Genomic DNA, 57,442 nt, shown 5'->3' on the forward strand with positions numbered 1-57,442 from the left:
CGGTAGACGACCATCTGGGTCCAGCCGTCGACGGGCACGGACGCATAACCGCCCTCGTAGGCAGCCATGTTCAGGGCACCCGGCGCGAAGGTTTCCGGATCAAGTGCGCCGATGACTTCGCTCGCAGCTTCAGTGTCGAGGATCCCTGCTTCCGCCCACGGCAGAGCATACTGCAGGGTGTGATAGATCACGTCCGGCAGGTCACCGGCAGCAAAAGCAGCCGTGGCGCGGGTTCCGAGATCCTTTTCCGTCACCGGGATGACCTCGACCTCAATGCCGGTCTTCTCCTTGAAGGCGGCAGCCATTTCTTCCTGCTTTGCAAGACGCTCCGGCTGTTCTTCCGTTGTCCAGAAGCGCAGGCCTTCCGCGTTTGCACCTGCCACACCTGCGGCGAAGACGCCGGCCAGGGTTGTGGCCAATAGGAACTTCCTCCCAAACATCGCACTCTCCTATGTGCTTACTCAATTTCCATTCAAACCGACCGCCGGAGCATTTTTGCCAGCTCTTCAGTGGTCTTCGCAGGCGGACCGTCCGACGCACGCCGGATCAGTTCCGCTTGAGCCAGTTCCTGCCGTTCGGCAGGAGGGGTTCCCTCAATCACCTCGATCAGCATGCGGGCGATCTTGCCGCCGGCCGCCAACGCGGATTGGGAAAAACTTGTCAGGGGTGGGTCCACATAAGCGCCGACAGGCAGTCCGTCGTAGCCAATGATCGTCACGTCCTGGCCTATGCGCAGGCCAAAGTCCCGGCAAAGCCGCATGGCACCGATCGCCATGGCATCGGTTGCGCAGAACAGGGCAGTCGGGGGCTGATGCAGTCCGAGGAGCTGGCGAGCGCCTTCCATTCCGCCCTCCTCTGAGAGCGCAAACTCGACCTCAAGCGCCGGGTCCTGCGTCAGACCCGCCTCGGCGATCCCCCGCCGGTAGCCCAACAGGCGCTGGCAAGCGAAGTTCAGCTCGCGCGGGCCGCCGATAAATCCGATCCGCCGGTGGCCAAGGGAGGACAGGTGAGAGACGCCGTCGACAAACGTCTGCTCGTTGTCGATATCGAACCATGCATAACCGCTGGGATCCGCCGTTCGGCCGTGTGCCACGAACGGAAACCTGCGTGTCTGGAGAAACTCGATGCGCGGATCATCCACCTCGGTACGGGTCAGGATGAATCCATCGACCTTGCGCCGGGCGATCAGACGCTCATGGGTTTCCAGCATGTGGCGTGCGGAATGGGCTGTGGTGATCAGGAGATCGCGCCCCAGTTCGTCCAATGCGCGAGCAATACCGTCCACGAATTCTGCGAGGAACGGATCGGCGCCGCGCCCCCGTCCAACGGGGAGCACGATACCGAGCGTGTCCTGACGTCCCTTTTTCAGGCTCCGCGCCGTCGAAGACGGGTGATACCCCAGTTCCTTGACAGCCTTCAGAACCCGTTCGCGGGTCGCCGGCGAAATGTCGGTGTAGTTGTTGAGGACACGCGAAACGGTTCCTTTCGCGACGCCAACATGGCGCGCGACATCATCGATGGTTACGGAACCGCCCGATTCGCTCATCCTGCCTCCCGTTCACCCGGCACGGCCGCTGCATCGCAAGGAATGCCCGCCATCCAGATTTTCATATTTCTTGATATTGAGCTTACAAAACCGATTTCGTAAGTCAACAAAATCGGTTTTGGCGCTGCAACAACGCAAATCCGAAACCAGTCCGAAACCCTGATTCCTCCAGCTTAAGCGGAGTTTAAATATTTTTTCCGCCGGTCACGTTTCGGAGGGTTTCGGAAGGCCAGATGTACGCGGGCACGGCGAGCATGCCGTGAACGGCCGCCGGCCGCAGGTGCTCGGAAAGGTCTGTTCCCGGGCGTCTAACCCCTCTAAAAAACCAGAAACAAACCTGCTAGAAGTCCGACTGACGCCGCAACTCCAGCCGGAAAGCCTCGACAAAGACATGACCACTCCGCTGCCCCTGTCCGTATTCATCATCGCGAAGGATGAGGCGGACCGTATCGGACGCACCATCGAGAGCGTTACAGGATGGGTGGACGAAGTGATTGTCATCGACAGCGGTTCGACGGACGGCACCCAAGCGGAGGCAGAGAGGCTTGGCGCTCGCGTCATCCATAATGACTGGCCCGGTTACGGCCCGCAGAAGCGCTTCGGCGAAGACCAGTGCCGCAACGACTGGCTCCTCAATCTGGATGCGGACGAGGAGGTTACCGCGGAGCTTGCGGAAGAAATCCGTCAGATGTTCGCGGCCGAAGATCACCTCAAGGCAGATGGCTGGCGGATCATGATCCGTGATCTCTACGCCCATGAGACGGCGCCCGCTGCCTGGGCTTACGGTTATCACCAGATACGCCTTTACGACCGGCGGAAGGGGCGGTTTTCGGTGTCGACGGTCCACGACACCGTGCGGCCGGACGAAGGCTCCATCATCAATTCGGTGAGCGCTATCATTGCCCATCGCTCAATCCGCTCGCTCGACTTCCAGGTCGGCAAGTACAACCGCTATTCCAACATGCAGGTCGCCGACCTTCGCCAGCGAGGCCGCAAACTGCCGCGCAGGCGTCTACTCACGGAGTTTCCCGCCGCGTTCCTGAAGGCCTATTTCATCCGGAAGTACATGCGCTACGGCTGGTGGGGACTGATCCTGTCAGTCAACTATGCCCACGCGCGTTTCCTGCGCGTTGCAAAAGCCTATGAAGCGGAACTGCTGGACGAGGCCAGCCGCAACTGACGCCACTCAAGCGCTGATGCGCTCGACACCGACAGTCGCGTTTTCATTCCGGTGCACGCGGATCGGCTGACGGATACCTGCGACCTGATTGTACTGATCAAGTCGCCGGATCGTCGTGCGCGTCAATTGGTGGCCGCGCGAGAGAACCAGTTCGTGGGTGCCGTCGGTCAGGATGTCGTCAACCAGCACATCGCCAGGCCGGAGCGCACGGATGTAGCACAAGGTCACTTCGTCTTCGTGCAATGCATCAAGCTCGTGCTCTTCCAGCAGCGTCGCCCGGGCGATTTCAAGAAGATGCGGATCATACTGGCGCTTGTTGATTGTCAAAGCCTCGAAGGCAGCCGCATCAATGCCGTTTTCCGGACTTGCATACCAAAGATCGGTCAGGAGCTTGATGATCCGCGCAGTCAGCGGGATGTCCTTGCCGGTTGGTCCGTCTTCGGGAAAACCAGATCCGTCAAAGCCCCGGCCCGAAACATAAAGGACTTCGGCGACGCGCTCCAACTGCGGGATGTTCTTCAGCAGATCACGTGTCTGCCCCGGCGCACCGGCAAGAATGACCCTCTGCGGCTCGGTCAGCGTTTTGGCTGCACGATAACGCGCCAGAATTTCCTTCGGCAACAGCGCCTCGCCCAAGGGCGAGAACATCACGGCCATCTCCAGTTCCCAGGTTTTCTTCAGGCCCAGCGCGCGCGCCAGCTTGAGCGCCTGAGGACGCATCACAGTGGTGCGCCGGAAAGCTTCGGAGTGGAACAGCGAGAGCATGTCAATCAACAGCTTTACAGAGCCGGAGAGCGTCTTCTCCAGCAATGTGCGTTCGTGGATAACGCGGGCATGGTGATTCATGCAGGCCTCAATGGCCGAAACCAGTTCCTGCTGGGAGCAGGGCTTGGTCAGGAACATGAACACGCCAGCTTCGTTGATCGCCTGCTTGGCAACATCGAGCGATTTTTCGCCGGTCAGCATAACACGGGTCGCATGGGGTGACATGGCTTCGGTGGACTTCAGGAATGCTGCCCCGCCCCGGCCCGGTAAGTTTGCGCAGGAAACGATAACGGCAACGTTCGTGTTTTCCTTGAGCCACTTGAGAGCTTCTTCGGTGTTGTCGAAGCTGCGCACCGCATATTGACCGACGAACAGACGTTCAAAGGCTGCGCGAACCTTGGGATCGGCATCAACCAATAAGATCTGATTCAAGGTGCGGGCCATTCACGTGCTCCTGCTATGTCTGTTCTCGAACTTCTACGCCCCGATGCTCGTTTCAAAGGCCGTGACATCACAAAATCCTGACCCCTCAAAGCGAGAATGTTACGAAAATTCCTAATAAACCTTATCATCGACTTCGGTTAATTTATTGACTTTAGGTAATATTCACGATCTGCGCTCTTTAAATGCGCAGACCTTTTCTTGAGATCGCTTTCCATTATAAGACCCGAATGCAAGACGTTCTCATCATAGGCGCTGGCCCAGCCGGACTGATCGCCGCCGACAGGCTTTCCGAAAAGGGGTTGTCGGTCACCATTGTCGACCGGATGGCCTCCCCGGCCCGAAAGTTCCTCATGGCGGGCAGAGGCGGACTGAACCTGACCCACAGCGAACCACTTGAGAGCTTCCTGACGAGATACCGGGAGGCGGCGACGTTCCTGGAGCCGCATATCCGGGCATTCCCGCCCGAAGGTCTGCGAGGCTGGTGCCACGATCTGGGTCAGGAAACCTTCGTCGGCAGCAGCGGACGCGTGTTTCCATCCACGATGAAAGCCTCACCATTACTCCGGGCCCTGCTTGCCCGGCTGGCCGCACGTGATGTCAAACTCTTGCCCCGGCTTACCTGGACCGGGATCGACACCAACGGAACCAGTACATTCAAGGATGCAGACGGCGGGTCTTCCCAGATATCCGCAAGAGCTACCTTGATGGCGGTCGGCGGCGCGAGCTGGCCAAAGCTGGGATCGAATGCGGCCTGGGTTGCACCACTGCGCGAGGCCGGCATCACCATTTGCGACTTTCGGCCTGCCAACTGCGGCTTCCTCGTCTCCTGGAGCGACCTTCTCAAGGAACGTTTTGCCGGATCGCCCCTCAAACGCCTGACGCTTTCCATGGCGGACAAAAGCGCGACCGGTGAGGCAGTGATGTCGGAAAAAGGTCTGGAAGGCGGCGTTGCCTACGCTCTATCCGCTGAAATACGGGCAGAAATCGAACAACGTGGCGCAGCAGACCTGACGTTGGACCTGCGGCCGGATCTGTCTCTTGACGCCTTGACCGAGAAACTGTCGCAAAAGCGCGGCAAGCAATCGGCGAGCAATTTCCTGCGCAAGGCTGCTGGTCTTTCTCCAGTCCAGATCGCGCTGCTGCGCGAGGCCGGACCGCTTCCAATCTCAGGACCAGAGCTGGCAGAGCGGATCAAGGCCCTGCCCATCACAACAACCGCACCCTATGAGATCGATCGCGCCATCTCCTCTGCCGGAGGTATCCGTCTTGAAGAAATCGATGAGCACATGATGATGAAGAAGCGGCCCGGGCTATTCGTTGCCGGCGAAATGCTGGACTGGGAAGCACCAACCGGCGGCTACCTGCTACAGGCCTGTTTCGCCACAGGCATTGCTGCGGCAGAGGGCATCGTATCCTATCTCACCAGTACTTCCGGGAGCCGCCAACCGTCATGACTATACTCTATGTCGATGCCGATGCCTGCCCGGTCAAGGACGAGGCGCTCCGGGTTGCCGAGCGCCATGGCGTGGTCATTCGCTATGTCTCCAACAGCTGGATGCGGCTGGCCGAGAGCGACCTCGTGGAACGGGTGATCGTGCCGGAAGGCCCTGACGAGGCGGACAACTGGATCGCCGAGCGGGCAACCAGGGGCGATGTGGTGGTGACAGCCGACGTGCCGCTGGCCTCACGATGCGTGAATACGGGTGCATTGGTGATTTCACCAAACGGCAAGCCCTTTCGTGAGGATGCAATGGGAATGCGCCTTGCGATGCGAGACCTGAATACTCACCTGCGCGAGACGGGAGAAATTCGAGAGGGCGGGCCATCCTTCACCAAGGCCGATCGTTCCCGTTTCCTCAACCAGCTCGAGACGTTGATGCGCGCCGCGAAACGGAAGTCAGAAGAGAGGTAGGGCGCAGGCGCCATTAAAAAACTGCCGCGACCATGGCGGCCATGATCGCCGATCCCCCCAGCGAAATCACCTGAACGTGATGTACACATGGTTGCGGACACCGACCGCCCAGCACCCCGTTAAAAATGACAGGACGCCAGATTGTTACGCCCGACGACAGGCATTCCAACTGCATGATTTTCGCCACAGAAAACTGGATGCAATGAAACTATCACTTGTATTCCGCGGCTCCAGTTCCTAACCTCAATGATGTCGGCATACGTTTTTGCCGCGCGGGACATGAAATAGACCCGGCGAAGAATAGGTTTCGGTACGCTGCTCGCAGCGTGCTCTGAATTTCGAAGCTTTTCCGTTTCTAACTGACTGCTCGTTTCCGCGCACACGTCGGCGGATCCTGTGGTTGGATCGTTTGCCAAGAGTGCGCACAACATACGGAAAGGTTTCTCCATGCGTGAGAACGGCACCATCAAGTTCTTCAACTACGACCGTGGCTTCGGCTTCATCACTCCGGAAAACGGTGGCAAGGACGTCTTCGTCCACATCACCGCTTTTGAACAGGCTGGCCTCGCAGCCCCGGAAGAAGGCGCGAAGGTAACCTTCGTTGCAGAAGACGACCGTCGTGGTCGCGGCAAGCAGGCTGCTCAGCTCGAAATGGCCTGATTGGCCCAGCTGACACTCTGTTGAAGAGTTCATTGAAACGCCGGCGATCTCGTCGGCGTTTTTGTTTTTGCGGTGCTAACGACGCATCTAGAGCAGGCCGTCACCGTCCGTTTCCGGATCATAACCGTTGCGCAGCGCTTCCAGAGCTTGCATGCGGGCTTGGCTGCGTTCCGCGTTCTCGCGCGTGACACCGGCTATCAGCACTTCCGCAATGGCCATGAGAGCCGCGCTCGAATCCCAGGGGGAAGGGACGGCAACCCGCGCGGGAAGAACGAAGCTCGCGATCTTTCCAATTGGCGACATCCAGCTGTCGGTGATCAGCGTGACGGTCGCCCCCTGCTTTGCCGCAGCTTCCGCGAAGCGTATGATTTCGCTTTGGTAGCGGCGAATATCGAAGACGACGACGACGTCCTTCGGGCCGATGCCGATCAACTGGTCGAGCCAGTTGCCCTGCTGTCCGGCGACGTGATTGACGTTCGGACGCACGATCCGCAGATGCGCCGCCATGTAGCGGGCCAGAGCATCGGTAAAGCGTCCGCCGATCATGTGCAGCGTCTTCTTCTCGTCGGCCAGCAGCTTGATCATTCCGGCCAATTCACCCTTTGGCAGATGCTCGAATGTCTCCCGAACGTTTTCGACCAGCTTGTCGACCAAGGGATCAGAGCTGGACGTCGGAGCGGGTTCTGCCATCGCGGATGAACGGGCAAGCGGCGTGTTCAGCTGGTTCTCAAGCTCCCGGCGCAGGCGCATCTGAAAATCGGCGAAACCGGGAAAGCCAAGCCTCGCAATGAAGCGCAGGATCGTCGGGGAACTGACCCCGGCTGCGGCGGCAAATTGGGCAACCGTGCCCAGTCCCTGAATCGGATAATTCGCCAGAAGGGCATGGGCGGCCTTGCGCTCAGTCGCGGTAAACTCTTCAAGTTTATCGTGAATTTCTTCAAGCAGCGGCCGATCCATATGTTGCCTTTCGCCGCGAGCCCAGGTTTTGGACCTGCCCGCAATTTGCCCATCACGGCCGAGATTTGTGTTTGACTTGCCGGTCAGGAATGTATCAAATCATACAAGGTTTGATCGACGACGCAATTCTGTAACAAAAAATACAAACGTTAACGATCGCGTAACCGTGCAAGGGGACCAGCTGATGACAATCGGCACACCGGCGAACGACAGCTTTGCGCCGGTCACGATCGTGAATGAGGCAGGAAGCGGACCATTCGTTCTGGTTTGCGACCATGCCAGCAATTTCATGCCTGCGCCCTATGGCGATCTGGGCCTTTCGAGCAATGATCTGAAGGCGCATATCGCCTGGGATCCCGGTGCGCTGGGCGTATCGATTGGTCTGTCCCGCCTTTTGGACGCACCGCTGGTGCACTCCAACGTTTCGCGCCTGATCATCGACTGCAACCGCGTCGCCGACGCCCCGGACCTCATTCCGGCTCGCAGTGAATTGACCGATATTCCCGGAAACGCCGATCTTTCCGACCAGGAGCGCAAGCGCCGCATCGCCTTGTCGCACGCACCCTTTCACGCGGCCATCGACAAGGTCATCGATGCTCGGCTGAGCGCCGGCATCCCGACAGCGGTCGTGTCGATCCACAGCTACACACCGGTCTACAAGGGCGTCCGCAGACCCTGGGAAATCGGTCTCATCTATGGCGAGGACACCTCGCTGGCGGCACCGGCACTCGCGGCCCTCAGCGCCACGACCTCCTATCAGGTTGGCGACAATGAGCCCTATTCTCCGGCGGACGGCGTCTACTACACGCTCGACCGTCATGGCAGCCAGCGTGGGCTGAAGTCCTTGATGATCGAAGTCCGCAACGACGAAATCGCCGATCCGGCGTCCGAAACTGCCTGGGCCGAGTTGCTGGCACCGATACTTGCCGATGCCCTGGCAAAGGCAGGAGGCGCGAATGCGTAAGCTTGCCTGCACCTACGTGAAGATCGTCGACGGTTTCAACCGCGGCCTCGGACGGATCATCATGTGGGGCATTTTTGGCCTGGCAGCGATCCTGCTGTGGTCCTCGATCTCCAAGACCTTCTTCAACCCGTCCCTGTGGACGCTCGAAGTCGCGCAGTTCGCGATGGTCGCCTACTATGTTCTTGGCGGCCCCTACTCGATCCAGATGGGCTCGAACGTGCGCATGGACCTTTTCTATGCAGACTGGTCGCACAAGAAGAAGGCCTGGTTCGACGCCTTCACTGTCCTGTTGCTGATCTTCTACATCGGCGTCCTGATCTACGGGGCGCTCAATTCGACCGCCTATTCCCTCGGCTATTTCGGCAAGAACAGCCTCGAGTTCTACCGTGATCTGATCGTTGCCTTCGTGACCGGCGGTCCGGATGCGGCCACCGAGGTCATGGGTTACATCGAGCGCAGCCCGACCGCCTGGCGGCCATTCCTCTGGCCGGTCAAATTCATCATGCTTTTCGGATTTGTCCTGATGCTGCTGCAATGCATCTCGGAACTCATCAAGGATATCGCCCGCATCAAGGGAGAGACGGTCTGATGTCCTATGAGTTGATCGCCATCCTGATGTTCTCATCGATGATGCTGATGCTGCTGACCGGTCAGCGTGTCTTCGGCGCTATCGGAGGCATTGCGGCAATCGCGGCCCTGGCCCTTTGGGGTACGGGCGGTGGCGACATTCCCTTCTCGGCGGCAATGAAGCTGATGAAGTGGTACCCGCTGCTCACCCTGCCGATGTTCATCTTCATGGGCTACATCCTGTCGGAGACCAAGATCGCCGACGACCTTTACAAGATGTTCCACGTCTGGATGGGTCCGGTGCCCGGTGGCCTCGCCATCGGCACGATCTTCCTGATGGTCCTGATCTCCGCGATGAACGGGTTGTCGGTGGCCGGCATGGCCATCGGCGCGACCATCGCCCTGCCCGAACTTCTGAAGCGCGGCTACGACAAGCGCATGGTCACCGGCGTCATCCAGGCCGGGTCCTCGCTTGGAATCCTGGTGCCACCCTCCGTGGTGCTGGTGCTCTATGCCATGATTGCCCGCGCACCGGTCGGACAGCTCTGGCTCGCCGGTGTCATTCCGGGGCTGATGATGGCGGGGATGTTTGTCATCTACATCGCCATTCGCTGCAAGCTTCAGCCCGATCTCGGCCCGCCGCTGAGCGCTGAGGAACGAGATGTCTCGAAGAAGGAAAAGTACCGCCTTCTGCTCGCAGGGCTCCTCCCGGTCGTCATCTTCGCGACCATGATGGTGCCCTTCGTGAACGGCTGGACCAGCCTCGTCGAAAGCTCCGCCATCGGCGCGCTGACAGCCCTTCTCGCCTCTGTCGTGAAGCGCCGGCTGACCCTCGACATCCTGACAAGCTGCGTGAAGAACACGCTCGGCATCTCGTGCATGTTCATGTGGATCATCCTCGCCGCCCTCGGCTTCGGCGCCGTGTTCGACGGCCTGGGTGCGGTCAAGGCAATCGAGAACCTCTTCACCGAGCAGCTCGGCCTGAGCCCATGGATGATCCTGATCCTGATGCAGATCTCGTTCCTCGTCATGGGAACCTTCCTCGATGACACGGCCATGCTGGTCATCGTGGCACCGCTCTACGTGCCGCTGGTGGGAACACTTGACCTCGGAATGCCGCGCAACGAGGTTCTGATCTGGTATGGTGTGCTCTACACGATCACGACCCAGATCGCCTATATGACGCCACCCTTCGGGTACAATCTGTTCCTGATGCGGGCCATGGCGCCGAAGGAAATCACCATGCGCGACATCTACGCTTCCATCACGCCCTTCGTGGCCGTGATGGTTCTTGCCCTGGCAATCATCATGGCGTTCCCGCAGATCGCCCTGTGGCTGCCGGATCATGTGTACGGACGCTGACCGTCGACGGGAGATCATCAAAAGGACAACAAGACGGCAGACAGACGACCAGTAATTTGGTTCCCTGAAAACAATCGCCAAAAGGCACGGGGCACCTTCGATATCATCACTCTGAAGGGGAGTATCTCGACATGACCAATAGACGTGATTTTCTGAAGAAGGCCGGTGCGGGCACCGTCGCTGCCGCTGGCGCCGCAACCCTTGCCGCCCCCGCCGTTCACGGCCAGGCGCCAATCAAGTGGCGCCTGCAGACCTATGCAGGTCCGGCACTTGCCGAGCATGTCATCAAGCCGGCTATCGATGCCTTCAACAAGGCTGCAAACGGCGAAATGGTGATCGAACTCTACACCGCCGACCAGCTGGTCCCGACCGGTGAACTGTTCCGCGCCATGCAGCAGGGCACCATCGACGCGGTCCAGTCCGACGACGACTCCATGGCGTCTCCGACCGAAGTGACCGTGTTCGGCGGCTACTTCCCGTTCGCCTCCCGCTACTCCCTCGACGTGCCGGTGCTGTTCAACCAGTACGGCCTGAACGAGATCTGGGACGCGGAATACTCCAAGGTCGGCGTGAAGCACATTTCCGCAGGCTCCTGGGATCCGTGCCACTTCGCCACCAAGGACCCGATCCGCTCGCTCGCCGATCTGCAGGGCAAGCGCGTCTTCACCTTCCCGACCGCCGGCCGCTTCATGAGCCAGTTCGGCGTCGTGCCGGTCACCCTGCCGTGGGAAGACATCGAAGTCGCGGTCCAGACCGGCGAACTCGACGGCATCGCATGGTCCGGCATCACCGAGGACTACACGGTCGGTTGGGCTGACGTGACCAACTACTTCCTGACCAACAATATCTCGGGCGCCTGGGCCGGATCGTTCTTCGCCAACATGGAGCGCTGGAACGAACTTCCGGATCACCTGAAGACCCTGCTGCAGCTGGCAATGGACAGCTCGCACTACTATCGCCAGTGGTGGTACTGGGGCGGCGAAGCGTCCCTGCGCGTCAACGGCACCAAGATGGAACTGACCACGATTCCGGATGCGGAATGGGCGACCGTCGAGGAAGCTGCCGTGAAGTTCTGGGATGAGATCGCGGCCGAGTCCGAAACCAAGGCCAAGGTCGTCGAGATCTTCAAGAAGTACAACGCCGACATGCAGAAGGCCGGCCGGCCCTATCGCTACGGCTAAGCCATCTCAAAAAACCAACATGCCGGTTCGGGGCCTCCCCGGACCGGTTTCCTTGAACAGATAAAGCTCTCAAACGGAACTGAACCCAAATGTCTGGCAATCTGACTTTCGATGCACTCAAGGCGGCCGTATCGAGCGGTGAAATTGACACCGTTCTGGTCTGTATCGTCGACATGCAGGGACGCCTCATGGGCAAACGGTTCCATGCCCAGCACTTCATCGACAGCGCCTGGGAAGAGACTCATTGCTGCAACTACCTGCTGGCAACCGACCTGGAAATGTACACGGTCGAGGGCTATGCCTCGACGAGCTGGCAGGCAGGGTACGGCGACTATGTCATGAAGCCGGATCTTTCGACCCTGCGCTTCGTCCCGTGGCTGGAAGGCACCGCAATGGTGCTGTGCGATGTCCAGGATCATCATACCCACGCGGACGTGCCGCATTCGCCGCGCGCAATGCTGAAGAAACAGATCGCCCGTCTTGCCGAAAAGGGCCTGACGCCGATGATGGCGACCGAACTGGAGTTCTTCCTGTTCGAGAAAAGCTTCGAAGAAATGCGCAAGACCGGCTATCGCGATCTTGAGCCCATCTCCGGCTACAACGAGGATTATCACATCCTCCAGACCACCAAGGAAGAGGACGTGATGCGGCCGATCCGCAACCACCTCTTCAATGCCGGTATTCCGGTCGAGAACACGAAGGGCGAGGCAGAGGCCGGACAGGAAGAGCTGAACATCAAGTACGCCCCGGCCCTGAACTGCGCCGACTATCATGCAATCTCCAAGCACGCCGTGAAGGAAATCGCCTGGTCGAAAGGCCGTTCGGCCAGCTTCCTCGCCAAATGGCACAAGGACCGTGTCGGCAGCTCGTCCCACATCCACCAGTCGCTCTGGACGGAAGATGGCAGGAATGCCTTCTGTGAGGACGGTGCCGAGCTCGGCATGTCCGACACCATGAAGCATTACATGGCTGGCCTGATCAAATACGCGCCGGAGTACACCTACTTCCTGGCGCCCTATATCAACAGCTACAAGCGGTTCCAGAAGGGCTCTTTCGCGCCGACCAAGACCGTGTGGTCGATCGACAACCGGACGGCCGGTTTCCGCCTGTGCGGCGAAGGTACCAAGGCGCTGCGCGTCGAATGCCGGATCGGCGGTTCGGACCTCAACCCCTATCTGGCGCTGGCAGCCCAAATTGCCGCAGGCCTCAAGGGTATCGAGGAAAAACTCGAGCTGGCTCCGCCGACCAATGGCGATGTATATGAGGCAGGCAAAGTGGGCGAGATCCCCGCGACGCTGCTGGATGCTCGTCAGGTGCTGAAAGGGTCGGCGATGCTGCGCGAGGCTTTCTCCGATGCGGTCGTAGATCACTACGTGCGTGCGGCCGACTGGGAGATCGAGGAGTTCGACCGCGTCGTCACCGATTACGAAATTGCCCGGGGCTTCGAGCGGGCCTGACCCCGCCCCCGGACGAGATAGACAGGCCGGAAAGACGGCCGAACACCAATGAATTGACCAAAGCCGCGCTATTGCAGTTTCGCGGCCTTTAGAGGTGCACCATGTCTGAAACGATCAAGCTCGTCTCTCCCGTTGACGGTTCGGTCTATGCGGAACGCCCTGCGCTTAATGACGCAGCCGTTGCCAAAGTGGTTTCCGCAGCCCGGACGGCTCAGGCTGACTGGGCGAACGTGCCGCTCGATGAGCGCGTCGGCTACTGCCTGAAGGCGATCGACGCTCTCAAGTCCATGAACGACGAGATCGTTCCCGAGCTTGCATGGCAGATGGGCCGCCCGGTCCGCTTCGGCGGCGAATACGGCGGTGTCGATGAACGTACGCGCTACATGGGCGGCATCGCCGCCGACGCCCTGAAGGACATCGAACGCAACGACCGCCCGGGTTTCAAGCGTTACCTGAAGCGGGTTCCGCTCGGCATCGTCATGGTCATCGCGCCGTGGAACTATCCGTTCATGACCGCGATCAACACGATCATGCCGGCCCTGATGTCCGGCAACGTGGTGATCCTCAAGCACGCCGCGCAGACGCTTCTCGTCGGCGAACGCCTCGCCAAGGCCTTCGAAATGGCCGGCCTGCCGAAGAACGTCTTCCAGAACATCGTCCTCACGCACCAGGGCACCGAGAAGCTGCTTGGCTCCGGCGTGATCAACCACGTCAACTTCACGGGTTCCGTGGCAGGTGGCCGCGCCATCGAGAAGGCGCTTGCGGGAACCTTCGCGACGCTTGGCCTGGAACTGGGCGGCAAGGATCCCGCTTATGTGCGCGAGGACGCAGATCTCGAATACGCCATCGGCAACCTGGTGGACGGCGCCTTCTACAATGCCGGCCAGTGCTGCTGCGGCATCGAGCGCATCTACGTGCATGAAAGCAAATACGACGCGTTCGTCGACGGCTTTGTCGACCTGACGAGCCAGTACAAGCTCGGCAACCCTTTGGATGAGGCGACCACTCTCGGCCCGATGGCCCAGGCCCGCTTTGCCGCATGGGTGCGCGAGCAGACCAGCGAAGCGCTGCGCAAGGGCGCCAAGGCCCTGATCGATACCTCCAAGTTCGACATGGACAAGGAAGGTACGCCTTACCTTGCTCCTCAGGTCCTGACCAATGTCGATCACCAGATGTCGGTGATGCGCGAAGAAAGCTTCGGGCCGGTCGTCGGGATCATGAAGGTCAAGGACGATGCCGAGGCGCTTCAGTTCATGAACGACAGCCCCTACGGCCTGACCGCCTCGATCTGGACCGAGGATGCCGATGCAGCTGCCGAGATCGGCGACAAGATCGAGACCGGCCTCGTCTTCATGAACCGCTGCGACTATGTCGATCCGGGCCTCGTCTGGACCGGGGTGAAGGATACGGGCAAGGGTGCTGCCATGTCCGAAATCGGCTTCCACAACCTGACCCGTCCGAAGGCCTATCACTTCCGGCTGGAACATTGATCTGATGCCCCTCTTCCGGTTCTGGCCGGCAGAGGGGCAGTTCGGGTCACGTGACTTCCCTCTTGCTCCTTCAGAGAATTCCCATGAGCGCACTTCCCAACGTCAACTGGTCCTATCCGACTTCCGTCCGTTTCGGCGTCGGCCGGATCAAGGAACTGCCCGAAGCGGTCAAGGCCGCAGGCATGTCCAATCCGCTGCTGGTCACCGATCCGGGTCTCGCCGGCCTGCCGATGGTGGCCGATGCCATTGCCGACCTGAAGGCAGCAGGCCTGAACGCCGCGGTCTTTTCCGAGGTCAAGCCGAACCCGATCGACAAGAACATCGAGGCAGGTGTCGCGGCCTACAAGGCAGGTGGCCATGACGGTGTCATCGCCTTCGGCGGCGGCTCGGGCCTCGATGCCGGCAAGCTGATCGCCTTCATGTCGGGCCAGTCCCGTCCGATCTGGGACTTCGAGGATATCGGCGACTGGTGGACCCGCGCCGACGTCAACGGCATTGCACCGATCGTCGCCGTTCCGACCACGGCGGGCACCGGCTCGGAAGTTGGCCGCGCAGGCGTTGTCACCAACTCCGAAACCCACACCAAGAAGGTGATCTTCCATCCGAAGATGCTTCCGGCAGTCGTGATCTGCGATCCGGAGCTGACGGCCGGCATGCCGCGCATGATCACCATCGGCACGGGCATGGACGCCCTCGCCCACTGCCTCGAAGCCTATTCCTCGCCGTTCTATCACCCGATGTCAGAAGGCATCGCCGTGGAAGGCATTCGCCTGGTTCTGGAGAACCTGCCGAAGGTCGCCGCCGACGGCAACGATCTGGTGGCCCGCGGCCATCTGATGAGCGCCGCCGCAATGGGCGCTGTTGCCTTCCAGAAGGGGCTCGGAGCCATCCACTCCCTGTCCCACCCGGTCGGCGCGCTCTATGACACGCACCACGGCATGACCAACGCGGTGTTCATGCCCTACGTGCTGCAGTTCAACAAATCGGCCATCGAAGAGAAGTTCAACCGCCTCGCCGGGTTCCTTGGCATCGAGGGCGGCTACCAGGGCATTCTCGACACGATCCTGAAGCTGCGCGCCGATCTCGATGTGCCGCACACCCTCGCCGGTCTGTTCGTCGACGCTGAAAAGCGCGAGCTGATTGCCGACATGGCTGTTGTCGATCCGACCGCAGGCGGCAACCCGGTCGAGCTGACCAAGGAAGGCGCGCTGGAAATCTTCGACAAGGCGCTGTCCGGCGACGTCTGATCGCGCCTGACATGGAACGATCGAAAGCCCCGGACCTGACGGTCCGGGGCTTTTGCATTTCGGATCAGACTTTTTCCGACCGGTATGATCTGGCCAGATCCCTGAGCCGGAAAAGCTCATCATCCTCAAGCTCAAGCAGCTCGAAAGCGTCTGCGAGCTTTTCCAGGTAGTCGATATTCGGCCCTAGATAGCCTTCTGCCCGGGCAATAAGGCGGGCCGTTTCTTCAAGGCTCATGGGTGCAAGGAGCAGCGGGTTCTCGCGGTTGACGACAAATGCCATTGCTTCGACCGGCCCCAATTCCGTTTCCATCTCCAGAAACTCGGGAGCGTAGGAGCGCAAGAGCATTTCCCGCCGCCAGATGTAGTGGCTTTCCTCTTCCAGCCGCTCCGCATCGACCCTGAAGACAAGGCCATTGCAGGTTCCTCCAAGGTCGAGGCCTGCCATCAGTCCCGGTGTTTCCGGCGTCCCCCTGCCAACCTCTGACTTGAGGCAGAACCGGCGGTGATATCCGTCAAGCGTTGCCCGGCGCACCTCGGAGAACCGGAAGGCCGGGTCCCACATCAGCGATCCGTAGCCGAAGATCCAGATATCCTGCCCCCAGCGATCCTTCAGGGTTTCCCGCCGCGATTGGTCCCGGTTCTCGTCACTCCGGCGCCAATCCTCCGGCAGGCCCATGGCCTGCATCTGCCTGTCCATGTCGCTCAGGTCCAGATTGCGGAAGCGGGAAGTCTCTGGATCAATGATCCTGTCGCGAAGCTGAGGGTGGTGACGAAAGGGATCTGAGAGGTCTGTCATGTGCCTTGCGGAAAGTGTTGGAGCGACCTGGTTCACCTTCGGATCACGATAGAAACGCCAGGGTCTGCGGGCAAAGGTTAACCAAATCCTAATTTTGCGGGTCAGGACCGTGCCGCCACGGCACGTCCTCTGCTATCATGACATCGGGATAAATCGCGATAATTCGGTCGCCCATGGGATATGAGAAGAGTGATCATAGCCGTATTACCAGAATCATGCGCTCCTTGCCAAAGAACGCATGCGCCTATGTTTTTGTTTTCATTCTGACTTCCATTACCCCATCGACATCTGCCCTCGCCTCCATCTCGATCCCCTACGAACCAGGCACGGATCTGCGCAAGATCGCGCAAACCTATCTTGGCGACCCTGACCTGTGGCCGGCTATCCTGAAGGCAAGCGGCCTTGAGAAGCTGACCGACCTTGGTCCGGGCAAGATATTGACTGTCCCGACCGACGAAGTCTCGGCCGCACGCTCTGCGCTCGCCTCTTCCCTGAACCGGATCCAGGAGGCCAATGCGGTCGGCGCGCAGGTCTTCGCCTATGACGTCATTTCACAAGCCATTTCCCTGCATGACCGCGCCCTGGATGCGGAAAAGGCCCGGCAATGGGGACAAACCCTGGCACTCGCGGTCGATGCCGATACCGCTGCCGGCAAGGCCTTTGACCTTGCCGAACAGAACCGCGACAAGGCAGCCGAAGCCCGTCTCAGCGACCGGCAAGGCTGGGTCGAGGGCCAACGGCCGGAAGACCTTGGCTGGGACGACCGGGAACTGAACGCGGTTCTTGTCGAAGAAGAAAAGATCCGCACCCTGTCCCGGTCAACGGCACAGATCACCTTCCGGGATTCCGGCCGACTGCGTCTCAACGCCAACTCCCATGCGGTCATCCAGCGCATGCGGGTAGACCCGCTGAAGAAGCGTGAAGACGCCAAGGTCAGCCTCGTGGAAGGGGATTTCTACGCCCTTCTGGGCGGCAATTCCAACCGCAAGAGCCTTGAGGTCGACGTTCCGGACGTGAACGCCAAGATCGATTCCGGCGACTTCTGGGTCCGGCAGGACGTCAGCGGTGCGAAGTTCACCAACTATGACGATGCGCGCGTCGACATCAACGCACAGGGAGACCAGGTCTCGCTGGGCCGCAACGAGGGCGTGGTGATACGTGCCGGCGAAGCGCCACGCTCGAAGGTCGGGCTTCTGGAGACGCCTGTGCTTGTCTTTCCCCCTGATGACGGACTGGTCTTCAACGCTCGTGCAGAGGTCTCCTGGCAAGCGGTTGACGAGGCTGCGGGCTATTGGCTGGAGGTCGCCGCGGACCCGAACTTCAACCAGATGGTCGACAGCGCGACCGGCCTCACCGGCACCAGTTTTACCCTCGATGGGTTGAATATCGGCACCTATTACTGGCGCATTGCCGCACTCGATCAGTTCGGTCTGCCGGGACCACGCAGCCTGCCCCACCGCTTCGTCATGCGCATCGATACGGCGCCGCCGTTCCTGCGAATGGAAACGCCGCTCTCCGACAGGATCTACCGTGAGGCGACCGTGGACGTCAGAGGAGAGACGGAACCTGGAGCAAGCGTTACAGTCAATGGCACACCGGCAAGCGTCGGCGCAGATGGCGCTTACACGCACACTCTAACACTTGTCCCGGGCTCCAACCGGCTTGAAATCGTCTCGACCGATGCGGCTCAGAACAAGACGGAGTTGGTGCGCGAGGTCGTTCATACCCCCGACGCGACGGCTTCGGTCACGTTCAGTGAGGCCATTCCTCGCCTGTCGGCCCGCCATTTCGTTGCCGCAGGCAAGGAAATATCGCTTTCGGGCAGCACAGAGGCCTCTGCCCGTCTCGAAATCCTTGACGAGACAGGGGCAAAGCGCGCGGAAACCACGACCAACCCCTCAGGCAAATTCGCCTTCGCCTTGCCGCTGGCGTCGGGCGAGGAAAGCTTCATCCTCAAGATCATCAGCCCATCCGGATTCGAGAGCCAGGATGCGTTCCAGGTCTCGCAGGACACGAGCGGGCCGGAGATCGAGCTCGATGCGCCCTTGCCCCGGCTGACCTCTGTTGAATGGCAGGCGCTGCGCGGCAAGGTCAGCGGCGCAACAAGCGTCGTCCTGAACGGCCGCGAGATTCCCTTGAACCAGGAGCGTTTCGATGAGGTCGTAACGCTGACAGACGGCGAGAACACGCTGGAAATGTCGGCTCGTGATCTGGCCGGGAATGTCAGCGTCAAGAGCTGGACGGTGACGCTGGACCAGACGCCGCCGGAATATGTGGCGCACAGCGTCAAGGAAGCCACTGGCGGGCGCGTGAATATTGAAGTCACGGCAACCGATGCAAACGGTCTCGCCAAGGCTGCGCCGTTTACCCTGTTTGCAAACGGCGAAGAAGTTAACGGTTTCTTGCGCTACAACAAATTGAGCAGAAGTTACAGGGGTGTGGTGGCACTTGCGTCGGCCGACACAGGCGGACTTCGCATGAAGGATATCGAACTTGAGGATGATGCGGGCAACAGAACACGGGTGCAATTGAAGTAACTGGGATGGTCGCGGGGATGTATCGAGTCAAAGCGAAAACCGGGCTGCGCGCCCGGCTGATGACGCTGCCGGTTATGGCGGCCGTCGCTGCTTGTACCGGCGTGCCCGCATGGGCCCAGGCGGACAACGCCCCCATTCTTCGCGCCCGGCCCGGACAGCCGATTGATGCACCGCTTCTCGTTACATATGGCCCGAGAGCGCCGATCCATGAAGGCGATCCCACACACGCCCAGATCATCTATATCTCGCTGCCCGGCGACCTGAGCGAGCGGGTCTACGTCCGACTGTTCGACCCGGATGCCGCGGGCGATCATGACCTTGTCTACGGCCGTCCGGACACGATGACCCGCTTCGCGCTATATGGCGGCGACGGCGCCTTTGCCGGTGAACCGCAAGACGGCAAGAGCGTCTCGGACGAAGAGCGAACCGGCGGGGTGCTGGTCGCCGAGAAAGTCTTCACCGACGACACGGCCACCGACAACAGCTGGGTCAACCTCGCGCTGATCTCGCCCGACCAGGGCGAGGAGCGCGATGGCAGGCGCATTTTCCGGCTCGTTGTGGAAGGAACGAGCGGCAATGACGGCAATCTCTACGGAGTTGCCATCAGCCGCGGCGACCGGCGCCAGGTCGATATCGATGGCGCAAAGCTCTTTTCATACGCTCCGACGATCCGCGTCCCGAACCGTCAGACCCTGACGGAACTCAGATTTACCGCACCAACCGAGACCCAGAGCCTGTCGATCGACAACTTCGATGCGGCCCATGGCAAGGTCTCGCTGACAACCACCTTCCGTACCCTGCCGCTGACACCATCCGGCCAGGGCAACTGGCGGACAGACACGGTCGAGCTGACCCCGGACGAACTTGGACAGCCTGCTGCCATAACGCTTTCGGGCGGCGGTGAAATGCCCAATGACGCGACCTTCTTCATCGCCGTTCGGGCGCAGAATCTCCTGCCACTTGACCTGCCGCCGTTCAACTGGGTCCCCAACCGCCGGCCGGATATCGAGGCCACGGCAACCGTTCTCGACGGCTGCCGCTCTGTCGCCTTCGACGCATCGAATTCCAGCGATGCAGATGGCGATGCCCTGTCGTTCCTATGGCGGTTTTCGGACGGCAGCATTCTCAACGGCCCGATGGTCGTCAAACCCTACGAGACGCTGGGTGCTTTTACCGAACGCCTTGAAGTGACCGACAACTCCGGGCAGATCGGCAACGGCAGCACCGAAGATCTCGACGTCCTGATCCGCCGCTCTCCGGTGCCGCGCATTGACGTCCCCGGCATTGTCGCAACGGGTGAAAGCGTGACCTTCGACGGGTCCGCATCGACGACCGAGAACGCCGATATCCATCGCTTCGACTGGTCCTTCAACGACGGTATCCGCACGCAGGGACCCAAGGTAAAGCGGGTGTTCGAACGCCCCGGCGACTATCAGGCCACGTTGAGCATCAAGGACAATTCTGGCCATCCCTGTGACAGCGCCAGCATCACCACGACCCTGCGCGCCAACGCGGCCCCTGTCGCCGTTGCAGGCAGCGACCGGCGCACCGAAGTCGGCACGCGCCTCCGGTTCGATGGTTCTCGCAGTCACGACATCGACGGCAAACTGATTGCCCACGACTGGTCGATCAGCGACGGAACGGAGGTTTCCGGGGAACAGGTCGATCACGCCTTCTCGCAGCCCGGCAGCTACGACGTCACCCTGACCGTGACGGATGACGCGGGCGTTTCCAACAGCACGGCGAGCGACCGCCTGAGCGTTTTCGTCAATGCCCCTCCGGTTGCCGATGCCGGGCCCGACCGAAGCGTAGCGCTCGCCGAGGTCATCCTCTTTGACGGCAGCGGCTCAACCGATCCTGACGGCGAACTCATCGCTCACGTATGGGATTTTGGCGACGGCACACAGGCCACAGGCGTTGCCGCCGATTATGCCTACGAGAAACCTGGAACCTACGAAGTACGTCTGACGGTCAAGGACGATTCCGGCACCGGTACTGCAACTGTCTCCGACACCGCGATTGTAAGGGTCAACGCTGCTCCGCTCGCCGATGCGGGCGCAGACCAGGTCGTGACGGCGAGCGCCGTGAAATTCGACGCCAGCGGTTCGACCGATGCTGACGACCGGATCGCCAGCTACCACTGGGATTTCGGCGACGGCAACACCGGCGAAGGCGAAGCCCCGGTTCACGTCTACGAACGGCCTGGAACCTATGATGTGCGGCTGACCGTCACCGATGCCTCGGGCACGAAGAACAGCAGCGCCTCCGATGCCATGACCGTCAGGGTCAACATGCCACCGATCGCTGACGCCGGGCGCGACCTGATCGGCGCACCGGGCGAGGAACTGATCTTTCAGGGCAACCGCTCCGTCGACCCGGACGGCCAGATCGCCTCCTACGAATGGGACTTCAAGGACGGAGCACTTGGCAGCGGCATGATCGTCGCCCACACCTTCGAGAAGCCGGGCCGCTATTTCGTCCGCCTCAAGGTCACCGACGACACCGGCCACGCCAAGGCCATCGACTACGACGAGGCCGAGGTCTTCATCAACGCATCGCCCGTTGCCCGGGCAGGCGACGATATTCGTGTCGCGCCCGGACAGAGCTTCACGCTGGATGCCTCGCGGTCCTTTGACAGCGACGGCACGGTGACAGATTTCCGCTGGGACGTTGCCGGTCTCGACGAGCCGTTCTACGGCCAACAGGTCGAGGTGACACTCGACGATCCCGGCATCTATGCCGCGACACTGACGATTTCAGACGACAGCGGCGCAGAAAACAGTCTTGCGGAAGACCAGCTGACCATCAGCGTCAATCACACACCCGTTGCCCACGCGGGCGACAACGTGGTCACGGCTGACAGCCTCGTTCTCTTTGACGCCACCCTTTCCCAGGATGCGGATGGCGACGGCTTGACCTACGTCTGGGATTTTGGCGACGGCACAACGGCAACCGGGGCGCAGGTGGCCCATACCTTTGCGGCCGGCGGCACCTATCCCGTGATCCTGACCGTCAGCGACGGAACCGGTCTTTCAAATGGCACGGACCAGGACGCGATAACGGTCACCATCAACAATGCGCCCGTTGCCGTTGCCGGCGAGAACACCCGGATCTGTACCGGCGACATCCTCGTGCTCGACGGCAGCAAATCCTACGACCCGGATGGCGGTGTGTTGAAATTCGCCTGGGATTTCGGTGACGGAAGCGCGTCTGATATCGTCAACCCGACCAAGAGCTATCGCCGCGGCGGCACCTATCCGGTGACCCTGAGCGTGACCGACAGCTCAGGGCTGGCCAACAACACGGCCAGCGACCGTATTGCCGTTACCGTAGACCAGGCACCGGTGGCGGACGCCGGGCCGGACCTGAAGGTCTGTGCCAACACGGAAGTCTTCTTCGACGGCTCCAGGTCCTGGGACGCGGATGGCGTGGTCAACCGCTACCTCTGGGACTTTGGCGACGGCGGCTCGTCGGGTGGCGACAAGCCGAAGCATATCTATCGCCGCCCCGGCACCTACAGGGCGCAGCTGACCATCGAGGGCGACCAGGTCGGCCAGTGCGATATCCGCGCCACCGATGAAGTGACGGTCGAGGTGACCGCCGCACCGGTGCCGAAGATCGTGGCCGAGAGCGCCGCGCCCAACGGTGTGGCGGTCAGCTTCGATGGCTCAGGTTCTTATCTCGACGGCGGCGAGATCACCGGCTGGCGCTGGGACTTCGGCGACGGCACTTCCGCTGATGGGGCCGAGCAGTCCCATGTCTTCCGCGAGCCCGGCACCTACCGCGTCGCACTTGAGGTCGACAGTACCGCGCAGTCCGACGAATGCCGTCAGATCACGGCGTACCATGTGATCACCGTCAACGCTGCTCCGATTGCGCAAGCGGGTGAGGACGTGATCGTCGGTGTCAACGAGGAGTTTGTCCTGAACGGCTCGGCATCCTCCGATCCGGATGGCGCGCTTGCCTCCCATCACTGGGACCTTGGCGACGGCACACAGCGCAGTGGCGTCATAACACGTCATCGCTATTCCGAACCCGGGCGCTACGAGGTGCGCCTGACCGTGACCGATACCGCGGGCCTTGCGAACTCCACCGCGACGGACACGCTGACGGTCATCGTACACGATGGTGTCGCCGCGGTTCTGGATGCTCCGGATGCCGTGTGCGTCGGCGAGGAAGTGACCCTTTCGGCAGCGCGCTCGACCAGCCCTGAGGCGCCGATCACCGGCTTTGCCTGGTCCTTCGGCGACGGAACACGGGCCGATGCCGAGACGGTTCAAAAGCGTTTCGTATCGCCCGGTCGCTACAATGTTTCCGTGCTCGTGGACGATGGCATGGGCCGCGCCTCCAGCCAGCGCGAGGCCTCCAAGGTCGTCCTGGTCAACCAGCCGCCGATTGCCGTTGCCGGTCCGAACCAGCTGGTTTGCCCGGGCGTTCCCGTGCGCTTTGATGCCACCGCTTCCAGCGATCCGGACGGAGCGATCTCATCCTATGAATGGGACTTCGGCGACGGCATGGCGGGCGTCGGCGCAACGGCCGACCACACGTTCGACCGTCCCGGCACCTATGAGGTCACGCTCAAGGTGAAAGACAATTCAGGCGCGTCCTGCAACATGCGCGAGGACAAGCTGACGGTCGTCGTCAACGCGCCTCCGGCAGCCGATGCCGGGCCTGACCGGCAGGTGTTCGTCGGCGGCGCGAATGATGCGGAGATCTTCAGCGCATGGCGCTCCTACGATCCGGACGGCACCGACCTCGATCATGTCTGGGATTTCGGACCGGACGGCCAGCGCCGCGGCGAACGCGTGTCCCACGCCTTCAGCGCACCAGGCGACTATGAGGTCCGGCTTACCGTTTCCGACGGCACCGGCCTTTCCTGTGGCTCGAGTTCTGATACGATGGCCGTGAAGGTACGGGCGCGGGACGTATTTTAAGGGCCAATTCATTTCATTTGGAGCCGCGCAGCCTTCGCCGGGGGCGGGTCCATGAAACTGACACTGCGGAAGAAGTTGTTGCTGTTCTCCGTTGCGATCGCGGTTCTGCCGCTGCTGATCGCGGGCGAGACATTGATCCGCATTGCCCGGGACGAACTCAAGAGCTCCGCCAACGACCAGCTCACGGTCACGGCGCGCGAGATCAGCGCCGAGATCGACAATCTCTACCGCGACGCCTGGCTGGCGCCATTGTCCCTGATCGCGAACGCGGTCGACAACGAAACACTGAGCATCGACGCCAAGATCGCCGTCCTCACGCTCGGAATTGCAGACCTGCCCGATATTGTCGCCCTGCAGATCACGGTGGAAGGCAGCGAACGTCCCCTCCTCGTCACCCGCGAAGGATATAGCGCGCAGCTTGCCGAGGCCGGGCTCGACCCTCGCGAAACGCTTCGCCTGGACCCCGCTCTCATCGCCAGCTATCTGTCCGGAAAACATAGCCTCGACCGCCAGGTCCAGCATCCCGAGAACTCGGATGTCTGGCTCGCCTCCGTCATCCTGCCGCTCAAGCATCCCTTGAACGGCCGGGCCGCCAGCCTTTCCGCCCGGATCGATCTTTCGCGCCTGAAGAACCACGTGCGCACTCATCCGTTCGCGCGGACCGGCACGATCACGCTCGTGGCATCGGACGGGTCGGAGGTACTCGGCCATGGCGACAGGAACCTGTCCGACCGTTCTATCGTGGCAGAAGCAATCAGCCTGCAGGCGCTTCAGGCCAGCGTCATCTCGGTAAAGCCCTACGCCCGGCCGGATGGCGAGGTCATGCTTGGCGCGTTCTCCTTCCCACGTCCGTTCGACTGGGCGGTCATCGTCGAGAAGAGCGAAGCGGCGGCGTATTTCACCATCGACGTGATGCTGCGAAACCTGGCGATCTGGGTCGGGGCCGGGCTTGTGGTCGCGGTTCTGGGCGCGGGCCTGTTCTCCCTCGGTATTTCCCGGCCGATCCTGAAGATCGGGCAGGCGGCCATCGAGGTCGGCCGAGGCAACTTTCAGGCCCGGGTCGTGGGTGTGAAGAGCCGCGACGAAATCGGGGAGCTGGCCGGGCGCATCAACGAGATGATCGTCCAGATCAACGAGCGCTTCCAGCTGGCCAAGTTCGTTTCCCACGGCACCATCGACGCGATCAAGGGTTCGGACAAGGACGGCGTGCGCCTCGGCGGATCGCGCAAACGGGTGGCCATTCTCTTCGCCGATATTCGCGGCTACACCGCCTTTTCCGAAAGCCGCGAGCCGGAGGTGGTGGTCGAGGTGCTCAACCACTATTTCGCCAACCAGGGCGAGGCCGTGAGCCGTCACAACGGCGACATCGACAAGTTCGTCGGCGATCAGCTGATGGCGATCTTCCAGGGTCCGGAGATGAGCCTCGATGCGCTCAAGTGCGCCGCCGAGATCCAGGAGATCATGGAAGTCTCCGCACGCGAGAACCCGGACTGGCAGCTCGACATCGGCATCGGCATCGACGTCGGCGATGTGGTCGTCGGCGCCATGGGCAGCCCCGACCGGATGGACTACACGGTGCTCGGCGACCACGTAAACCTGTCTGCCCGCCTGTGCTCGGCCGCAGCTCCCAAGCAGACCATGATCTCCGACGCGGTCTACCGCGAGACCGAGGATGCCTCGGGCTTTTCCTTCGCCCCGCTCGAACCGATCAGGGTCAAGGGCAAGAGCGACGAGATCAAGGTCTTTGCAGCGGAAATGCGAGCGGAAGAAAAGGTGTGATCTGAACCCGGTCTCTCAGGACATGGAGCAACCGAGGGTCCGGAACTGCAGCAAGCAGAATGCGCGGCCCCTCCAGGGCGGCCAACGTCAGTCCACCTCCTCCACGTTTACCCTTCCTCTCCCGTCATCCCCACCTTGTGCGGGGATCCAACGCCCGGTTCTGTGAAGCGGAAGTTCCAGAAAAGGCACGGCGTATGAGGCAAGTCTTGCAGCCCCCCAAGCATTCCTAGAACGAATGGATCCCCGCGCAAGGCGGGGATGACTCCTGTGGCTGTTGCACCGCCTTGGCCGAATTTCACCGTCATCACCGGGTTCGGCTGAGCCTCACCCCGAGCTGATTTGGGGGGTGATCCATGCCGTTCCCGCTTGTTCCCCTCTCCCCCCTTGAGGGGGAGATGTCTCCGCCAGGAGACAGAGGGGGGATGAGCCTCTCCTCCTCTATGTGCCGCTTTTGCTTTCGCTCCATGGTCTCGGCCCTCTGTCTGAGTTCGCCGTCCCGGCCTTGTGCCGGGACCCCATTGATAGATGCTTTTTCACTGCATTGAGATGAGTGCCGATCCCGGATCTTCGCTTCGCTGCGTCCGGGACGGCAGGCCGGAAAGGTTTGTCATCAAACTCGTTTCTTCCGTATCTCGTTCCAGACAAGGGGCTGGTGACGTGACGCCAGCACCAATAGCGCCGCGAGGCTTGCCTCCGGCGTTTTGGCATGTGGTCCGTGGAAAACGCCACGGGATGGCAGGCGCGCCGGACTTGCCGGGCGAATTGGGTTGGTTGGGTGAGTGGCAAGGCGTCACGCCTGCCCGAAGGCCTGTCCCAAGCTTTTCGCCGAGCGCTCCGGTTTCCATCCGCGTGCCACTGCGGACTGCGGGGAGGGCTGTCAATTCTCCCCGACCCGTCGCCTCTCTGACCGGGCTGGCCCACGTCTGTCACCCGTGGCGCCTTCGGCTTGAGCGATCCGCCGGAGCATCTTGCCGGTCCGTTATCCCGGATAGGCGCTCCTGGCCTCCGGCTCCCGCCGCCCCGAACGGTCGGTCCACTCAAGGCCCCGTGACGGCGAGAACAGCTCCAAGTGTAAGCCAGCTCGGAGGTATGGGGGATAAAGGATTTCGGAGGCAATGATTTCAGAGGGTTGCAGCCTAAACAGCGGGGATAGCAGCGTTTCCGTCAACCTCGCGGCCTCCTCGTCCGTCACCCCGGACGCAGGCGCAGCCGGAGATCCGGGGCCTACTCGTTTGCAGAGCGGATCAGGTCAGCAATGGACGTGCGGCTGACCCGTGTCACAACACGCCAGAGCTTCGGCAAGCGGATCTGCGAGTGGGTCCCGGATCTTCGCTTCGCTCCGTCCGGGATGGCGGCTGCAGGTGTTGCGCTGCCTTTGCCACACGCTCTGCCGCCATCGCCGGACTTGATGGAGCCTGCCCCTGCCCCTCGGGGGGAATACCCTGACGTGTCCGGGCTGGCAGGACGCCGATGGGTATCGGACTGGATCCCGGATCAAGTCCGGGATGGCGGCAGAGTGCGTGGGCAGGCGCTTTGGGGCCGACCTGACTAATTGCCCGAAAGGCGCCGCCGCAGAACCTGTCCTAGACCAGACAACCCAGAAGCTCGGCCTCGGTGATCAGGCCAACCGGAGTGCTGCCGTCGGCGACGACAATCGACCTGCCGCTTTCCTGCTTCATGCGGATAACCTGGCGCAGCGGTGTTCCCGGTGCACAGGTCGGCGCGTCTGCGGGGACGGTGTCATTCAGGTCGGCCATGATGTCCTTGGCACGCAGCACGTTGAGCGGATTCATGTGGCCGACGAAATCGGCGACGTAAGGCGTTGCAGGCTTGCGCACGATCTGCTGCGGTGTGCCGAGCTGAATCACCCGTCCGCCTTCCATGATGGCGATACGCGAGCCGATCTTGGCCGCTTCATCAAGGTCATGGCTGACGAAGATGATCGTGCGGTTCAGCGTCTTCTGAAGGTCCAGCAACTCGTCCTGAAGGCGGTCGCGAATGAGCGGATCCAACGCCGAGAAAGGTTCGTCCATGAGCAGGATCGGGGCATCGGTGGCAAAGGCGCGGGCAAGGCCGACGCGCTGCTGCATGCCGCCGGAAAGCTCATGCACGTATTTCTCGCCCCAGCCATCGAGGCCAACCAGCTTGAGCTGCTCCGCAACCCGGCCCCGCCGTTCCTTCTGGGAGATCCCGGCAAGCTCCAGTCCGAAGCCGACGTTTTCGGATACGGTGCGCCAGGGCAGCAGGGCAAATTGCTGAAACACCATGGCGATGCGCTTGCGCCGCAGATGCCGGAGCTCTTCCTCGCTACATGTCGCCGGATTGACGAGAGCCTCGCCATCACGCACCTCGACGGCGCCGCGAATGACCGGGTTGAGGCCGTTTACCGCCCGCAGGAGCGTCGACTTACCCGAGCCGGACAGGCCCATCAGGACGATGACTTCACCCTCTTCGATGTCGAAGCTTGCTCCGGCAACCCCGAGGGTCTGGCCGGTCGCAGTCTGGATATCTTCGCGGGATTTTCCCTGGTCGATCAGGGGCAGCGCGGTTTCCGGCTTGTCGCCGAAAACGATGTCGACGTCCTTGAAGGATACGATCGGCTTTGCCATCACTTTGCCCCTCCGTTTTCATCGCTCCGGAAGAACCGGTCCAGCACGATGGCAATGAGAACGATGGCGACGCCGACCTCAAAGCCCTTGGCGATGTTCACCGTGTTGAGGGCACGCAGGGTCGGAACGCCGAGGCCATCGGCGCCGACGAGAGCCGCGATAACGACCATGGAGAGCGACAGCATGATGGTTTGCGTCAGCCCGGCCATGATCTGCGGCAGGGCATAGGGCAGTTCAATCTTCCAGAGCAGCTGCGTCTTGGTTGCGCCGAATGCTTGACCGGCTTCGAGCAGATGGGTCGGGGTCGACGAGACGCCAAGCTGGGTCAGGCGGATCGGGGCGGGAATGGCGAAGATGACCGTCGCGATCAGGCCCGGCACCATGCCGAGGCCGAAGAGGATCAGCGCGGGGATCAGATACACGAAGGTCGGAATGGTCTGCATCAGGTCGAGAACAGGGCGCAGGAAGGCAAAGAGGCGCGGACGGTGGGCAGCAGCAACGCCGACCGGAACACCAATGACCATGCAGACGATCGAGGCGGCCATGACCAGCGCCACGGTTTCCGTCGTCTCTTCCCAGTAGCCCTGATTGATGATCAGGAGCAGGGCTGCAACGACGAAAGCGACGAAGGAGATCTTGCGGCGAACGCCATAGGCGAGCGCGCCCGCGATGGCGACGACGGCGAGCGGATGGGGTGCCTGCAACAACCAGAGGATCCCGGAAATCATGGTCTCAAGTCCAACCGAGACGGCGTCAAACAGCCACCAGGCATTGTCCGTCAGCCAGTCGACGAGGGTCTTTGCCCATTTTCCGATCGGGATCTTGTTGTCGGTCAGCCAGTCCAATGCCGCTCTCCGTTCTTGTTCTTATCGCTGGACGATACAATTGCGCCGGAGACTGGCCCCGGCGCAAACGCTTGTGAAAGGTGTTAGAGGCCGAGGGCGCCCTTGACCGCGGCACCGGCGTCGCCGCCATCGAAGGTGGTTACCCCTTCAAGCCAGCCTTCGAAGGCATCCGGGTTGGCCTTCAACCATGCGGTTGCCGCGTCAGCCGGCTCGGCGCTGTCGTTGAGGATCGCGCCCATGATCTCGTTCTCCATCTCGAGGGAGAAGACGAGGTTGCCGAGGAACTTGCCGACATTGGCGCATTCGCTGGTATAGCCTGCGCGCACGTTGGTGTAGACGGTCGCACCGCCATAGTTCGGGCCGAAGAAATCGTCACCACCGTCGAGATATGCCATCTCGTGGTTGGCGTTCATCGGGTGCGGCGCCCAGCCGAGGAAAACGACGTCCTGGTCACGCTTTTCGGCGCGAGCAACCTGGGCCAGCATGCCCTGCTCGGAGGATTCCACGACCTCAAAGCCCTTCAGGCCGAAGGCGTCGGCGTCGATCATGTCGATGATCAGACGGTTGCCGTCATTGCCCGGCTCGATGCCGTAGATCTTGCCATCGAGGCTGTCCTTGAACTTGGCGATGTCGGCGAAGGTCTTCAGGCCCTTGTCGAAAGTGTATTTCGGCACGGCGAGCGTGTACTTTGCGCCTTCCAGGTTGGCGCGCACCGTCTCGACGGTTCCTTCGTCGCGGTAGGCAGCGATGTCGCCTTCCATGGTCGGCATCCAGTTGCCGAGGAAGACATCGATGTCCTTGTTCTTCAGCGACGCATAGGTGACCGGAACGGACAGGATCTTGGTTTCGGTGTCATAGCCCAGCGCTTCGAGCACGACGGAAGTGGCAGCAGTCGTCGCGGTGATATCGGTCCAGCCCACATCCGAGAAGCGCACGGTCTTGCAGCTTTCGGCCTCTGCGGCGACGGCAGTTCCGGCGAGGATGACAGACAGCGCGGCCCCACCGGCCAGCTTGGCAAGAAGGTTCATGGAAACGTCCTCCGTTATTGATTTCACCACATGCTTAGCAGGCGCCCTGCGCGAAACAACTGGCTTGCCGCCGTTTCCCGCCCAAAGCGCCTCCGAAAAATTCCTGATGCCGACAAAGGAAACATCCCGCGACGCTCTTTGCAAGTTTTTATTGATTGAACGTTCAATTAAAAATAAAAGGATGCAATCAGGAGGTCCCGATGCCCAAGATCGGAATGGAAGCTGAAAGACGCAGGAGCCTTATCGAAGCGACCGTGGATGCGATCCACGAGCGTGGCTATTCAGACGTCACCGTTGCCCAGATCGCCAAGCGCGCCGGTGTGTCGAGCGGGCTAGCGCTGCACTACTTCGGTTCCAAGGATCAGCTTCTGGCCGCGACCATGCGGCATCTCCTGAAAGATCTCGGAGATGGCATTCGCGAACGCCTGCGCGAGGCGCGCAATCCGCGCGAAAGGATATCGGCGATCATCGCCGGCAATTTCGCGCCGGGTCAGTTTCGCGAAGCTGTGATCGCCGCCTGGCTGGCCTTCTACGCCCAATCCAGGACGACGCAGTCAAACAGGCGGCTTCTGCAGATCTACTCGGCGCGGCTGGCCTCGAACCTGACCTACAACCTGCGCCGTTTCATGCCGCGCGAGGATGCCCGGCGGGTCGCAGAGGGGACCGCCTCGATGATCGACGGGGTCTGGATCCGCCAGGCCCTGCGGGATGGTCCGGCCGATGCGCGAACCGCGATCGCGATGGTCGAGACCTATGTCGAGACCCAGATCAGATACCACCAGGACAAGAGCGTCCGGCAGGACGCCAGCGACAAGATCACTTTGCAATGAACCAACAGTTCGACTTCATTATCGTCGGCGCCGGATCGGCCGGCTGTGCGATGGCCTATCGATTGTCGGAAGACCCGACAAACCGAGTTCTCGTTCTCGAGTTCGGCGGAACGGACGCGGGGCCCTTCATCCAGATGCCCGCGGCGCTGTCCTATCCCATGAACATGTCCCGCTACGACTGGGGCTATGAGAGCGATCCGGAACCGCATCTTGGCGGACGGCGCCTCGCGACCCCGCGCGGCAAGGTGATCGGCGGCTCGTCCTCCATCAACGGCATGGTCTACGTGCGCGGTCACGCCTGCGACTTCGACGCCTGGGAAGAGATGGGCGCCAGCGGCTGGGGCCATCGCAATGTCCTGCCCTACTACCAGCGCCTGGAAACCAGTCATGGCGGCGAGGCCGGGTGGCGCGGCACCGACGGCCCTCTCCATGTGACCCGCGGCACCAAATGGAACCCGCTGTTCGATGCCTTCAAGGCAGCAGGCGAGCAGGCCGGCTACGGCGTCACCGCGGACTACAATGGTCAGCGCCAGGAAGGCTTTGCCGACATGGAGATGACCGTCCACAAGGGACAGCGCTGGTCGGCGGCCAATGCCTATCTGAAACCTGCGCTCAAGCGCCCGAACGTCGAGCTGATCAAGGGTGCGCTCGTGCGGCGTGTTCTGTTCGAGGGCAAGCGGGCCGTCGGTATCGAATATGAGATCGGCGGAGAAATCCTCAACGCCTCGGCCAGCCGCGAAGTGGTTCTGGCGGCTTCCTCGATCAACTCTCCGAAGATCCTGATGCAGTCCGGCATCGGCCCGGCAGCGCATCTCGCGGAACATGGTATCGACGTTGTTGCTGATCGAGCAGGCGTCGGGCAGAACCTGCAGGATCACCTGGAGCTCTATATCCAGCAGGCCTGCGTCCAGCCGATCACGCTTTACAAGCACTGGAACCTTATCTCCAAGGGATTGATCGGGCTGCAATGGCTGCTGCAGGGTAAGGGCCTTGGCGCCTCCAACCATTTCGAGGCCTGCGCCTTCATCCGCTCAAAGGCTGGCATCAAGTACCCGGATATCCAGTATCACTTTCTGCCCTTCGCTGTGCGCTACGATGGCAAGGCAGCGGCCGAAGGACACGGCTTCCAGGCCCATGTCGGACCGATGCGCTCCAAGTCGCGCGGCCGGGTGCAGTTGACCTCCTCGGATCCACACGCAAAGCCGTCGATCCTGTTCAACTACATGGCACATGAGGACGACTGGGCCGAGTTCAGGACCGCGATCCGGCTGACCCGCGAGATCTTCGGCCAGGAGGCCTTTGCACCATATCGCGGAAAGGAAATTCAGCCGGGAAGCCAGGTGCAGAGCGACGACGAGCTCGACGGTTTCATTCGCGAACACGTTGAAAGTGCCTATCATCCCTGCGGCACCTGCCGGATGGGCGCGCTGGACGATGCGAACGCGGTGGTCGATCCGGAATGCCGGGTCATCGGCGTCGACGGGCTTCGGGTTGCCGACAGCTCGGTCTTTCCGCAGATCACCAATGGCAATCTCAACGCCCCGTCGATCATGGTCGGCGAGAAGGCGTCCGACCACATTCTCGGCAAAGATCCCCTGCCCGCATCGAACCAGGAGCCCTGGATCCATCCGGACTGGGAAAACAGCCAGCGATAATTCATGCTGGAGCGATTGACGCCCAGCTTTATGACGACAGATCGAGAGACAAAGATGCGTGCGCAACCCACAGCTTCCCATTACATCGGCGGTGCCTATGTGGAGAGCCCTGACGGGCACCCCTTCCCGTCGATCTATCCGGCCACCGGCGAAGCCATCGCATCGCTCTTTGGCGCGGATGAGAAGACCGTCAATGACGCCGTTCAATCTGCTGTCCAAGGCCAGAAGATCTGGGCCGCAACTCCTCCGGTCGAGCGCGGCCGGGTCCTTCTGAAGGCAGCTGCGATCCTGCGCGAGCGCAACCGGGAACTGTCCGAGCTCGAGACGCTCGATACCGGCAAGCCCTTGCAGGAAACGCTGATTGCAGATGCGGCCTCCGGTGCCGACTGCATGGAGTACTATGGCGGGTTGGCGGCGACCCTGACCGGCGAGCATATCGCCCTGGGCGGTTCCTTCGCCTACACCAAGCGCGAACCGCTCGGCGTCTGCGTCGGCATCGGCGCGTGGAACTATCCGATCCAGATCGCCTGCTGGAAGGCCGCTCCAGCACTTGTCTGCGGCAATGCCATGGTGTTCAAGCCATCGGAAGTGACACCCCTCTCGGCCCTGAAGCTGGCCGAGATCCTCACCGAAGCGGGTCTGCCGGATGGCGTCTTCAACGTGGTGCAGGGCTACGGCGATGTCGGTGCGCAGCTCGTCAGCCATCCGGACGTTGCCAAGGTGTCGCTGACCGGATCGGTGGAAACCGGCGCGAAGGTCGCCGCGCTTGCAGGCCAGCATCTGAAGAAGACGACCATGGAACTCGGTGGCAAATCGCCGCTGATCATCTTCGAGGATGCGGACATCGAGAACGCGGTCTCCGCCGCGATCAACGCCAACTTCTACTCGACGGGCCAGATCTGCTCCAACGGCACGCGCGTCTTCGTTCATTCGAAAATCAAGGATGCCTTCCTCTCCCGGCTTGCCGAGCGCACCGCCAACGCGGTTCTTGGCGACCCGCTGGACGAGAAGACCAGCATCGGGCCGCTGGTATCCCGGCCGCAACTTGAAAAAGTGCTCGGATACATGACGCTTGGCAAAGAAGAGGGCGCACGGCTCGTCTGCGGCGGGGGCAAGGCGGATGTGCCGTCCATGCCGGAAGGCTTCTTCGTCCAGCCAACGGTCTTTGCCGGCGTGAAGGACACCATGCGCATCGCCCGGGAAGAGATCTTCGGCCCGGTCATGTGCGTCCTGGATTTCGATGAAGAAGCCGATGTGATCACCCGCGCCAACGACACGACGTTCGGTCTGGCGGCTGGCGTCTTCACTAGGGACATCCAGCGTGCGCACCGGGTGATCGACCGGCTTCAGGCTGGCACCTGCTGGATCAACACCTATAATCTGACACCAATCGAAATGCCCTTCGGCGGCTACAAGAAATCCGGCATCGGCCGCGAGAACGGGCACGCGGCGATCGAATATTACAGCCAGATCAAGAGTGTCTACGTGGAGATGGGCGGCGTCGAAGCCGCATTCTGAGGAACGCCGTTCAGAAGCGCAGGGGACGGGACGAGGTCATACTCGTCTCAGTTCATGCGCTCCTGGCGATAGGCCTTGGGCGGCATGCCGAACCAGCCCTTGGCAGCCCGCGAAAAGACGCTGAGCTCGGAGTAGCCCAGCAGGAAGGTAATCTCGCTCATTGGAAGATCGGTTTCCGTCAGATAGCGACCGGCCAGTTCGCGGCGCACGTCGTCGACGAGCTGACGGAAACTGGTGTTGCTCCCTTCGAGGGTTCGCTGCAGGGTTCGTTTTGACATCCCAAGGTCGCGGGCGACCGTATCGAGCGTCATGTCGCCTTGTTTCAGCGAATTCCCGACCTGCTTTGAGATACGGATCAGGTCGGTGTTCTCCCATTGACGCTGACGCAGTTCATTGAGTGCAGCATCCTCGATGATGCTGAACAGCGTCGGTTCGGCAGTCGGCAGCGGGATGTCGAGATATTTTGTGTCGAAGCCAACCCGATCGTGGTCCCGGTTGAACGTAACCCCTGGGCCGAATACGCGATGATACTCGTCAATATTTGACGGCTCCGAGTGTGTGAACTCGACAATCAGGGCAGGATCTTCCTGCGCCAGCATGTGCCGAATGCGTGTGGCCGAGAAAGCCATCAGCATTCCGCAAAACTGGGTGCGCGGCCCGAATATGTCGGATATGCCCCAATTCAGAAACGCTTTCCCGTCTTCAATCTGAACGCCGATGTCAACGGCATTGGTGCGCGTCGCCTGGAAGCGGACCCAGTTGTTGAGTGCCTGCCTGACGGTCGGCGCCGACAGCACGAAATAGTCGAAGATACGGCCGTCCCCGATCTTGGTCGCCGCTCCAGCAGCCACACCGAAGGAATCGTCTCCGACGCTCGTTGCTGCCAGTTCACAGAAGCGGAGAGAACTCTCAAGACTGACGAAGAGACTCGGATCGGCAAAGTTCGAGAGGGGAATTCCAGCCTTTTCGGCAATGCTTTTCCAGTCCTTGCTGAGGGACTGCATGTGCACCACGGCGGACAAAAGGACCTTCATCGATACGAGGGCCGATTGGTTTAGGTTCCTGTTGGTGTTTTTCATGGTGTCCCCCAACACAGAGAAAAACGCTACCTGCTCCTGGGTCACAATGTCAATTTTTTGGCGTCATTTGCCAAATTTTTCTGAGGGGTTGAAAAGGCCCTTCATTCGAGTGCCGGTCCCCTCCTGCATTGCATCCCTTGCTGATTAACTAGGGCTCTAGTAGGGAAAGCCAATGCGAAATCTGGATGTCTTGATTATCGGCGCGGGCGCGGCCGGCCTCATGTGCGCTATCGAAGCGGCGAAGCGGGGACGCCGTGTTCTCGTCATCGACCATGCAAAGAAACCGGCGGAGAAGATCCGGATTTCCGGCGGTGGGCGATGCAACTTCACCAATCTCCATTGTTCGCCGGCCAACTACCTCTCCGAGAACCCGCGCTTCTGCGTGTCTGCCCTGAAGCGCTACAGCCAGAAGGACTTCCTGGCTCTGGTCGAACGCCATCGTATCCCCTGGCATGAAAAGACGCTTGGCCAGCTGTTTTGTGATGACAGCGCCCAGGATGTCATCAACATGCTGCTGTCCGAACTGAACGGTGCCGGCGGGAAGCTGCAGCTTGAAACCAGCGTTTCGGCGATCGAGCCTCAAGCTGGCAGCGCCGGGTTTCTGGTACAGACCGGCCGTGAAGAATTGACGGCAGCCTCGCTCGTGATCGCTACCGGCGGCCCCTCCATCCCGAAGATGGGAGCAACCGGTTTCGGCTACGATGTCGCCCGCCAGTTCGGGCTCAAGGTTCTGCCACCGCGCGCGGCGCTGGTTCCCCTCACTTTTTCCGACTCCAACAAGGAGCTCTGCAAGCGGCTTGCGGGCGTGTCCGTTGATGCCGTCGTCAGCTTTGGAAAGACCTCGTTCCGGGAAGGGCTTCTGTTCACCCATCGCGGGCTATCGGGTCCCTCGATCCTGCAGATTTCCTCCTACTGGCAGGAAGGCAAGCCGATCGTCGTCAACCTGGCGCCCGAAACGGATGTCTTCGAGACGTTGAAGGCAGCGCGTCAGCAGAGCCCGAAACAGGATATCCGCACTGCCTTGTCCGCAATCCTGCCCAAGCGGCTTGCAGATGAACTGGCGCAGGAGCACAAGCTCTCCGGACGGCTGGCGGATCTTTCCGACAAGATCCTGCGCCGGGCGGGCGATGCCATCAACCGATGGCAGCTCACCCCGGTCGGGACGGAGGGTTACCGGACCGCCGAAGTCACCATTGGCGGCGTCGACACTAAGGAACTGTCCTCGAAGACGATGGAAGCCTCGAAGGTCCCCGGTCTCTACTTCATCGGCGAAGTTGTCGACGTGACCGGACACCTCGGCGGCTTCAACTTTCAATGGGCCTGGTCGTCCGGCCATGCCGCGGGTCAGTTCGTGTAGTCGATACGGCTCGCACGCCAGCGGTGTTGCCCTGCAACATAAATTGATGACCGTCCCTCATTTATCGGTATACTGGCCCGAAAATTGGGGGAATTGATGCGGCGTGTGACAATTCATGACGTGGCGCAAAAGGCCGGTGTGAGCCTTGCCACGGTCGACAGGGTTCTCAACAAGCGGCCAGGCGTACGCAAGGCGACCATCGAGAAGGTCGAAGCAGCTGTCCAGGAGCTGAACTACACGCCGGATGTCTTTGCCGCGAGCCTTGCCAAGAAGCGTTCCTATCGCCTGCACTTCCTCATTCCCAACGGCCCTAATGCCTTCATGGAGGATCTGACGCAGGAAGCGATTGCCCATGCCGCAACGCTGGAGCGCGAACGGGTCAGCGTTCACATCGAGCCGATCGACGCCTTCGACGGGCACAAGGTGACCGGTACGCTCGCCATCCTGGACAAGTCGGTCTGTGACGGTGTTGCCGTTGTCGCACCGGCCTTCCCGGAAGTGCGCGCAGCCATCGACCGGCTACAGGACCGGGGCGTTCATGTGGTCACCCTGGTCTCCGATCACCCTGCTTCCAGCCGTCAGCACTTCGTCGGCATCGACAATCTCGCGGCCGGGCGCGTTGCCGGACGGCTTCTCGGCCGGTTCCTGCCGCGCCAGCCGGCCAAAATCGCCTTCGTTGCCGGCTCTTTGGGCCTGCGCGATCATGCCGACCGCTACGCCGGCTGCACGGAAGTTCTGGAGGCGGAATTCCCGCATCTCGAGCTTTTGAAAGTGCGCGAGGGCCGCGATGACAATGCCAAGAACAAGGACATCGTGGAAAAGCTTCTGGCGGAGCACCCGGACCTTGCCGGTCTCTACAACATCGGCGCGGGCAACCGCGGCGTGATTTCAGCCATCGACACAGCCGGTCGCGGCGAGGCGCTGACCTTCATCGGTCACGAGCTGACACCCTATACCCGCGAGGCGCTGATCTCCGGCACCATGGACGCGCTGATCGCCCAGGATCCGGGGCACGAAGTCCGCAGCGCCATCCGCGTTCTGAAAGCCCTGTGCGATGGCACTCCGATCGTCGAGGGCCAGGAGCGGATCGGCATCGACATCTTCCTGAAGGACAACCTGCCGGAGCTGGAAGCGACAGGGGATTAGTCCCGGTGGCCCGACCGATAAGAGAGCTTTTCTTCGGCCGGGATCCCCTCTAGGATCCGGTCCAAATTTTTCACAACAGATCTGACTTGCGGATTTGACGGCTTGGGAGGGCCGCCGCAGCGGGAGGAGATCAAGAATGAGTAACGCACCTCAAACAATCACGAACCCGATTCTGCCTGGGTTCAATCCGGATCCGTCGATCTGCCGCGTCGGCGACGACTATTACATCGCGACCTCAACATTCGAATGGTTTCCCGGCGTCCAGATCCATCACTCGAAGGACCTGAAGAACTGGCGCCTCGTGTCTCGCCCGCTGACCCGCGCCAGCCAGCTTGACATGCGCGGCAATCCGGACAGCGGTGGCATCTGGGCCCCATGCCTGACCTATTCGGACGGCCTGTTCTGGCTGGTCTACACGGACGTTAAGCGCAACGAAGGCAACTTCAAGGACGCCCACAACTACATCGTGACGGCGCCGTCCATAGAAGGGCCGTGGTCCGATCCCGTCTATGCCAATTCGTCCGGTTTCGACCCGTCCCTCTTCCATGACGACGACGGCCGCAAGTGGTTCGTCAACATGATCTGGGACCACCGCAAAACCCCGACGGCCTTTGCCGGCATCCTGCTGCAGGAGTATGACCCGAAGGCCGGGAAACTCGTCGGCCCGATCAAGAATATCTTCAAGGGAACAGAGCGCGGCCTTGTCGAAGGCCCCCATCTCTACAAACGCGGCGGCTATTACTACCTACTCACCGCCGAGGGCGGCACCGGCTATCGCCACGCAGTCACGTTCGCGCGTTCGAAGCGCCTCACAGGTCCTTACGAGCTCCACCCGGACAAGCATGTCGTCTCCGCCCTCACCTTCCCGGACAGCCCGATCCAGCGGGCCGGTCACGGCGACTTCGTAGAGACGCCAGAAGGCGAGACCTACATGGTGCACCTGATGGGCCGCCCCATTCCAGGGCTTAACCGCTGCCAGATGGGCCGTGAAACCGCCATCCAGAAATGTGTCTGGGGGGAGGACGGCTGGCTGCGTCTCGAGGGCGAAGCGCAGCTGCCCCAGGTGAATGTGGTGGCACCGAACCTGCCAGAGCATCCATTCGAACCGGAGCCTGTCCGGCACGATTTCGACGCCCCTGACCTCCCGATGGCCTTCCAGTGGCTGCGCACGCCGGAGCCCGAGCGGCTCTTTTCCCTGAGGGAGCGGCCCGGACACCTCCGGCTGTACGGCCGCGAATCCATCGGCAGCTACTTCGAGCAAGCCCTGGTGGCTCGCCGCCAGACCGCCTACGATTATGATGCTGAAACCAGCGTGGATTTCTCTCCGGAAACCTGCCAGCAGACAGCCGGCCTGATCGCCTACTACGGTCGCTACCAGTTCTTCCTGCTGGCTGTCGTGCGTGACGAAGAGTTCGGCAACTGTCTGTCCCTGTTGACCTGCCCCGGCAAGTATCCGGGCGGCGACATGCAGTTCCCGCTCGATGCGCCGGTGCCGGTCAGCGACAGCGTGCCCGTCCGCATGAAGATCGAAAGCCGGGGAACCGCGCTGCGTTTCTTCTATGCGCAAGGGAGCGACGAGTGGACGAGAATCGGCCCGGTTTTCGACGCGACGCAGCTGTCCGATGAAGCAGGGCGCGGCGAACACGGCAACTTTACCGGAGCTTTTGTCGGCATGCATGCCATGGACACAAGCGGATCCGGAAAGCACGCCGATTTCGACTATTTCAGCTATTCCGACATGTCGTAGCGGCACTTGCCGCGGTGCAACATCATAAAATGATGAGTTTCTTGCGGAAATCCCGATACAAAAACTCAAATATTAGCGTTGACGATCCCGGTAACAGACCTCATATCTAGAAATATGCGACTGACACAACAAACAAACTATGCGGTTCGCGCGCTGATGTACTGCGCAGCGAACCCGGAGCGTCCGAGCAAGGTTGCCGATATCGCGGCCAGCTTCGACATGTCGGAAACCCACCTTTTCAAGATCATGAAGGTGCTGGTGGATGCGAATCTCATCCGCACCATTCGTGGCCGGAACGGTGGCGTCATGCTTGCCCGGGAACCCGAAACCATCACCGTCGGCGAGGTTGTCCGCGCCGCCGAGGAGAGCTTCCTTCTGGCCGAGTGCTTCGACTCGGGCCGCAAGGACTGTCCGCTGATCACATCCTGCGGTTTCAACGGACTTCTGCATGAAGCCCTGGAAGCTTTCATGGATGTGCTCGACACCAAGACGATTGCCGACCTTTCGGAAGACCGTCCGAGCCTTCGGCACCTTCTGAAGATCGACGAACTCGACCGCAAGGTCGTAGCCGCGAACTGATCCTGCAGCAAAGCAGTGACCGGTCCGGAAAGCGGTCAGGTGTCAGGGCCCCTTTCCAGCGTTGATCGCACTGCGTTCGTCGCAGTTTGAAGACAATAAAAAACCCGCCTTTCGAGGCGGGTTTTTTATTGCGTGGTTCCCCTGCGCGACGGCAGGCCCCACACACGAACCGGGACCCTGGCTCACGAGAAAAGGAAGGTCTGGCTGGCTCACCGCTGAGGGAGAGGAGAGGGCGGTTGGCTTGCCGGACATTCTAGCTCTCAAGCTAGCCGACCGAAGGAGATTCGAAGGACGCGATTTCCGAACCGCTTCAGATCAGGCATTGCCTTCATACTTAAACTTGAGTATTTGTGTCAACATAATTTCTTGAGTTTTTTACTCAAGTTTTGAACGCCTCTAAACTGCTGAAGAAAACGGGTTCATTCGATGCAAAGCTCCCACATTCGCCGCGACAAGCTGACGATCTCATCCCCTCGCAAGCCGGTTGCGGTCAAAGCCGAAACACAGGGTCACATGCTGGACACCAAAGCCCTGTTCAATGGGGCTCGGGAACTGAAGATCCGGCACAATTCCGAGGTCTACCGGCTGACGATCACCAAGCTGGGAAAACTCATCCTGACCAAATAGGACGGCAATGTCAGACATTCGCAAAAACGCCCGGCGGCTGCGCATGCTTGCGCGCCGTCTGGCGCTGACCGCCCTGCCCGGTTTCCTCGCCGCAACGTTGCTCAGCCTTGCAAGTGCAATGTCGCTGGCCGCCTCCTATCTCGGCGGCATCTAAACAAACCTGCCTTTCGAAAAAGCAATTGCGCGATCTCGCGCAAAGGCATATCTGCGCAGCCGATGGTCCGCGGCATTGCGGACCTGGAGCAGTTGCCATGTCGTCTTTTTCCACTGCGGCCACAACGATCGGCCTCCTGATCGCCTCCAATGTCTTCATGACCTTCGCGTGGTATGGCCACCTGAAGTTCAAGAGCCATTCGTTGCTGATGGTGATCCTCATCAGCTGGGGCATCGCCTTCTTCGAGTACTGCCTTCAGGTACCCGCAAACCGGATCGGCCACGGCATCTTCAACGCAGCGCAGCTGAAGACCATCCAGGAAGTGATCACCCTTTCGATCTTCGTGCTTTTCTCCTGGCTCTATCTTGGCGAGGCAATCCGGCCGAACCAGCTGATCGGCTTTGCCCTGATCGCAGCCGGTGCGTTCTTCATCTTCCAGCGGTGACAGCGGTCGCGGTCCAAATGAAAAGCGGCGGCCCGTTGCCGGACCGCCGCCTTCTAAACCAGTCTCGCGACTGAGCTTACTTCATTTCGCTCATGACTTCGAAGCCTTCGCCGGAGACCTTGAACAGGGCGTAGGTGCCCGGAACGTCGCCAGCAGCATCGAAGTTGTGGTCGCCTGCAGCGCCCTTGTAATCGATCGCGGTACCAGCTGCGATCAGTTCCTTGGCCTTGGCCCACTCACCCGGAAGGATGGCTTCGCCTTCGCCGTTGGAGACTTCACGCAGGGCGGCCGGGATCTTGGCCTTGTCGCCACCGGCCTTTTCAACGGCCAGAGCCAGCAGGAATGCTGCATCGTAGGAGGTGGTCACGAAGATCGCATCCGGATCGCCGCCAGCTGCCTTGAAGGCCGTGTTGAAGACGTCCAGGGCATCGGACTTCTCGCCAACCGGCGAAGATGCGACGAAGGTGGCCAGGTTCTCGGCACCCAGTTCCTTGATCGGAGCGTCGGACTTCATGCCATCGCCGCCGACGAACTTTTCGAAGAAGCCGTTTTCCAGAGCTTGGCGCAGGATGGTGAGGCCGGTGCCGTCGCCGTAGTCGAAGATGACCAGCGTGTCGGCGCCGCCGTTTGCCAGCTCTGCGAGGTTCGAACGGTAGGAAGCCTTGCCGTCTTCATGAGCGGCGAAGCCAGCGATCTCGCCGCCCTGTGCTTCGTACTCAGCCTTGAACGCGTTGGCGAGGCCGGTGCCGTAGTCGTTGTTGACATAGGCAACGGCGACCTTGTCGTAGCCCTGAGCCTTCAGGGTACGGGCAAGTGCACGGCCCTGATAGTCATCGGACGGCACAGTGCGGAACACGGTGTCGTTGTCGGCGAGGCCGGTGATTTCCGGCGAGGTGCCGGACGGGGTCACGAGCGCGATGCCGGCCGGGATGGTGACGGAGCCGGCAGCAGCCAGAACGGCACCCGAGCAATGCGGGCCGACGATTGCGGAAACGCCTTCGATGTTCACGGCCTTGGTGGCTGCGTCCGTACCGCCCTGCGGGTTGCAGGCGCTGTCGCCGACGACGCCGACAAGGTTTTCACCGGCCAGAACGCCGCCCTGTTCGTTGACCTGCTGGAAAGCGAGCTGGGCCGCGTCGATCATGGCCGGTGCCATGGCTGCAATCGGGCCGGAAACGCCGCCGAGCAGGCCGATCTTCACGTCAGCCTTGGCCGGTGCCGCCGTCAGGGCGGTTGCTGCGAGCAGACCGCCTGCGATTGCAAGGAACTTGGATTTCATGGGTACTTACCTCCACATTATTCCGGGCAGTTGCCCGGGATCCCATTATTCTATGACGATGTCTTGTCCGACCGGCCGTCGCCGCGCAGCGGCTCGGGCAGGATGCCTTCCGGCCGGAACCGCAGCACCAGCTGCAGCATCAGGCCGATCAGGAACAGGCGGATGTACTTCGCCTTGACCGCATATTCATGCGGAAGCTGGTCGGTTGCAATCTCGGAAACGGACCAGATGATCCAGACCACGGCAGCGCCGAGGATTGCTCCCTTGTTGTTGCCGGACCCACCGAGGATCAGCATGATCCAGACGAGGAAGGTCGCGACCATCGGGTCGATGGCCTCCGGCGTGATCGAGCGGTTGAAATGCGCGAACAGCGCCCCGCCAAGCCCCATCAGCGCCGCACCGAAAATGAAAGCCTCCAAGCGGCGGTATTCGATGTTCTTGCCCATGGCGCGCGCGGCCAGCTCGTTGTCGCGGATGGCGCGCATCATGCGGCCCCAGGGCGCGTTGAACTGACGCTGGACCATCAGGTAGGCAACGGCCAGGACCGCAATCACGATGGCGAGGTAGGCCGCCTGGGACTGGACATATTCCAGATCGCCGAAGGGGCGCGGGATGCCGGTGATGCCGCGGGCGCTGTTGGTCAGTTCGGCTTCCGACTTGATGACGAGCCGGATGATCTCGGCAACTCCAATCGTGGCGATCGCCAGATAGTCGGACCGGAAGCGCAGGCAGATCTTCCCGATCGGCCAGGCGATCAAGGCCGCTGCGACCATCGCGCCGAACCAGCCGACGAAGAAAGGCTGTTCGAAGCCGCCAAGACGACCGTCGGCCGCCGGGCTGGTGAGGATGGCCGAAGTATAGGCACCGACCGCGAAGAAGCCCGCGATGCCGGCATTGAACAGTCCGGCAAAGCCCCACTGGATGTTGAGGCCCAGCGCCAGCAGCGCATAGATACCGATGAAGATGCCCATGAAGAGGGCGTAGTTGGCAAGACCGATAAGTTCCATCTTCCGTCCCTCCCCTTACAGAACCTTGCCGCGCAGCAGACCCGTCGGGCGCACAAGCAGCATGAACAGCAGAATGACGAAGGCCATGGCGGCCTTGTACTCGCTCGGGAGCACCAGGACGGAGAGTTCCTCTGCGATGCCGACGATCAGGCCGCCAAGGACAGCGCCTTCCACCCGTCCGACACCGCCCAGGATGGCGGCCGCGAACATGGGCAGCAGCATGTGCCAGCCCATCATCGACTTCAGTTCCGTGTTCAGGCCGAGGAAGACGCCGGACGCGGCACAAAGACCACCGGCAATGAGCCAGGTCAGCATGACAACCTTCTTGTTGTCGATGCCCGAAAGGAGCGCCAGGTTCGGATTGTCCGACATTGCCCGCATGGCCTTGCCCCACTTGGACCTGGCCAGGAACAGCTGCAGGACGCCAACGAGGGCGATCATGAACAGGATCGTATAGATCTCGCGGTCCTTGATCCGCAGACCGAAGTAGTTTTCCGGCCGCACGATGCCGCGGACATAGCTTTCCGAATCCACGCCCCAGACGACTTGGACCACGGAGCGGACCATAAGCGCGATGCCGAGCGAGGCCATAACCGTGACGATCCTCGGCCGCTCGCGCAGGTGTTCGTAGAAGACCTTGTCGATACCGATGGCAACGACCGCCGTCGCGATCATCGCGAAGGGCAACGCAAGAAGCGGATTGATGCCGAAGGAGGTGACGATCGCGAAGGCGATGAAAGCGCCCAGTGTCGCGAGGTCACCATGTGCAAGGTGAGCATAGCGCAGTATGGCGAAGAGCAGCGTGATGCCGACAGCGCCCAGCGCATAGATGGAACCGAGCACGATGCCCGGAATGAGATAGAAGTTGATGAGTTCAAGCATATCCATGATCCGCCTCCCTCAACCGCCGAGGAACATTTCGGCGACCTCACGGTCGGCAAGGAGGTCGGCACCGGTGCCTTCGTGACGGTTCTGGCCGGCTGCGAGGACATAGCCGCGATCGGCAAAGGCCAGCGCCTGCTTGGCGTGCTGTTCGACCAGGAGAATGGCAACGCCCGTGTCGCGCACATCGCGGCAGATCTGGAAGATCTGTTCCATGTATTTCGGCGACAGGCCTGCGGTCGGCTCATCCAGCAGCAGGAGCTTCGGGTCGAGCATCAGTGCCCGGCCCATGGCGACCATCTGGCGCTGACCGCCCGAAAGCGATCCCGCCATGGTCTTGCGGCGTTCCTTCAGGTCCGGGAACAGCTCGTAGACCCGGTCATAGGCTGCGGACAGGTCGCCCTTCTTCAGGAAGGCGCCCATCTCCAGATTCTCGTGGATCGACATTTCCCGGAAGATGTTGTCGACCTGCGGCACATAGCAGATGCCGCGCTGGACGATCCGGTTCGGCGCCCACTTGGTGATGTCTTCGCCATCGAAGACGATCGAACCGCCGCGCACATTCAAAAGGCCGAAGACCGCTTTCATGGCGGTGGACTTGCCCGCCCCGTTCGGGCCGACAATGACGACGATCTCGTTCGGATCGACATGCATGGACACGCCCTGCAGGATGTCCGCGTCGCCATAGCCACCGGTGACCGAGGTCATGGAGAGAATAGGAGTTACCTCGCTCATGCGGCATCTCCCGTGGTTTCTCCGAGATAGGCTTCAAGCACGCGAGCATCGGAACGCACGGTCTGGAAGTCGCCCTCAATGAGAACGGCGCCTTCAGCCATGCAGACGACCGGATCGCAGAGTTTCTCGATCATTTCCATGTCGTGTTCGATCAGGATGAAGGTGTAGCCGCGGTCCTTGTTGAGGATCTGGATCTTTTCCTCGAGCTTCCGCAGCAGCGTGCGGTTGACGCCGGCGGCCGGCTCATCCAGCAACACCAGTCTTGCGTCGGTCATCATGGTGCGGCCGAGCTCCAGGAGTTTCTTCTGACCACCCGACAGGTTGCCTGCACGCTGGTGGGCAACGTGGGTCAGCTCCAGGAATTCCAGCGTCTCGTAAGCCTTGCGCTCGACCTCGGCTTCACCAGCCTTGACCTTGCGCCAGGACAGCCAGTTGGCGAAGAGGCTTTCACCCGTCTGGCGCGGGGGAACCATCATCAGGTTTTCCAGCGCGGTCAGGCGATGAAACTCGTGGGGGATCTGGAACGTGCGCACGAGCCCCTTGTGGAACAAGGCGTCGCTGGATAAGCCCGTCACGTCCTCACCGAGGAAACGGATGGTGCCGCTGGTGGGCTTCAAGGCCCCGGCGATCAGATTGAAGAGTGTGGTCTTGCCCGCGCCGTTCGGTCCGATCAGGGCAGTGATGCTGCCCTCGTCGACCTTGAAGGAACATCCATTGACGGCCTTGAAGCCGCTGAAGTCCATCACGAGCTGGTCCAGTTCCAGCATATAGGCTCCTTGTCGCCGGCCCTTGTACTTCCATGTCAGGAAGCGGCGATCTCGTTATCCTTGCCCGTCAGGCAACTCGAAGGAGCTGCCTGCCCGTCAGCTTTCGCCGATTGTGCGAAGTGGCCTCAGCACCGCCCGCACCGGTGCTGCATCGAGCCCTTCTAGCTTCATCGGCAGCGCAATCAACTCATAATCCCCAGGTTCAACGTGAAAAAGCACCAGATTCTCGAGAATCCTGAGGTCTTTCTCCCGTGCAACCATGTGCGAGGGCAATTCCTTGGAGGTTTCAGGGTCGACTGACGGCACATCGACGCCTACGAGCCTGACGCCCTTTTTCGCCAGCAACGTCATCGTTTCGGGTGCCAGGGTACGAAATCCCTTGGGCCAGACCATGGGGTCGATCGGGTCTTCAAGGCGCAGGAGAACGCGCGGCGGCGCACCCTTGAGCCGATCCACAATCTCGTCCGGCTGGCAGAGAGGTCCGGAGCCGCGCGCATCGATGACCCGCACCGGGCCGATGAAGTCCTCCAGATCCAGCTCGTCGATGGCCTTGCCATCCGCATCATAGTGGAGCGGCGCGTCGGCATGGGCGCCGCAATGGGTGGAGAAAGACACCTCGGTGACATTGACCGGACACTCCGGTCCGATGGCAAAGGTCTGCACGACCTTGCAAGGGGCATCGCCCGGAAATACGGCCATGCCGGCCCGCACCGGCGGCGTGATATCGATGAGCTTCGTCAAAGTTCGGCCCTCAGGTCCCAGAGTTCGGGAAAGAGAACCACATCCAGCATCCGGCGCAAATAGGTCGCTCCGCTGGTGCCGCCGGTTCCGCGCTTGAAGCCGATGACACGCTCGACGGTCGTCACATGGTTGAACCGCCAGCGGCGGAAATAGTCCTCGAAATCGACCAGCTTTTCCGCCAGCTCATAGAGCTGCCAGTGCGCCTCTGTGTTCCGGTAGACCTCCACCCAGGCCGCACGCACGCTGTCATTGGCAACATAGGGTTCGGTGACATTGCGCTTGAGGACGGTCTCATCAATTACAAAGCCGGAGCGGCCCAACAGCGCGATGGCCTCATCATAGAGACTGGTTTCCGCCATCAGTTTCTGTAGCCAGGCATGGACGTCGGGAACGTGGGCATGCGGGCGGAGCATCGCGGCGTTCTTGTTGCCGGCAAGAAACTCGATGGCGCGGTACTGATAGGACTGGAAGCCGGACGACTGACCCAAAGCCTCGCGAAAGGTCGTGTAATCGCTGGGCGTCATGGTCCTGAGCACATCCCAGGCGGAATTCAGCTGTTCGAAGATCCGCGCCGTGCGGGTCAACATCTTGAACGCCGGCTGGAGGCGGTCCTGCGCAATCGCCGTCTTGGCGGCGGTCATCTCGTGCAGAGCCAGCTTCATCCAGAGCTCGGACGTCTGATGCTGGACGATGAACAGCATCTCATCATGTGCATCCGACAAAGGCGCCTGCGCGGCAAGCACCTTGCCGAGCTTCAGATAGTCGCCGTAGGACATGCGCCCGTCGAAGCTCATCTGGGCGCCATCATCCTGCGGATCAAAGGGCGTTCCTGGAGTGCTCATGTCAGGTGACCTTCTGGCGCTTCTTGAACTCTTCCCGGTCCCACATGCGGGTGATGAGGATTTTCTCCAGCGTGTCGACCGCGCGCAAGACATCAGCATGCGAGATGTAAAGTGGCGTGAACCCGAAACGAACGATGTCGGGCGCACGGAAATCGCCGATCACGCCGCAGGAAATCAGCGCCTGCATCAGGGCATAGCCCTCCTTGAACCGGAAGGACACCTGGCTGCCGCGCTCGTTCGGGTCGCGCGGGCTGGCGAGTTCGAGCCCGATCTTGCGGCTTTCCACCTCACGAATGAAGAGTTCGGAGAGTGAAATGGATTTCCGGCGCAGCTCCTCCATATCCACGTCATCGAAGACGTCGAGCGCCGCATCCAGGGCTGAAAGAGACAGGACCGGCGGCGTGCCGACCCGCATCCGGTCGATGCCGGTTGCAGGACGATAGTCGAGATCGAAGGCGAAGGGAGCCTGGTGCCCCATCCATCCGGTCAGGGCCGGCCGCACATTGTCCTGATGGCGCGGGGCGACATAGAGAAACGCGGGCGCTCCGGGGCCGCCGTTCAGATACTTGTAGCCGCAACCGACTGCAAAGTCGGCGCCCGCACCAGCAAGATCGACCGGAAACGCTCCAGCAGAATGGGCCAGGTCCCAGATCATCAGGGCACCGGCGGCATGCGCCATCTCGGTGATCGCCTTCATGTCATGGCGTCGTCCGGTCTTGTAGTCGACCTCGGTCAGCATGACGACGGCAACATCTTCGGAGATTGCCTGGGTGACGTTCTCCGGTTCGACAAGCCGAAGGATATGTCCCTTGTCGAGCAGTTTCGTCAGACCATCGGCGACGTAAAGATCCGTCGGGAAGTTGCCCTTGTCGGAGACGATCACGGACCTGTCCGGCCGCAAGGCAAGTGCTGCCGACAGGACCTTGAAGACGTTGATCGTGGTGCTGTCACACGCAACGACGCTGCCGGGTTCAGCCCCGATCAGGCGACCGATGCGGTTGCCGACCTTTTCAGGCAGATCGATCCAGGCGTGGTCGTTCCAGCCGCGGATCAGGCTCTGTCCCCATTCTTCGGCGACAACCTGCTGCATGCGGGCCGGCACATGTGCAGGAAGAACCCCCAGGGAGTTTCCATCAAGGTAGATGACGTCCCTGGGGAGAGCGAAGCACTCCCTCTTGTGCGCGAGAGGATCGTCTCGATCCTGTTCGAGTTGCAGGGCTTCATTCTTCTGGGACATCTGCATCAGATCACTATTGTCTTGAGTTCCCCGCGATCGCGGCACGCCTGACGGATTTTCGCAGACGGTATCAAGGCGGATGACTTGCCTCAAGTGATTATATATAATTTGACCAATTCAATATTATTTATGCATGTAGGGTCATGTCCCAGACAAATACCGCCTATGTCATTCTGCGCCGCGCGATCCTTGACTGTGACCTGAATCCGGACTCTGCGCTTGTCATCTCCAGCCTCAAGTCCCGTTTCGGCTTTGGCTGGACACCGCTGCGCGAAGCGCTGCCACGGCTTGAGGCGGAAAGGCTTGTCCGCTTCGAACCGAACAAGGGCTATCGCGTTGCCGGCGTTTCCGTGTCAGGCCTGAAGGATCTGCAAGTCGCCAGAACGGCGGTCGAGACCGAGCTTCTTCTTCGATCCATCAATCTGGGTGGGGACGAATGGGAGGCCAATCTCGTCGCGGCGCATCATCTCCTGGCTCAAACCGCATTACCGGAACCGGGCACGATCAGCGCTGCAGGACTTGCCTGGGAAAAGCGCCACGAAGCCTTTCACGCCGCGCTCCTGGCCGGCGCCAATGCACCCTGGCTGGAGCATCTGGCACGGCAGACCAGCGACCAGCTTCATCGCCATCACCGTTTCATGCTGAACGGCGCACAGGTCCTGCAGCGTCTGCGTGATCCCGATGGCGCTGCACTGCGCGGGACCTTCGACAGAACCCTCGGCCTTGCCCACCATACTGCCCTGTTGGATGCCGCGATCGACCGCGACAAGGACCGCGCGGCAAGTCTTCTGAAGGAGCATGTCGGCTTCTCGCTGGCGGTCTACGCAAGCCTCTGGCCCGACGACGAAACCGTCGATACGGCGGCCGCCTGATGCGGGCGATGCGACATCCGGACGACCGATTACGACTTTTTACCGGCTGTTACCTGCAACGGGATGACGCCCTGGCCAATCCGGTTCATGATGGAGCATTCACCCTTGACCCAAGGGCGCGACCGACAGCCAAAGCGACAACCGAGCAACGATGTTCATCAGCGTCTTCGACATCTTCAAGATCGGCATAGGCCCCTCAAGCTCCCACACGGTCGGACCGATGGTCGCCGTACAGCGCTACTTGTCCCGGCTGAGGGAACTGCCAGGCCTCTCAAAGCGGAGCTACCTTCGCGTCACCGTGACGTTGCACGGCTCCCTTGCGTTCACCGGCAAGGGCCATGCGACCGACCAGGCGGTGTGCCTCGGCATGATGGGCGCACGGCCCGATGCGCTGGATCCCGATGACGTAGCTCCCATGATGGAGCGCCTCACGTCGGACAAAAGCGTTGCCCACGACGGATTACCCCGGATGTCCTTCGATCCGTCGCACGACGTGATCTTCGACTACGGCCCGCCCCTGCCGCTGCATTCCAACGCAATGACCTTCCGGCTTGTGGGCGAAGACGGCCGCGCCATTGACGAATTCGTCTACTATTCTGTCGGCGGAGGTTTCGTCGTGACCGAGGCCGAGCTCAGCAATACTCGCAATGCGCGAGACGAGCTCAAGAGCCAGGATGTGCCCTATCCGTTTGCCTCGGCGAAACAGATGCTGGAGATGGGCCGGGAGGCCAACTGCTCGATTGCAGAGATGAAACTGGCGAACGAGTGCTGCGACAAGTCGCGGGAAGAGGTTCTTGAAGGGATCGACAATGTCTGGTCGGCGATGGATGCCTGCATCAATCGCGGTATCAGCGCCGACGGCATCCTTCCCGGCGGGCTGAAGGTCAAACGCCGCGCGTCGGAAATCTACCAGAAACTGATCCGCGAGGGTCGCAGCAATCCTCCCTTCGAACACACTGTGATGGACTGGCTTGGCGTCTATGCCATGGCGGTGAACGAGGAGAACGCTGGCGGTGGGCGTGTCGTAACCGCCCCGACCAATGGCGCCGCCGGGGTGATCCCTGCGGTCACCCGCTACTATCTCGACCATTGTCCGGGCGCCGATGCGGAGGGCATTCGGACCTTTCTGCTCACGGCCGCCGCCATCGGCGGCATCATCAAGGCAAATGCCTCCATTTCCGGGGCAGAGGTCGGCTGTCAGGGCGAAGTCGGGTCGGCATCGGCGATGGCAGCTGCCGGGCTCTGTGCCGCTCTTGGCGGGACCAACGAACAGGTCGAAAACGCCGCCGAGATCGCGCTGGAACATCACCTCGGCATGACCTGTGACCCGATCGCGGGTCTGGTTCAGGTGCCTTGCATCGAGCGCAACGCAGTGGGAGCGGTCAAGGCGGTTACCGCCGCGTCGCTGGCCCTGCGCGGTGACGGCAGCCACTTCGTTCCGCTTGATGGCTGCATCGAGACAATGCGCCAGACGGGGCTCGACATGAGCGAACGCTACAAGGAAACCTCGACCGGCGGACTTGCCGTCAACATCGTCGCCTGCTGATGACAGACGGCGGAGCGAGGCAGGTTCCGCCGTCCGTCATGTCGACTGTTTAGCCGGCGTAATATGGTGAGCCCATCGCGCGGCTTGCCTGCTCCGTTATGCTGGCATCGAACACCCTTGTATAGAACGCACAACCGAGGCTGGCTGCCGTTCCCGGGAACTCATTGATGGCAAAATCCAGTGCCTGATCGAGGGTTTCAAAGGCGTCAAATCCTCCGAGCGTGTTGGTCATCAAACCGCTGAGCCAGACCTTGTTCATGAGGCCCGGCACCTTCTTCAGAGCTTCATTGCGCTTCTGCCAGGGGAATTCGGCAAAGGGTTTCGAGAACTGCAGTTCGGTATAGACGAAGGCTCCCGGCTTCGCGGAAACATGGGTGCCGTAATGGACGGACCCGAGATCGATGCTCGCCTCTCTGACCACGTCGGCATCGAAGATACGCGTGTTGTGCGCAACTCCGAAGGAGCGCGGCTCGGTCGGAAAATATCCGGTCACGAAGTCACGGGCATGTTCGATGGAATCGAAGGCATAGAACCCGCCGACCGATTGGTTGCCGTGGCCCTGAAGCCAGGTCTTGTTCAGGAAACCCGGCTGTTCCTTGATCTTCTCGTTGATCGCCTGCCACGGCGCCTGGTCGAAGGGTACCGAGATTGCGACTTCGGTGTAGACGAATGCCTTTGCCGTCATTTTGGACGTTTCCTTTGCCTTGAGAATTGAGGGAGTGAGGACCGCGGCCGTCGTCATGGCAGCAGTTCCAGCCAGAACCTGCCGGCGCGACACGGCGTCGACAGCGCGGTTTTTGTTGCTTTCACTTTCATCGGACATCTGCATCTCCTTAAACTTGCATAATGCAAGTTGATGCCGTATGCCGTATCAGCTTGCGTTTTGCAAGTGGAAAAGTTACAAAGCCTCATGGTGAAGAAATCTCAGAAATACGATTCAGGTTGCCCTATCGCCTACGGGCTGGATGTCTTTGGCGACCAGTGGTCCCTGCTGATCATCCGCGACATGGCCCTCAAGGGTGCGCGGACCTATGGCGAGTTCCTGGAAGGATGGGAAGGAATCTCGACAAACATCCTCGCCAATCGGCTGAAACACCTCGAGGACACCGGCCTCATCACCAGGGAACGCGACCCGGACAACTGGCGCAGCTATATCTACGAGCTGACCCCGAAAGGTCGCGACCTTGCGCCGGTTATTGCCGAGATCATCCTATGGAGCGGCAAATACAACACGGCGGAACACGCAATGCCGGAGGCCGTCGAGAAGGTTCGACGGGACCGGCAAGGCTTTGAAGACAAGGTGCGCAACGGCGACATCCCGTAACTCGACCGGTCTGATCGCGACCCTAATCCCGGGCTCGACACGAACGGCAAAACCAAGGACACTCCAGGCACCGACCGGTCAGAAACGGTCCGGAATCAAAGGTCTCTGTCCATGCCGGTCGTCGTGACACCCATCTATGCCGGGCTGCTCGCCCTCATCTACTTCCTCTTGAGCGCAAGGGTGATTTCCCGACGCCGTGAACTCTGGATCAGCCTTGGCGACAAGGGAGACCGGCAGCTTTTGCGCAGAACACGGGTTCACGGGAACTTCGCCGAATACGTGCCGCTGTCGCTGATCCTGATGATCACGGCTGAACTGATGCTGACGCCGCACTGGGCGCTTCACGCAATCGGAATTGCGCTGGTTGCCGGCCGCGTGTCTCACGCTTGGGGCGTGGGACAGGAACCGGACAACCTCACCCTCCGGACAATAGGCATGATCCTGACCTTCGCCGTTCTGGTGATCGGCGGTCTGCTCAATATCGCCCTTGCAATCCTGATGTCGGATTTCGCCGGGTAGCTCCCGGCCTCAGATCTGTTGCAGACGTGTCTTGTGCGCATGAGCGATGTGCCTGCGGGCGGCCGCATCCGCTGCTTCGGTGTCACCGGCTGCAATCGCGTTGACAATCGCGGCATGCTCCTCGACGGCGATCTCGCGCCGCTCCGGAGTGTCGAGCGTCGTCCCCGCCATCAGGATCAGAGACAGGCGCAGATGTTCGATCTGGTCGACCAGATAGCGGTTGTGGGATGCCAGGCACAGGCGCCGGTGGAACTCGCGATTGGACCGGACAAGCCCTTCCTCGTCCGCGATCCGCTGACGGTCGGCATTGACGAGGTCCTGCAGGATCTCGATCTCCGGCTCTGACGCATGCTTGGCGGCAAGGCCTGCCGCCGTGCCCTCAAGCACTTCGCGCATGAAGTAGACTTCGTTGATCTGGCCGTGGTCGAGGGTCGGGATGACCATGCCGCGGTTCGGCTCGTGAACGGCGAGGCCTTGCGCTTCAAGGCGCTTGAGGCCTTCACGGATCGGCGTCCGGGAGACGCCGAACTCTTCGGCAAGCTCCGCCTCGCGCAGGCGGTCGCCGGGTTTGAGGACCCGTTCCTCGATAAGGCCGATCAGCCGCTGATAAATTTCTGAACCGTTCATGCGAACCGTCATAGACCATTTCCACCGACAAATCAGCAATTTGCTTCAATGAAGCCGCACACCCTGACGCCTGAGCTCGGCCTGCAGCAGAGCGATGTCGAGCCGCTCCAACTCCTGACCATACTTCACCGACAAGGCCGCAGCGACACCAGCACCCTGCCCCGTCACCGTGCAGCACATCATGTTTCGGGTTGCCGCATGACTGACCTTGTCCCCGCCGGTCGCCCGGCCCGCCACCAGAAGATTTGCAACGCCCTTGGGCAGCAGGGTCCGGTACGGAAGCTGGAAATAGCGCCCGGTCGTCGGCAGGATCAGAATTCCGTAGCCGTCGATGAACTCCGGGAAGATGCCGATGCTGTCATCGAACCGGCCCTGCTCGCGGACATCAAGCTCGGTCATGTCGTAGATTGCCTCGATCTTGCGTGTATCGCGAATACCGATGGTCATGCCGAAATTCCGCAGCTTTGCGCCGTCGCAACCGGGATGAAAGCGGCGCAGGGCCTCGACCGCGAGCATTGCCTGACGGCGTCCCTCGATTTCATTGGCGGTCATGGAATCCGGCGACGTGCCGTCACATCCCGCGAGATGGACCAGGTTCAGGTAGGTCAGGTCGCCGCTGTCATAGAGCGCACCCCATGTTCCGGAGATTGTCTGCAGATGCGCCGGGATAACGCCTGCTTCCATGGCCTTTTCGAACGGCTTCCTGAGGAAGGGCGAGAACATCGCGTCTTCCTTGCCGGTGGTCTCGACCGTCCACTCGCCGCTCTCCCAATCCTTGTATGTCTGCGGGTCCGCCTTGACCGCTTCGATGAAGCGTTTTCGATCGACGCCTGACATGGAGAACATGACAGAAGCCGCCTGCATCTCTTCAACCGGTGTCTTTCGCGTCAACGCGCCTGCACGGTACGCCACGTCCGCGTCGCCTGTTGCATCAATGACGCGTTTTGCCAGGATCGCTTCCCGGCCGGCCTTGCTTTCGGTGATGATGCCGCAAATGCGGTTTCCATCCATGATCGGCGCAGCGAAGGCCCGGTGCAACATCGGATGAATTCCGGCTTCCTCGACCAGGTTGTCCGCAACGAGTTTGAAGGCTTCCGCATCGAGCGCATAGCTGTCTGACTGCGGCTCCGGCGTACCAGCCCCTGTCGCCTTTGCACGGTCCTCGAATTCACGACCAACACCCTCGGTGTCGACGGTTTTCTCATGGCGATACCATGCGAAGCCCTCGACGCCCACTGCGGTGATGTTGCCTCCGAAGCAGCCGAAACGCTCGACCAGGGTCACGTCGACACCGGCGCGCGCGGCGCCGATTGCGGCCGACAGACCACCGGGCCCAGAGCCGACGACAAGGACATCCGTTTCGTGAATGACGTCGATCTCACGGGCCGGTTCCGTGATTGTCCTCATGGTCAGTCCCATCGTTGCAACAGGTGGTTCTTAATTGGATGGAAGGTAGATCCTGCCACCGACGACAGGTTCACGCGCGCCCGTCGTTTCCGGAAAACTGGTTGGCAGACCCGCCTTGAGCCGCGCGCCCAGAAACGCCATGCACTGGGCCTCGAGGGCATCACCGTCAAATCCATACTCGTCGGATTTGGCGACGTTGCCTTGAAGCCTGTCTGCCAGTGCCTGCATCATCGTGTCGTTCAAGCGCCCGCCGCCGCATACCAGCCAAAGCAGCGGGAGCTTCGGGCAGAGTTTCTCCGCACCGGCAATCGTATCAGCGGTGAATGCGACCAGTGTCGCAGCCCCGTCCTCCAGAGTGGTTGTTTCAGGCAGATCGGACGCAAAGGCGTTACGGTCGAGGGATTTCGGCGCAGATCTTTTGAAGAACGGATGTTGCAGCGCCGTCTCGAGCCAGTGGGTGTCAACTCTGCCCTTTGCAGAAATTGCGCCCGAGGGATCGAAGTCGCCGGCCTGATGACCACGTATCCAGTCATCGAGAAGCGCGTTGCCCGGACCTATGTCGAAAGCGACAAGCCTCTCGCCGTCGACATAGGTCAGGTTGGAAACGCCGCCGATATTGAGAAAGCACAAGGGCTGCGGCAACCCGTTCGCCAAGGCCTGATGGTAGACGGGAACAAGCGGAGCCCCCTCGCCACCGGCGGCCATATCCGCCTGTCTCAGGTCCCCGGCAACCGGCAGCCCGAGAGCATCTGCCAACGCCTGAACATTGCCGAGCTGGACGGTTTCTCCGCGGCCCGGATCATGCCAGACGGTCTGGCCGTGAAAGACCGCGAGATCCGGTGACAGTCCGTGGTCGGCGATGAACCTGGCAATCGCTTCGGCGTGATCGCGGGTGATAAGATCGGCAATCTGTGGCCAACCGGACCTGTCAGCCGGGCCTTGCGCAATCGCCTCGAGGATCTCGGCACGGGCCTCGTAAGAATAGGGAACGGTGGCGGCCGGACCGAACCGCCTGACGGTCCGGCCATCCGTTTCAATCTCGGCAATATCGATGCCGTCGGCGGAGGTGCCGCTGATGGTGCCGATGACGGACCACATGCTCAGAGTGACTTGGATACTGCTTCGATGCCGACTTCGGCGATATCGAACATCTCGTTGACCTGCTGCTCGGTGATGATCAGCGGCGGACAGAAGGCGAGCGCGTCGAGCATGTTGCGCGAAATCAGCCCTCCCTCCTGGAAAGCTGCATTTGCCTTTGCGCCCAGCGCGCCGGGAGTTCCCGCATAGGCTTCGTGAGCCAGCTCGGCCGCCCCGATCAGGCCAATGCCGCGCGTCTCGACGACGAGAGGATTCGCGGCCAGTCCATTCAGCCGCTTGAGGAAGGTCGGGCTGATGTCGCGGACATGGCCGACGAGATCGCGCTCCTCAATGATCTTGAGGTTCTCAAGCGCAACGGCAGCCGCAACGGGATGACCACTGGCGGTATAGCCATGGCCCCAGAGGCCGATCTTGTGGCTTTCGTCGGCCACCGGGCCATAGACCTTTTCGTTCACCAGCAGCGCCGACATCGGCATGTAGGACGAGGACAGCGCCTTGGACAGTGTCATCATGTCCGGCTCGAGCTTGTAGGTCTGGGTGCCGAACATGTTGCCGGTACGTCCGAAGCCGCAGATGACTTCATCGGCGACAAACAGGATGTCGTACTTCTTGAGGATCGGCTGAACCGCTTCCCAATAGCCCTTCGGGGGAACGACGACACCACCTGCGCCCATGAGCGGTTCGGCAAAGAAGGCCGCGATGGTTTCAGGTCCCTCGGCGATGATCAGGTCTTCCAGCTCCTGAGCACAGCGCTTGGCGAAGGCCTCTTCCGTTTCGCCTTCCTTCTTCATGGTGCGGTAATGCGGGCTGGAGGTATGCAGGATCCGGTCGATCGGAAGGTCGAACGAGCGGTGATTGTTCGGCAGACCGGTGAGGCTTGCGGAGGCAATCGTGACACCGTGGTAGCCGCGCATGCGCGAGATGATCTTCTTGCGCTCCGGCTGTCCCAGCGCATTGGACCGATACCAGATCAGCTTGATGGCCGTGTCGTTGGCCTCGGAACCGGAGTTGGTGAAATAGGCCTTGGACATGGGCACCGGCGCCATGGACACCAGCTTCTCGGCCAGCTCCACAGACGGTCCGTGGGTCTTGTGCGTGAAGGTATGATAGAAGGGCAACTTCTCCATCTGCCGGGCCGCAGCCTCGACAAGGCGCTTTTCGC

Annotated in this window: 51 protein-coding genes (2 of these 51 running past the window's edge); 29 read left to right on the forward strand and 22 right to left on the reverse strand. The window is 61.1% G+C overall.

Translation table 11 applies throughout. The features are described 5' to 3' along the window. A protein-coding gene (locus ACN0SY_RS06995; protein ID WP_417685700.1) for an ABC transporter substrate-binding protein crosses the window boundary here: on the reverse strand, positions 1–440 show its beginning. It extends 910 nt beyond the left edge of the window; only the first 440 of its 1,350 coding nucleotides appear in the window; the start codon lies at positions 438–440; its stop codon lies beyond the left edge, outside the window. 32 nt (positions 441–472) lie between these two features. Then, positions 473–1,546, reverse strand: coding sequence for a LacI family DNA-binding transcriptional regulator (locus ACN0SY_RS07000; RefSeq protein ID WP_417685702.1), 1,074 nt, complete (start codon positions 1,544–1,546; stop codon positions 473–475). 391 nt (positions 1,547–1,937) lie between these two features. Here ACN0SY_RS07000 and ACN0SY_RS07005 point away from each other — a divergent pair, with 391 nt between their 5' ends. Then, positions 1,938–2,726, forward strand: a complete 789-nt coding sequence (locus tag ACN0SY_RS07005; protein WP_417685703.1) for a glycosyltransferase family 2 protein — start codon at positions 1,938–1,940, stop codon at positions 2,724–2,726. Positions 2,727–2,732: 6 nt separating this feature from the next. On the opposite strand, the gene ACN0SY_RS07010 is transcribed toward ACN0SY_RS07005, so the two are convergent. Next, entirely contained in the window at positions 2,733–3,935 is a 1,203-nt protein-coding gene (locus tag ACN0SY_RS07010; protein WP_417685705.1) for an HD domain-containing phosphohydrolase, read from the reverse strand. Between the two features lie 227 nt (positions 3,936–4,162). Here ACN0SY_RS07010 and ACN0SY_RS07015 point away from each other — a divergent pair, with 227 nt between their 5' ends. From ACN0SY_RS07015 to ACN0SY_RS07025, 3 genes are all read left to right on the forward strand, one after another. Continuing rightward, the gene (locus tag ACN0SY_RS07015) at positions 4,163–5,389 is read left to right on the forward strand and encodes a TIGR03862 family flavoprotein (protein ID WP_417685707.1); all 1,227 of its coding nucleotides are present in this window, start codon (positions 4,163–4,165) and stop codon (positions 5,387–5,389) included. Further along, a complete protein-coding gene (locus ACN0SY_RS07020; RefSeq protein ID WP_417685709.1) occupies positions 5,386–5,847 on the forward strand; it encodes a YaiI/YqxD family protein in 462 nt (153 codons plus the stop codon). Before ACN0SY_RS07015 ends, ACN0SY_RS07020 begins: the two co-directional genes overlap by 4 nt. A gap of 447 nt (positions 5,848–6,294) precedes the next feature. Next, positions 6,295–6,507, forward strand: coding sequence for a cold-shock protein (locus ACN0SY_RS07025; protein ID WP_417685711.1), 213 nt, complete (start codon positions 6,295–6,297; stop codon positions 6,505–6,507). Positions 6,508–6,594: 87 nt separating this feature from the next. Here the strand turns inward: ACN0SY_RS07025 and ACN0SY_RS07030 are convergent, their stop codons facing one another. After that, positions 6,595–7,464 carry a MurR/RpiR family transcriptional regulator gene (locus tag ACN0SY_RS07030; RefSeq protein WP_417685713.1) on the reverse strand — a complete coding sequence of 290 codons (870 nt, stop codon included), beginning with the start codon at positions 7,462–7,464 and terminating at the stop codon, positions 6,595–6,597. A gap of 184 nt (positions 7,465–7,648) precedes the next feature. Here ACN0SY_RS07030 and ACN0SY_RS07035 point away from each other — a divergent pair, with 184 nt between their 5' ends. From ACN0SY_RS07035 to ACN0SY_RS07065, 7 genes are all read left to right on the forward strand, one after another. Next, positions 7,649–8,428, forward strand: a complete 780-nt coding sequence (locus tag ACN0SY_RS07035) for an N-formylglutamate amidohydrolase (protein WP_417685715.1) — start codon at positions 7,649–7,651, stop codon at positions 8,426–8,428. Beyond that, positions 8,421–9,017, forward strand: a complete 597-nt coding sequence (locus ACN0SY_RS07040) for a TRAP transporter small permease subunit (RefSeq protein ID WP_417685716.1) — start codon at positions 8,421–8,423, stop codon at positions 9,015–9,017. The genes ACN0SY_RS07035 and ACN0SY_RS07040 overlap by 8 nt, the downstream gene beginning before the upstream one ends. Next, on the forward strand, positions 9,017–10,357 hold the full coding sequence (locus ACN0SY_RS07045; protein ID WP_417685718.1) for a TRAP transporter large permease: 1,341 nt from the start codon (positions 9,017–9,019) through the stop codon (positions 10,355–10,357). The genes ACN0SY_RS07040 and ACN0SY_RS07045 overlap by 1 nt, the downstream gene beginning before the upstream one ends. Before the next feature lie 131 nt (positions 10,358–10,488). Next, positions 10,489–11,538 carry a TRAP transporter substrate-binding protein gene (locus tag ACN0SY_RS07050; RefSeq protein ID WP_417685720.1) on the forward strand — a complete coding sequence of 350 codons (1,050 nt, stop codon included), beginning with the start codon at positions 10,489–10,491 and terminating at the stop codon, positions 11,536–11,538. An 89-nt stretch (positions 11,539–11,627) separates the two neighbouring features. Next, the gene (locus tag ACN0SY_RS07055) at positions 11,628–12,995 is read left to right on the forward strand and encodes a glutamine synthetase family protein (RefSeq protein WP_417685722.1); all 1,368 of its coding nucleotides are present in this window, start codon (positions 11,628–11,630) and stop codon (positions 12,993–12,995) included. Between the two features lie 101 nt (positions 12,996–13,096). Further along, positions 13,097–14,485 carry an aldehyde dehydrogenase family protein gene (locus tag ACN0SY_RS07060; protein WP_417685724.1) on the forward strand — a complete coding sequence of 463 codons (1,389 nt, stop codon included), beginning with the start codon at positions 13,097–13,099 and terminating at the stop codon, positions 14,483–14,485. Positions 14,486–14,568: 83 nt separating this feature from the next. Beyond that, positions 14,569–15,732 (forward strand): iron-containing alcohol dehydrogenase, encoded by a 1,164-nt coding sequence (locus tag ACN0SY_RS07065; protein ID WP_417685726.1) that lies wholly within the window; start codon positions 14,569–14,571, stop codon positions 15,730–15,732. A gap of 64 nt (positions 15,733–15,796) precedes the next feature. Here the strand turns inward: ACN0SY_RS07065 and ACN0SY_RS07070 are convergent, their stop codons facing one another. After that, positions 15,797–16,528, reverse strand: a complete 732-nt coding sequence (locus ACN0SY_RS07070; protein ID WP_417685728.1) for a gamma-glutamylcyclotransferase — start codon at positions 16,526–16,528, stop codon at positions 15,797–15,799. 224 nt (positions 16,529–16,752) lie between these two features. Between ACN0SY_RS07070 and ACN0SY_RS07075 the strand changes: the two genes are divergently transcribed. From ACN0SY_RS07075 to ACN0SY_RS07085, 3 genes are read left to right on the forward strand one after another with little or no spacing between them, the layout of a single operon-like run. Continuing rightward, on the forward strand, positions 16,753–19,065 hold the full coding sequence (locus ACN0SY_RS07075; protein WP_417685730.1) for a FecR domain-containing protein: 2,313 nt from the start codon (positions 16,753–16,755) through the stop codon (positions 19,063–19,065). A 17-nt stretch (positions 19,066–19,082) separates the two neighbouring features. Beyond that, positions 19,083–23,999: a PKD domain-containing protein gene (locus tag ACN0SY_RS07080; protein ID WP_417685732.1), complete on the forward strand. Its 4,917-nt coding sequence runs from the start codon at positions 19,083–19,085 to the stop codon at positions 23,997–23,999. A 51-nt stretch (positions 24,000–24,050) separates the two neighbouring features. After that, the gene (locus ACN0SY_RS07085; RefSeq protein WP_417685734.1) at positions 24,051–25,778 is read left to right on the forward strand and encodes an adenylate/guanylate cyclase domain-containing protein; all 1,728 of its coding nucleotides are present in this window, start codon (positions 24,051–24,053) and stop codon (positions 25,776–25,778) included. Positions 25,779–27,361: 1,583 nt separating this feature from the next. Here ACN0SY_RS07085 and choV read toward each other — a convergent pair. From choV to ACN0SY_RS07100, 3 genes are all read right to left on the reverse strand, one after another. Continuing rightward, entirely contained in the window at positions 27,362–28,387 is a 1,026-nt protein-coding gene (gene choV, locus ACN0SY_RS07090) for a choline ABC transporter ATP-binding protein (protein ID WP_417685735.1), read from the reverse strand. Further along, positions 28,387–29,232, reverse strand: coding sequence for a choline ABC transporter permease subunit (choW, locus tag ACN0SY_RS07095; protein ID WP_417685736.1), 846 nt, complete (start codon positions 29,230–29,232; stop codon positions 28,387–28,389). The genes choV and choW overlap by 1 nt, the downstream gene beginning before the upstream one ends. An 83-nt stretch (positions 29,233–29,315) precedes the next feature. Then, complete coding sequence (locus tag ACN0SY_RS07100; protein ID WP_417685737.1) at positions 29,316–30,260, reverse strand: choline ABC transporter substrate-binding protein; 945 nt, start codon at positions 30,258–30,260, stop codon at positions 29,316–29,318. On the opposite strand from ACN0SY_RS07100, the gene ACN0SY_RS07105 reads away from it, so the two are divergent. From ACN0SY_RS07105 to betB, 4 genes are read left to right on the forward strand one after another with little or no spacing between them, the layout of a single operon-like run. Then, positions 30,259–30,486 (forward strand): hypothetical protein, encoded by a 228-nt coding sequence (locus ACN0SY_RS07105; protein WP_417685738.1) that lies wholly within the window; start codon positions 30,259–30,261, stop codon positions 30,484–30,486. The genes ACN0SY_RS07100 and ACN0SY_RS07105 overlap by 2 nt on opposite strands. Beyond that, positions 30,461–31,090: a transcriptional regulator BetI gene (gene betI, locus ACN0SY_RS07110; RefSeq protein ID WP_417685739.1), complete on the forward strand. Its 630-nt coding sequence runs from the start codon at positions 30,461–30,463 to the stop codon at positions 31,088–31,090. The genes ACN0SY_RS07105 and betI overlap by 26 nt, the downstream gene beginning before the upstream one ends. After that, positions 31,087–32,745 (forward strand): choline dehydrogenase, encoded by a 1,659-nt coding sequence (gene betA, locus ACN0SY_RS07115; protein WP_417685741.1) that lies wholly within the window; start codon positions 31,087–31,089, stop codon positions 32,743–32,745. The genes betI and betA overlap by 4 nt, the downstream gene beginning before the upstream one ends. Before the next feature lie 54 nt (positions 32,746–32,799). Continuing rightward, the gene (betB, locus tag ACN0SY_RS07120; RefSeq protein ID WP_417685742.1) at positions 32,800–34,263 is read left to right on the forward strand and encodes a betaine-aldehyde dehydrogenase; all 1,464 of its coding nucleotides are present in this window, start codon (positions 32,800–32,802) and stop codon (positions 34,261–34,263) included. Between the two features lie 47 nt (positions 34,264–34,310). On the opposite strand, the gene ACN0SY_RS07125 is transcribed toward betB, so the two are convergent. After that, positions 34,311–35,342: an AraC family transcriptional regulator gene (locus ACN0SY_RS07125; protein WP_417685744.1), complete on the reverse strand. Its 1,032-nt coding sequence runs from the start codon at positions 35,340–35,342 to the stop codon at positions 34,311–34,313. 172 nt (positions 35,343–35,514) lie between these two features. Here ACN0SY_RS07125 and ACN0SY_RS07130 point away from each other — a divergent pair, with 172 nt between their 5' ends. The 7 genes from ACN0SY_RS07130 (at position 35,515) to ACN0SY_RS07160 (ending at position 41,397) form a co-directional block, all read left to right on the forward strand. Continuing rightward, positions 35,515–36,699, forward strand: a complete 1,185-nt coding sequence (locus tag ACN0SY_RS07130; protein ID WP_417685745.1) for an NAD(P)/FAD-dependent oxidoreductase — start codon at positions 35,515–35,517, stop codon at positions 36,697–36,699. A gap of 96 nt (positions 36,700–36,795) precedes the next feature. Next, positions 36,796–37,845: a substrate-binding domain-containing protein gene (locus ACN0SY_RS07135; protein WP_417685747.1), complete on the forward strand. Its 1,050-nt coding sequence runs from the start codon at positions 36,796–36,798 to the stop codon at positions 37,843–37,845. A gap of 136 nt (positions 37,846–37,981) precedes the next feature. Continuing rightward, positions 37,982–39,592: a glycoside hydrolase family 43 protein gene (locus tag ACN0SY_RS07140; protein ID WP_417685749.1), complete on the forward strand. Its 1,611-nt coding sequence runs from the start codon at positions 37,982–37,984 to the stop codon at positions 39,590–39,592. Between the two features lie 114 nt (positions 39,593–39,706). Beyond that, entirely contained in the window at positions 39,707–40,171 is a 465-nt protein-coding gene (gene rirA / locus ACN0SY_RS07145) for an iron-responsive transcriptional regulator RirA (RefSeq protein ID WP_417685751.1), read from the forward strand. Between the two features lie 426 nt (positions 40,172–40,597). Continuing rightward, positions 40,598–40,798: a hemin uptake protein HemP gene (hemP, locus tag ACN0SY_RS07150; RefSeq protein ID WP_417685753.1), complete on the forward strand. Its 201-nt coding sequence runs from the start codon at positions 40,598–40,600 to the stop codon at positions 40,796–40,798. A 7-nt stretch (positions 40,799–40,805) separates the two neighbouring features. Continuing rightward, positions 40,806–40,952, forward strand: coding sequence for a hypothetical protein (locus ACN0SY_RS07155; RefSeq protein WP_417685755.1), 147 nt, complete (start codon positions 40,806–40,808; stop codon positions 40,950–40,952). A 97-nt stretch (positions 40,953–41,049) separates the two neighbouring features. Continuing rightward, positions 41,050–41,397, forward strand: a complete 348-nt coding sequence (locus ACN0SY_RS07160; protein ID WP_417685757.1) for a DMT family protein — start codon at positions 41,050–41,052, stop codon at positions 41,395–41,397. 76 nt (positions 41,398–41,473) lie between these two features. On the opposite strand, the gene ACN0SY_RS07165 is transcribed toward ACN0SY_RS07160, so the two are convergent. The 8 genes from ACN0SY_RS07165 to kynU all read right to left on the reverse strand — a co-directional run bounded on the left by ACN0SY_RS07165 (position 41,474) and on the right by kynU (position 48,887). Further along, complete coding sequence (locus ACN0SY_RS07165) at positions 41,474–42,676, reverse strand: ABC transporter substrate-binding protein (RefSeq protein WP_417685759.1); 1,203 nt, start codon at positions 42,674–42,676, stop codon at positions 41,474–41,476. A gap of 50 nt (positions 42,677–42,726) precedes the next feature. Then, positions 42,727–43,683 carry a branched-chain amino acid ABC transporter permease gene (locus ACN0SY_RS07170; RefSeq protein ID WP_417685761.1) on the reverse strand — a complete coding sequence of 319 codons (957 nt, stop codon included), beginning with the start codon at positions 43,681–43,683 and terminating at the stop codon, positions 42,727–42,729. A gap of 15 nt (positions 43,684–43,698) precedes the next feature. Further along, a complete protein-coding gene (locus ACN0SY_RS07175; RefSeq protein ID WP_417685763.1) occupies positions 43,699–44,571 on the reverse strand; it encodes a branched-chain amino acid ABC transporter permease in 873 nt (290 codons plus the stop codon). Positions 44,572–44,583: 12 nt separating this feature from the next. Further along, positions 44,584–45,300, reverse strand: a complete 717-nt coding sequence (locus tag ACN0SY_RS07180; protein ID WP_417685765.1) for an ABC transporter ATP-binding protein — start codon at positions 45,298–45,300, stop codon at positions 44,584–44,586. Continuing rightward, complete coding sequence (locus ACN0SY_RS07185) at positions 45,297–46,067, reverse strand: ABC transporter ATP-binding protein (protein ID WP_417685767.1); 771 nt, start codon at positions 46,065–46,067, stop codon at positions 45,297–45,299. The genes ACN0SY_RS07180 and ACN0SY_RS07185 overlap by 4 nt, the downstream gene beginning before the upstream one ends. Positions 46,068–46,163: 96 nt before the next feature. After that, positions 46,164–46,808, reverse strand: a complete 645-nt coding sequence (gene kynB, locus ACN0SY_RS07190) for an arylformamidase (RefSeq protein ID WP_417685769.1) — start codon at positions 46,806–46,808, stop codon at positions 46,164–46,166. Next, the gene (gene kynA / locus ACN0SY_RS07195; protein ID WP_417685771.1) at positions 46,805–47,650 is read right to left on the reverse strand and encodes a tryptophan 2,3-dioxygenase; all 846 of its coding nucleotides are present in this window, start codon (positions 47,648–47,650) and stop codon (positions 46,805–46,807) included. The genes kynB and kynA overlap by 4 nt, the downstream gene beginning before the upstream one ends. Position 47,651: 1 nt before the next feature. After that, the gene (kynU, locus tag ACN0SY_RS07200) at positions 47,652–48,887 is read right to left on the reverse strand and encodes a kynureninase (RefSeq protein ID WP_417685773.1); all 1,236 of its coding nucleotides are present in this window, start codon (positions 48,885–48,887) and stop codon (positions 47,652–47,654) included. A 143-nt stretch (positions 48,888–49,030) separates the two neighbouring features. On the opposite strand from kynU, the gene ACN0SY_RS07205 reads away from it, so the two are divergent. Both ACN0SY_RS07205 and ACN0SY_RS07210 read left to right on the forward strand, forming a co-directional pair. Then, positions 49,031–49,759 carry a GntR family transcriptional regulator gene (locus tag ACN0SY_RS07205; protein ID WP_417685775.1) on the forward strand — a complete coding sequence of 243 codons (729 nt, stop codon included), beginning with the start codon at positions 49,031–49,033 and terminating at the stop codon, positions 49,757–49,759. 151 nt (positions 49,760–49,910) lie between these two features. After that, on the forward strand, positions 49,911–51,305 hold the full coding sequence (locus ACN0SY_RS07210) for an L-serine ammonia-lyase (protein ID WP_417685777.1): 1,395 nt from the start codon (positions 49,911–49,913) through the stop codon (positions 51,303–51,305). A gap of 49 nt (positions 51,306–51,354) precedes the next feature. Here the strand turns inward: ACN0SY_RS07210 and ACN0SY_RS07215 are convergent, their stop codons facing one another. Beyond that, positions 51,355–52,128, reverse strand: a complete 774-nt coding sequence (locus ACN0SY_RS07215) for a YdhR family protein (protein WP_417685778.1) — start codon at positions 52,126–52,128, stop codon at positions 51,355–51,357. An 87-nt stretch (positions 52,129–52,215) separates the two neighbouring features. Between ACN0SY_RS07215 and ACN0SY_RS07220 the strand changes: the two genes are divergently transcribed. Together ACN0SY_RS07220 and ACN0SY_RS07225 are read left to right on the forward strand one after the other, a co-directional pair. Further along, the gene (locus ACN0SY_RS07220) at positions 52,216–52,629 is read left to right on the forward strand and encodes a winged helix-turn-helix transcriptional regulator (RefSeq protein ID WP_417685780.1); all 414 of its coding nucleotides are present in this window, start codon (positions 52,216–52,218) and stop codon (positions 52,627–52,629) included. 111 nt (positions 52,630–52,740) lie between these two features. Then, on the forward strand, positions 52,741–53,148 hold the full coding sequence (locus tag ACN0SY_RS07225) for an MAPEG family protein (protein ID WP_417685782.1): 408 nt from the start codon (positions 52,741–52,743) through the stop codon (positions 53,146–53,148). Positions 53,149–53,157: 9 nt separating this feature from the next. On the opposite strand, the gene ACN0SY_RS07230 is transcribed toward ACN0SY_RS07225, so the two are convergent. The 4 genes in view from ACN0SY_RS07230 to ACN0SY_RS07245 are tightly spaced (at most 45 nt apart) and all read right to left on the reverse strand, a layout consistent with a single transcriptional unit that may run on beyond the window. Then, positions 53,158–53,775: a GntR family transcriptional regulator gene (locus ACN0SY_RS07230; protein ID WP_417666344.1), complete on the reverse strand. Its 618-nt coding sequence runs from the start codon at positions 53,773–53,775 to the stop codon at positions 53,158–53,160. Positions 53,776–53,820: 45 nt separating this feature from the next. Continuing rightward, positions 53,821–55,182 carry an FAD-dependent oxidoreductase gene (locus tag ACN0SY_RS07235; protein ID WP_417685784.1) on the reverse strand — a complete coding sequence of 454 codons (1,362 nt, stop codon included), beginning with the start codon at positions 55,180–55,182 and terminating at the stop codon, positions 53,821–53,823. Positions 55,183–55,212: 30 nt separating this feature from the next. After that, entirely contained in the window at positions 55,213–56,280 is a 1,068-nt protein-coding gene (locus ACN0SY_RS07240) for an anhydro-N-acetylmuramic acid kinase (RefSeq protein WP_417685786.1), read from the reverse strand. A 2-nt stretch (positions 56,281–56,282) separates the two neighbouring features. Continuing rightward, positions 56,283–57,442 carry the 3' portion of an aspartate aminotransferase family protein gene (locus ACN0SY_RS07245; RefSeq protein ID WP_417685788.1) on the reverse strand. 193 nt of this gene lie beyond the right edge of the window, so the window shows 1,160 of its 1,353 coding nt (coding positions 194–1,353); its start codon lies off the right edge, out of view — the gene reads right to left on this strand; its stop codon occupies positions 56,283–56,285.

Origin of the sequence: Roseibium sp., assembly GCF_048261595.1 — a bacterium.
In the GTDB taxonomy this organism is placed as follows: Bacteria; Pseudomonadota; Alphaproteobacteria; order Rhizobiales; family Stappiaceae; genus Roseibium.

Coding starts and splice junctions, on each gene's coding strand:
- ACN0SY_RS07070 (WP_417685728.1), bottom strand. CDS start 16,528: ATGACAGACCTCTCAGATCCCTTTCGTCACCACCCTCAGCTTCGCGAC.
- hemP (WP_417685753.1), top strand. CDS start 40,598: ATGCAAAGCTCCCACATTCGCCGCGACAAGCTGACGATCTCATCCCCT.
- ACN0SY_RS07135 (WP_417685747.1), top strand. CDS start 36,796: ATGCGGCGTGTGACAATTCATGACGTGGCGCAAAAGGCCGGTGTGAGC.
- ACN0SY_RS07080 (WP_417685732.1), top strand. CDS start 19,083: ATGTATCGAGTCAAAGCGAAAACCGGGCTGCGCGCCCGGCTGATGACG.
- ACN0SY_RS07165 (WP_417685759.1), bottom strand. CDS start 42,676: ATGAAATCCAAGTTCCTTGCAATCGCAGGCGGTCTGCTCGCAGCAACC.
- ACN0SY_RS07010 (WP_417685705.1), bottom strand. CDS start 3,935: ATGGCCCGCACCTTGAATCAGATCTTATTGGTTGATGCCGATCCCAAG.
- ACN0SY_RS07065 (WP_417685726.1), top strand. CDS start 14,569: ATGAGCGCACTTCCCAACGTCAACTGGTCCTATCCGACTTCCGTCCGT.
- ACN0SY_RS07100 (WP_417685737.1), bottom strand. CDS start 30,260: ATGAACCTTCTTGCCAAGCTGGCCGGTGGGGCCGCGCTGTCTGTCATC.
- ACN0SY_RS07235 (WP_417685784.1), bottom strand. CDS start 55,182: ATGAGGACAATCACGGAACCGGCCCGTGAGATCGACGTCATTCACGAA.
- rirA (WP_417685751.1), top strand. CDS start 39,707: ATGCGACTGACACAACAAACAAACTATGCGGTTCGCGCGCTGATGTAC.
- ACN0SY_RS07225 (WP_417685782.1), top strand. CDS start 52,741: ATGCCGGTCGTCGTGACACCCATCTATGCCGGGCTGCTCGCCCTCATC.
- ACN0SY_RS07180 (WP_417685765.1), bottom strand. CDS start 45,300: ATGAGCGAGGTAACTCCTATTCTCTCCATGACCTCGGTCACCGGTGGC.
- ACN0SY_RS07210 (WP_417685777.1), top strand. CDS start 49,911: ATGTTCATCAGCGTCTTCGACATCTTCAAGATCGGCATAGGCCCCTCA.
- ACN0SY_RS07005 (WP_417685703.1), top strand. CDS start 1,938: ATGACCACTCCGCTGCCCCTGTCCGTATTCATCATCGCGAAGGATGAG.
- ACN0SY_RS07035 (WP_417685715.1), top strand. CDS start 7,649: ATGACAATCGGCACACCGGCGAACGACAGCTTTGCGCCGGTCACGATC.
- ACN0SY_RS07060 (WP_417685724.1), top strand. CDS start 13,097: ATGTCTGAAACGATCAAGCTCGTCTCTCCCGTTGACGGTTCGGTCTAT.
- ACN0SY_RS07020 (WP_417685709.1), top strand. CDS start 5,386: ATGACTATACTCTATGTCGATGCCGATGCCTGCCCGGTCAAGGACGAG.
- ACN0SY_RS07175 (WP_417685763.1), bottom strand. CDS start 44,571: ATGGATATGCTTGAACTCATCAACTTCTATCTCATTCCGGGCATCGTG.
- ACN0SY_RS07125 (WP_417685744.1), bottom strand. CDS start 35,342: ATGAAAAACACCAACAGGAACCTAAACCAATCGGCCCTCGTATCGATG.
- ACN0SY_RS07140 (WP_417685749.1), top strand. CDS start 37,982: ATGAGTAACGCACCTCAAACAATCACGAACCCGATTCTGCCTGGGTTC.
- ACN0SY_RS07045 (WP_417685718.1), top strand. CDS start 9,017: ATGTCCTATGAGTTGATCGCCATCCTGATGTTCTCATCGATGATGCTG.
- choV (WP_417685735.1), bottom strand. CDS start 28,387: ATGGCAAAGCCGATCGTATCCTTCAAGGACGTCGACATCGTTTTCGGC.
- ACN0SY_RS07040 (WP_417685716.1), top strand. CDS start 8,421: ATGCGTAAGCTTGCCTGCACCTACGTGAAGATCGTCGACGGTTTCAAC.
- ACN0SY_RS07105 (WP_417685738.1), top strand. CDS start 30,259: ATGGAAACGTCCTCCGTTATTGATTTCACCACATGCTTAGCAGGCGCC.
- kynU (WP_417685773.1), bottom strand. CDS start 48,887: ATGTCCCAGAAGAATGAAGCCCTGCAACTCGAACAGGATCGAGACGAT.
- ACN0SY_RS07050 (WP_417685720.1), top strand. CDS start 10,489: ATGACCAATAGACGTGATTTTCTGAAGAAGGCCGGTGCGGGCACCGTC.
- betA (WP_417685741.1), top strand. CDS start 31,087: ATGAACCAACAGTTCGACTTCATTATCGTCGGCGCCGGATCGGCCGGC.
- betI (WP_417685739.1), top strand. CDS start 30,461: ATGCCCAAGATCGGAATGGAAGCTGAAAGACGCAGGAGCCTTATCGAA.
- betB (WP_417685742.1), top strand. CDS start 32,800: ATGCGTGCGCAACCCACAGCTTCCCATTACATCGGCGGTGCCTATGTG.
- ACN0SY_RS07170 (WP_417685761.1), bottom strand. CDS start 43,683: ATGGAACTTATCGGTCTTGCCAACTACGCCCTCTTCATGGGCATCTTC.
- ACN0SY_RS07015 (WP_417685707.1), top strand. CDS start 4,163: ATGCAAGACGTTCTCATCATAGGCGCTGGCCCAGCCGGACTGATCGCC.
- ACN0SY_RS07230 (WP_417666344.1), bottom strand. CDS start 53,775: ATGAACGGTTCAGAAATTTATCAGCGGCTGATCGGCCTTATCGAGGAA.
- ACN0SY_RS07185 (WP_417685767.1), bottom strand. CDS start 46,067: ATGCTGGAACTGGACCAGCTCGTGATGGACTTCAGCGGCTTCAAGGCC.
- ACN0SY_RS07240 (WP_417685786.1), bottom strand. CDS start 56,280: ATGTGGTCCGTCATCGGCACCATCAGCGGCACCTCCGCCGACGGCATC.
- ACN0SY_RS07155 (WP_417685755.1), top strand. CDS start 40,806: ATGTCAGACATTCGCAAAAACGCCCGGCGGCTGCGCATGCTTGCGCGC.
- ACN0SY_RS07000 (WP_417685702.1), bottom strand. CDS start 1,546: ATGAGCGAATCGGGCGGTTCCGTAACCATCGATGATGTCGCGCGCCAT.
- ACN0SY_RS07205 (WP_417685775.1), top strand. CDS start 49,031: ATGTCCCAGACAAATACCGCCTATGTCATTCTGCGCCGCGCGATCCTT.
- ACN0SY_RS07160 (WP_417685757.1), top strand. CDS start 41,050: ATGTCGTCTTTTTCCACTGCGGCCACAACGATCGGCCTCCTGATCGCC.
- ACN0SY_RS07215 (WP_417685778.1), bottom strand. CDS start 52,128: ATGTCCGATGAAAGTGAAAGCAACAAAAACCGCGCTGTCGACGCCGTG.
- kynA (WP_417685771.1), bottom strand. CDS start 47,650: ATGAGCACTCCAGGAACGCCCTTTGATCCGCAGGATGATGGCGCCCAG.
- ACN0SY_RS07025 (WP_417685711.1), top strand. CDS start 6,295: ATGCGTGAGAACGGCACCATCAAGTTCTTCAACTACGACCGTGGCTTC.
- ACN0SY_RS07055 (WP_417685722.1), top strand. CDS start 11,628: ATGTCTGGCAATCTGACTTTCGATGCACTCAAGGCGGCCGTATCGAGC.
- ACN0SY_RS07085 (WP_417685734.1), top strand. CDS start 24,051: ATGAAACTGACACTGCGGAAGAAGTTGTTGCTGTTCTCCGTTGCGATC.
- ACN0SY_RS07030 (WP_417685713.1), bottom strand. CDS start 7,464: ATGGATCGGCCGCTGCTTGAAGAAATTCACGATAAACTTGAAGAGTTT.
- ACN0SY_RS07130 (WP_417685745.1), top strand. CDS start 35,515: ATGCGAAATCTGGATGTCTTGATTATCGGCGCGGGCGCGGCCGGCCTC.
- ACN0SY_RS07220 (WP_417685780.1), top strand. CDS start 52,216: ATGGTGAAGAAATCTCAGAAATACGATTCAGGTTGCCCTATCGCCTAC.